This is a genomic window from Halomonas jincaotanensis, from assembly GCF_018448785.1.
Taxonomy (GTDB): Bacteria; Pseudomonadota; Gammaproteobacteria; order Pseudomonadales; family Halomonadaceae; genus Halomonas; species Halomonas jincaotanensis.
The window spans coordinates 57053-112982 of record NZ_JAHCLU010000015.1; the positions used below are offsets into that span (position 1 = coordinate 57053).

Here is a 55930-nt window from a genome sequence, read left to right on the forward strand (position 1 = left end):
CGAGGACTCGGTGACCTATCCCTGCCCGGCGGAAGGCGCACCGGGGGCCGATGTGGTCTTCTCCGACGCCTTCCCGCGGGCGGGAGGCAAGGCGAAGTTTGCTCCCACCCGGCCGCTGCCGCCGGACGAGCCCGTGGACGGCGACTATCCCACGGTGCTGACCACCGGTCGCCAGCTCGAGCACTGGCACACCGGCTCGATGACCCGCCGCAGCCAGGTGCTCGACGATCTCGAGCCCGAGGCGGTGGCCAGTGTCTCCCCGGGGGAGCTCGTGCGCCTGGGCATCTCGGCCGGTGAGCCAATCACCATCACCACCCGCCGCGGTGCGATCACGCTGAAGGTGCGGGTCGACCCGCTGATGGCGGAAGGAATGGTGTTCGTCCCCTTCTGCTATGTGGAGGCGGCGGCCAACCTGCTGACCAACCCCGCATTGGATCCGGACGGCAAGATTCCCGAGTTCAAGTATGCCGCCTGCCGTCTGAGCGCGGCCATCCCGGCGTTGGCGGAGTGAACAGACTGCCCGTGAACGAGGGAGGGACAGGATCATGTACAGGGTGCGTCGCTGGGTGGTTCGCCACTCCAGGGCCTTCGAAATCCTCTACCGAGGGTTGGAGTCGATCCTGATCAGGCTCGATCCCGTGTGGAATCGACTGGGTCACGCGCGTCTCGAGGCGCCGTTCAGCTGGGTGGAGAGGGTCGTCAAGGGTCTGCTTTTCGACTGCCGGATGTGTGGCCAGTGCACCCTGGGGGCCACCGGCATGTCGTGTCCGATGAATTGTCCCAAGCAGCTTCGCAATGGGCCCTGTGGCGGCGTGCGCGGTGATGGCCGCTGCGAGGTCAAGCCGGAGATGGTCTGCGTCTGGGTCGATGCCTGGACGGGCAGCCAAGCCATGAAGGGCGAGAGCGACATCCAGGTGCTCCAGGAGCCGGTGGATTTCCGCCTGGCGGGGAGCTCTTCCTGGCTGCGGGTGGTGCGCGAGGCGTCTCGAGTCACCGGTGGCGATGGCCGGGGGCAACGGCCGCGATGATCCTGGAGAATGAACCCGTCCCCGGCTATTCGCTGCCCCTCCTCCCCGGCCATGTGTCGCCTGGGCGTCTCGAGCGGTTGCTGCGTGCCGGCACCTTTGCGATCACCAGCGAGATCGATCCGCCGGATTCCGCCGACCCGGGCGAGGTCCTCAAGCGGGCGGCGATCTTCGATGGCCACGTTGATGCACTCAATGCCACGGATGGCTCCGGCGCCAACTGTCACATGTCGAGTGTGGGAGTCTGTTCCCTGCTGACCCGGGTCGGCTACGCCACCATCCTGCAGATGTCCTGTCGTGACCGCAATCGCATTGCCATGCAGGGCGAGATCCTGGGGGCCGCCGCCATGGGGGCCTGCAACCTGCTCTGCCTGACCGGAGATGGCGTCCAGGCAGGAGACCATCCCCAGGCCAAGCCGGTGTTCGACCTGGACTCGATGTCGCTGCTGACGATCGCCCGCGGCATGCGCGACGAGTGTCGTTTCCAGAGTGGCAGGCGGCTCGATACGCCGCCGCGGATCTTCCTGGGGGCCGTCGAGAATCCCTTCGCCCCACCCCATGACCTGCGGCCCCATCGCCTGGCCAAGAAGGTGGCGGCAGGTGCCCAGTTTTTCCAGACCCAGTACTGTTTCGATATCGAGCAATTGCGTGACTTCATGCTCAAGGTGAATGACCTGGGCCTTCTCGAAGGCCCCGGTCGTGTCTTCATCCTGCCGGGCATCGGCCCCTTGGCCACGGCGCGCAGTGCGCGGTGGATACGCGACAAGGTTCCCGGCGTGCATATACCCGAGTCGGTGATTCGTCGGCTCGAAGGGGCCCTGGACCAGAAGGAGGAGGGCAAGCGGTTGTGCATGGAACTGCTCAACCAGATCCGGGAAATGCCGGGCGTCAGCGGTGCCCATATCATGGCCTACCGGCAGGAGCACAGCGTCGCCGAGATCATCGAGACCACCGGCGTGCTGGAAGGGCGCGTGCCCTGGTATCCAGGGCGCAATGAGCCGCGGGATCTCGATCCCGAGTCACTCTAGATAGCGCGCCCCGTGGAGTGATCCACGGGGCGCGAAACATCACTCAGCCGCGCTGGACGACTTGCAGGTGGGGGGCGGTATTTCCCAGGTTCTCCAGCATCCTTTCCCTGTACCAGTCGATGAAATCGATGACGCCGAACTCGGCGGTCTCGGAGTAGGGTCCCGGCTGGTAGGCCACGGAGTTGATCCCGCGCTGGTTCTCCTCGACCAGGCGTCGATCCTCGTCGTTGGTGGCATCCCATACCTTGCGGATCTCATGGGGCTGGTAGTCGACCTCTTCCACGGCATCCTTGTGTACCAGCCACTTGGTGGTCACCAGCGTCTGCTGGGGTCCCAGCGGCAGCACCCTGAACACGACGGCGTGATCGCCCATGAAGTGGTTCCAGGAGTTGGGCAGGTGCAGGATGCGCAGCGAGCCCATGTCGGCGCTGGTGATCCGGCCCATCAGCTTGTTGCAGCCCGGCTTGCCATCCATGGTCATGGAGACCACGCCGTCGAGCAGGGGAGTGCGGGTCAGGCGATTGCGCTTGCCGAAACGCTCGAGTTGCCAGGGCACCTGCTGGGCATCCCATTCGCTCTGCTTCCTGGCCACCAGAGCCTTGTAGGCCGGTGTGGCCCGCGGGTCGTCGGTGTCGTCGAACTCCTGCAGCGAGTTGAGCAGTTCCGGATGGGCACCATTGCAGTGGTAGCACTCGCGGTTGTTCTCGAGCACCAGTTTCCAGTTGGCATTCTCGACGATATTGGACTCCACGGCGATCTTGACATTGGCCATGTCGTAGGGCTCGAGATAGTGCTCGAGAGTCACCAGGAAATCATCGATGGCGGGTGGCTGTTCCGCCAGGCTGATGAAGATGTAGCCCCCTGCCGTACGCACATGGATCGGCTTGAGGCCGTGGGCCGAGAGATCGAAGTCCTTGCCCATATCGCTGCCGGCGAACAGCAGTCGGCCGTCGAGCTCATAGGTCCACTGGTGGTAGGGACAGACCAGCTTGGCTACCTTGCCCCTCTCGTGGACACAGAGACGCGAACCGCGGTGGCGGCAGACGTTGTGAAAGCCATGTACCTTGCCCTCGCTGCCGCGTACCAGGATCACCGGATTCTCCCCGATCTCCAGGGTCAGGTAGTTGCCCTTGGTGGGGATCTCGCAGGTCAGGCCGGCGAACAACCACTCCTTGGCGAAGATCTCCTGCATGTCCAGGGCGAAGACCCGGGCATCGTTGTAGAAGGGCTGTGGCAGCGAAAAGTGGCTGGGATGGCTGGCAAGCATCCGGCTCGCCGCTTCGCGGGTCGGTGTCAGCTCATCATCCAGGTGGACAAGGGAGATCGGGTCCATGGAATACATCCTCTTGCAGGCCGCATGTACGGCAGGTGACAAAGATTGGTGGCGAGGGAGGCTCGGGTGTCTTGGGTTTGTTCGTGTGCCGGTTGATGGATGCACGACGAGATCAGGGTTGATTCTGGATCAGCCCTTAAAGGGCGAGTTGTCTGCCGACGACGGATCTCGATGCAGGGACGACGCGGGGGTCGGATAAAGGGGCGAGGGGTGGGAGTCATGGATATGGCCATGTCGCTGACAGGCAAGTCGCAACGGGGTCGCGTGGCGCAGAATTCGCCCCAACAGGCGATGGCGCGGCAGCCGAGCCTTCCATGGTGCATTGCAGGCGACCCGATAATGACAACGAGCTTCCTCAACCCCGTCACGACCCAGACCTGGACCAATGGCCGCCATGCCATGCGTTGCGTCAAGGTGATCCAGGAGACCTGGGACGTACGTACCTTCTGTTTCATGGCCGAGCAGCCGGTGCTGTTCTTCTTCAAGCCCGGGCAGTTCGTGACCCTGGAGCTCGAGATAGACGGCATGCAGGTCATGCGCTCCTACACCATCTCGAGCTCCCCCTCGATTCCCTACAGTATCTCGATCACCGTCAAGCGCCTGCCTGGCGGAAAGGTCTCGAACTGGCTTCACGACCACCTGAAGGCCGGCGACGAACTGGTAGTGCATGGCCCGGTGGGCAACTTCAATATCATGGACTACCCCGCCGAGAAGGTGCTCATGCTCTCCGGTGGCGTGGGGATCACTCCGCTGATGTCCATGGTGCGCTGGTTCTTCGATACCAACTCCATGGTTGACGTGGAGTTCGTGCACAGCGCTCGCTCCCCCCGCGACATCATCTACCATCGCGAACTGGAGCATATCTTCTCGCGTATACCCGAATTCAAGCTGCATATCGTGACCGAGCGCAGCGGTGAACTGAACGAGAGCTGGGCGGGTTACCGGGGCTATCTCGCCCAGGCGATGCTCGAGCTGATGGTGCCGGACTTCATGGACCGCGAGATCTTCTGTTGCGGCCCCACGCCCTACATGAATGCCGTGAAGAGACTCCTGCGCAATAACGATTTCGACATGAGCCACTACCACGAGGAGTCCTTCGCTGCCACGCCCATCGAGGTCCAGGAGGAGGTGCTTGAGCATGTCGAGCAGGCCGAGGCGCTGGCCGAGGAGTTCGACGTCGCCGACTTGATCAGCGTGGAATTTTCCTCTTCGGGCAAGAGCGTGCGCATCCATCCCGGCGAAACGGTGCACTCCGCCGCCGCCAAGCTGGGCCTGCACATCCCCAAGGCCTGCGGGATGGGCATCTGCGGGACCTGTCGGGTCCCCCTCAGCTCGGGGCAGGTGGAGATGGATCACAACGGCGGCATCACCGAGGAGGACCTCGCCGAGGGCTATATCCTCTCCTGTTGCAGCAAGCCGCTCGGCGATGTGGTGGTCGACTACTGAGCGAGCGCCATGCCGGCTTGTCCGGCATGGCGCGGATGATACGGCCTTGTCGTAAACACACCGGGCCGTGACGCTTGCAAGCAGCATGCCGCACCCCGCCGGGGATACCATCACCGCACGCATCACAACCGAATCGATCTTCCCAACGACAATAGATCCGGAGTTTCCCAGATGACCCATCGCGAAGGTTTCCGCTCCCAGGCTTCCCTGACTGACTACGATCCTACCCTGGCCTCGGCCATCGCCGAGGAGACGGTGCGCCAGGAGGCGCACATCGAACTGATCGCCTCCGAGAACTACGCCAGCCGGCATGTCATGGAGGCCCAGGGGTCCCAGCTGACCAACAAGTACGCCGAGGGCTATCCCGGCAAGCGCTACTACGGTGGCTGCGAGTTCGTCGACAAGGTGGAGACACTCGCCATCGAGCGTGCCTGTGCCCTCTTCGGTGCCGACTACGCCAATGTCCAGCCCCACTCAGGGGCCCAGGCCAATGCCGCCGTTTTCATGGCGCTGGTTTCCCCGGGTGACACCGTGCTGGGCATGAGCCTGGCCCATGGCGGCCACCTGACCCATGGTGCGGCGCCCAATTTCTCCGGCAAGCACTACAACGCGGTGCAGTATGGCCTGAATGCCGAGACCGGCGAGATCGACTACGCCGAGGTGGAACGCCTGGCGCGTGAGCATCAACCCAAGATGATCATCGCCGGTTTCTCCGCCTATTCGCGTGTCGTCGACTGGCGCCGCTTCCGGAGCATTGCCGATGAGGTGGGCGCCTGGTTGATGGTCGACATGGCCCACGTGGCCGGCCTGGTCGCCGCCGGTCTCTATCCGAGCCCGCTGTCCCATGCCCATGTCGTCACCACTACTACCCACAAGACCCTGCGTGGCCCGCGCGGGGGGCTGATTCTCTCCTCCCATCCCGACGAGAGTCTCTACAAGAAGCTCAACGGCGCCGTCTTTCCGGGCCAGCAGGGTGGCCCACTGATGCATGTCATCGCCGCCAAGGCGGTGGCCTTTCGCGAGGCGATGAGCCAGGAGTTCGTGACCTACCAGCAGCGGGTCATCGACAATGCGCGAGTCATGGCCGGGGTGTTCATCGACCGTGGCTTCGATGTGGTCTCGGGCGGTACCGACGATCACCTCTTCCTGGTCTCGCTGATCCGTCAGGGCATCACCGGCAAGGATGCCGATGCCGCCCTGGGTCGCGCCCATATCACCGTCAACAAGAACAGCGTCCCTAACGATCCCCAGAGCCCCTTCGTGACCTCCGGCCTGCGCATCGGTACGCCTGCGGTAACGACCCGCGGCTTTGGTGCCGATGACTGCGAGCAACTCGCCGGCTGGATCTGCGACGTCCTCGATGTGCTGGCCGAGCAGGGCAACACCAGCACGGTGGAAGCCGAGGTGCGTGAAAGGACCGAGGCGCTGTGCGCTCGCTACCCGGTCTATGCAGAGACCGAGGCCGAGACCGCCAGTGTCAAGGCATCATCCGTAGGCTGAGTCGATTTCGTCAGGGTAGCGCCTGCACCGCCGGCCACGGCCGATCCAGGAGAGACAACATGCAACGATATTCAGGCTTCGGGCTGGTCAAGCACGCGCTGAGCCATCACGAGAACTGGGAGCGCCAGTGGCGCAATCCCACCCCCAAGAAGCAGTACGACGTTATCATCATCGGCGGCGGTGGCCACGGCCTGGCGACGGCCTACTACCTGGCCAAGGAGCATGGCGTGAAGAATGTCGCCGTGCTCGAGAAGGGCTGGCTGGGCGGCGGCAACACCGCCCGTAACACCACCATCGTGCGCTCCAACTATCTCTGGGACGAATCCGCGGCCCTCTACGAGCATTCGATGAAGCTCTGGGAAGGGCTCTCCCGGGATATCAACTACAACGTGATGTTTTCACAGCGCGGGGTATTGAACCTCGGCCATACGCTGCAGGACATGCGCGACATCCAGCGCCGCGTGAATGCCAACCGCTTGAACGGCATCGACGGCGAGGTGCTCGATACCCGGGGCGTCCAGGAGATCGTGCCGATCCTCGACTGCTCGACCCGAGCCCGCTATCCGGTCCTCGGTGCTTCCTGGCAGCCGCGCGCCGGCGTGGCGCGCCATGACGCCGTGGCCTGGGGCTACGCCCGGGCCGCCGATGCCCAGGGCGTCGACCTGCTCCAGAATACCGAGGTCACCGGCTTCAAGATTCGTGACGGCCAAGTCTACGGCGTTCACACCAATCGCGGTGACATCGAGGCAAGGACCATCGGTTGCGTGACCGCCGGTAACTCGGGGGTGCTAGCCAAGATGGCCGGTTTCCGCTTGCCACTGGAGTCGCATCCGCTGCAGGCGCTGGTCTCGGAACCCCTCAAGCCGGTTCTCGACACCGTGGTGATGTCGAATCAGGTCCATGGCTATATCAGCCAGTCGGACAAGGGCGATCTGGTCATCGGTGCCGGCATTGATGGCTACAACGGTTATGGCCAGCGCGGCAGCTACCCGACCGTCGAGCATACCCTCCAGGCCATCGTCGAGATGTTCCCGATATTTTCCCGGGTGCGCATGAATCGTCAGTGGGGAGGCATCGTCGATACCTGCCCGGATGCCTGTCCGATCCTGTCGAAGACACCCGTCAAGGGGCTCTTCTTCAACTGCGGTTGGGGTACCGGCGGCTTCAAGGCGACGCCGGGCTCGGGTCACGTATTCGCTGCCAGCCTTGCCAAGGGCGAGATGCACCCCATTGCGGCACCCTTCTCCATCGATCGCTTCCATAGCGGGGCGCTGATCGACGAGCACGGCGCTGCCGGCGTGGCCCACTGAGTTCCGCACGCTGCTGCCTGACAGCACAGCCCCGGATAACGACTTTCATCCCGGTGATGGAGGGGAGAATTCATGTTTCTGATCTACTGTCCGTACTGCGAGGAGCTTCGTGAAGAACCGGAGTTTCACGCCAAGGGCCAGGCGCACATCGCCCGGCCACAAGACCCCGAGGCCTGCTCCGATGAAGAGTGGGGTGACTACCTCTTCTTCCGCGATAACCCCCGGGGAATCCACCATGAACTCTGGGTCCACGCCATCGGTTGTCGCAAGTTCTTTAACATCACGCGCAACACCGTGAGCTACGAGATCCTCGAGACCTACAAGATGGGCGAGCAGCCGACGATTACCGCGGAGAGCCTGTCGCGAGACGATAAAACCGCGGACGGCGTACAGGTCGCCGATGGTGGCCAGCAGACCGTGGGCGCAAGCGACAGCGCGGTGAATTTCGTCAGGGGGGCCAAGGTATGACGCGCAATGCACAGCAGTCCAATCGTTTGACACAGGGTGGACGCATCGACCGCTCGCGCCCGCTGAGCTTCACCTTCAATGGCCAGACCTATCAGGGCCATGCCGGTGACACCCTGGCGTCGGCGTTGCTGGCCAACGGCGTGGATGTGGTCAACCGCAGCTTCAAGTATTCACTTCCCCGCGGCATCGTCGCCGCCGGTGCCGAAGAGCCCAATGCTGTGGTCCAACTGGGTGCCTCAGAAGCCTCCCAGGTCCCCAATGTGCGTGCTACCCAGCAGGCGCTCTACGAGGGCCTGGTGGCTCGCAGCACCAATGGCTGGCCCAGCGTGCAGCGGGACCTGATGGGGGTCGTCGGCAAGCTGGGAGGCAAGCTGATGCCTCCCGGCTTCTACTACAAGACCTTCATGGCGCCGGCTTCGCTGTGGATGACCTACGAGAAGTACATCCGCAAGAGTGCCGGCCTGGGTCGCAGCTCCACCGAATCCGACCCCGATATTTACGATCACCAGCATCGGCACTGCGACGTTCTGGTGATCGGTGCCGGCCCGGCGGGGCTTGTCGCCGCCCTGGCCGCCAGTCGCAGTGGTGCCCGGGTCATCCTCTGTGACGAGCAGGAGGAGCCGGGCGGCTCCTTGCTTGCGTCGCGCGAGCTGGTCGACGACGAACCCGCCGAGAAATGGCTGAGTGCCGTGATGGCCGAGCTTTCCGAGCTCGCCAACGTCACCGTGCTGCCGCGTACTACGGCCAACGGCTATCACGACCACAACTTCGTCACCCTGCATGAGCGGCGTACCGACCATCTTGGCGGTACGGCGCCGAGGGTGGATGGTCTTCGGCAGTCGCGTGGACGCATGCATCATGTTCGGGCCGGGCGGGTGATACTCGCTACCGGTGCTCACGAGCGTCCCCTCGTGTATGCGGCTAACGACGTGCCGGGCAACCTGCTCGCCGGTGCCGTCTCTACCTATATTCGTCGTTACGGGGTGATGCCCGGCCAGAAGCTGGTGCTCTCCACCAGCAACGATCACGCCTATCGTGCCGCCCTGGACTGGGCCGAGCAGGGCAAAGGCGCCGGACGCGAGGTGGTGGCCATCGTCGACGCGCGCGCCAACCCCCAGGGTGATCTGGTGGCACAGGTACGCCGCCTGGGTATCCGGGTGATCACCGGCAGTGCAGTGATCGAGGCCAAGGGCACGAACCGGGTGACGGCTGCCCGGGTGGCGAAGATCGATCTCGAGGGCTTCAGGGTCACTGGGCCCGTCGAGGAGCTCTCCTGCGACACCATTGCCAGCTCCGGGGGTTACAGTCCGGTGATCCATCTGGCCTCCCACACCGGGGCCCGCCCCAACTGGAACGACAGGATCCTGGGTTTCGTGCCTTCCCTGGTCAAGGGTGTCAGCGCCGCTGGCGGAGCAAGCGGTACCTATCCGCTTCCCGAGGTGCTGGCAGAAGGGCGCGAGGCAGGGCTGCAGGCTGCCTCATCCTGTGGTTTCGAGGCAGCGAATATCGAGCTCCCCCAAGTGGATGCCCTGTCTGAAGGAGAGGCCTGTGCCCTCTATCAGGTGCCCCACGAGAAGACGGCCCTGCGCGCGCCCAAGCAGTTCGTCGACCTGCAGAACGATGTCACCGCCGCGGGTATCGAGATCGCCACCCGCGAGGGCTTCGAGTCAATCGAGCACGTCAAGCGCTACACGGCCATGGGTTTCGGCACCGACCAGGGCAAGCTGGGCAACATCAACGGAATGGCCATCGCCGCGCGCTGCCTGAAGCGCACGATTCCAGAGGTGGGGACCACGGTCTTCCGGCCCAACTACACGCCGGTGACCTTCGGTGCCATCGCCGGGCGCCACTGCAAGGCGCTGTTCGATCCCGAGCGCTACACGGCACTTCATCATTGGCATGTCGAGCGCGGCGCCGAATTCGAGGTGGTCGGGCAGTGGATGCGCCCTTGGTACTATCCCCTGCAACGTAGTGGCGGGGGCGAACGCGAGAGCATGTCGGAGGCGGTGGCCCGTGAGTGCCGGGCGGTTCGGGAGAAGGTGGGCATCCTCGACGCCACGACCCTGGGCAAGATCGATATTCAGGGAGCCGATGCCCGTGAGTTCCTGGCGCGCATCTACACCAACAAGTGGGAAAAACTCGCCGTCGGCAAGTGCCGCTACGGGCTGATGTGCAAGGACGATGGCATGGTCACCGACGATGGCGTAACCGCCTGCCTCGCCGAGAACCACTTCGTGATGACCACCACCACTGGCGGGGCGGCGGCGATCCTCGAGTGGCTGGAGCTCTGGCACCAGACGGAGTGGCCCGAGCTCGACGTCAGCTTCACCTCGGTGACCGATCACTGGGCGACCATGACCATCACCGGCCCCGAGTCTCGCCGGCTGCTTGCCGAGATCTGCGACATCGATCTCGACCGGGACAGCTTCAAGTTCATGGACTGGCGCGAGGGCAGGGTGGCGGATGTGCCGGCCCGGGTCTTCCGCATCTCCTTCACCGGCGAGCTCACCTACGAGATCAACGTCCAGGCTCACTTCGCCATGCATGTCTGGAAGACGCTGTTTTCCCATGGCGAGAAGTACGGCCTGACACCCTACGGCACCGAGACGATGCACGTCTTGAGGGCGGAGAAGGGGTTCATCATCGTGGGCCAGGATACCGATGGCTCGGTGACCCCGGAGGACCTCGGCATGCAGTGGTGCGTGGGCTACGACAAGCCCTTCCCCTGGATCGGCAAGCGTGCCCTGACCCGCAGCGACACCCGGCGTGAAAACCGCAAGCAGTTGGTAGGCCTGAAGCCGAAGGATCCGGCAGTGGTGCTGCAGGAGGGGGCCCAGATCGTGTTCGACCCCAAGGCCCCGATCCCCATGCCCATGGTGGGCCATGTGACCTCCAGCTATTACAGCCCGATCCTGGAGGCCGGCTTCGCCCTGGCCGTGGTCAAGGGGGGGCAGAAGCGCATGGGCGAGACCGTCTACCTGCCTATGGCCGACGGCACCACTCACGAAGCCGAGATCGTCGGTCCGATCTTCGTCGATCCCAAGGGAGAGCGTCAGAATGTCTAATCCGTCCAGCGTCAATCTTTTCGATAGCCGCGCCGATCTGGCGAAAGCCGAGTCGCCACTTGCCTTCTCGAAGAGCCGGGGCGATCTGCCGGCGGTCAGCCGCGACAGCCGGGTGGTGGTGCGCGAACGTCCCTTCCTCGGGCACCTCATTCTGCGCGGCGGTGCCATTGTGCTCGACGAGGCGGTGCGCGAGGAACTGGGGATCAACCTGCCTGGCCGGCCCCAGGGGCTGACCCTGGATGCTTCGGGCGAGCGTTCGATTCAGTGGCTTTCCCCGGACGAGTGGCTGCTGGTCGTGCCCGGCGGTGAGGAGTTCAACCTGGAACGACGCCTGCGCCAGCAGCTGGCGGATGCAAGCTTCGCCATCGTCAATGTCAGCGGCGGTCAGACCCTGCTCGAGCTCGAGGGCGACGCCGTCCGTGAGCTGTTGTTGAAGAGCGTGGTCTACGACGTTCATCCGGTGCATTTCCCAGTGGGCAAGGGGGTGACCACGGTGTTCGCCAAGACCAGTGCCATCGTGCGTCGTCCGAACGAGCGATGCTGGCAGCTGGTGGTGCGCCGCAGCTTTGCCGACTACTGCCTTCGCTGGCTGCTCGATGCCGGTGAGGAGTACGCCATCGGTGTCGAGCTGGGGGATGAATCGCGTGGGGCCATGCCATGAGCCAACCGTCGGACACCTGGATCCTGGCGGCACAGTGCCCGAGCCGCCTGGGCACCGTGGACGTGGTGACCCGCTTCCTCAGGGAGTGGCGCTGCTACATCACCGAGCTGAGTTCCTTCGATGATCGGCTGGGTGGGCAGTTCTTCATTCGTGCCGAGTTCCGCCCCGAGGACGAGACCTTCGAGGGTGATGCCTTTCGCGAGGCCTTCGTCCCACGCGCCGCCGAGTTCGACATGACTTTCGAGCTGACGCGTCCCGGGACGCGCTTGCCGGTGGTGATCATGGTCTCCAAGGCCGACCACTGCCTCAACGACCTGCTCTATCGCTACCGAACCGGCCAGCTTCCCATCGACATCCGCGCGGTGGTCTCCAACCATCCCGACCTCGAACCTCTGGCTGCCTGGCACGGCATTCCCTATCATCACCTCCCCATCACCTCCACGACCAAGGCCGAGCAGGAGGCGCAGGTGTGGCGGGTCGTCGAGGAGACGGGGGCGGAGCTGGTGATCCTGGCGCGCTACATGCAGGTTCTTTCCAGCGAGATGTGCGATAAACTCAGCGGTCGTGCGATCAATATTCACCATTCCCTGCTGCCCGGCTTCAAGGGCGCGCGTCCCTACCACCAGGCCTTTGAAAAGGGGGTCAAGCTGGTCGGCGCCACGGCGCACTACATCAACGACGATCTCGATGAGGGGCCGATCATCACCCAGGGCGTGGAACCCGTGACCCACGCCGACACCCCGGATGACCTGGTCGCCAAGGGGCGTGACATTGAGTGTCTGACCCTGGCGCGGGCCGTTGCCTACCATGTCGAGCGCCGTGTGTTCCTGCATCAGCGTCGTACCGTGGTCTTTACACGTTAATTTTCACGCGTTAGCCAGCATGCCGGCAGTGAGCTGCCGGCGAGGTTGGTGCGTGATCCGTATGGGTGGCTAAGGCAGGATGGTCGGATTCAAGTGCGCCGCTTGTTGACCGAGCCGGCCCTCCAGATGAGCGGTCAGGCGTATCGCCAGTTGCACCAGGGTCAGTGTCGGGTTGGCATGTCCGACGCTGGGAAACACGCTGGAACCGGCGATGTACAGATTGTCCTGAGCGAAGACCCGACAATCGCTATCGACGATGCCGTGGTCGGGCGAGTGGCTCATACGGGTGCCGCCCATGTGATGGCGGCCGGCCAGCTCGCCCTCGACCGGCGGGTGAATCGGCGCTGTCGTCAGCCAGTCGGCGAGCTGAAGGCGCCCGATGTCGTGATGGCGCAGATAGTCACCGAACAACAACGCACTATCGCGGATGGTGCGGACGTCGAGCGCCGATTGATGCCAGACCAGCCTGGCGCGGGGCATGCCGAGGCTATCCACCTCGCGCGTCAACTCGATGCGATTCTCGCGGCGGGGCTCCTGCTCCCAGGCCGCGCGCAGCAACAGGCTGTAGATGCCACCTTTTTGACTGTTCAAGGTATTGAAACGTCGCGCCAATGATGGCGCAACGCTCGCGAGTTCATCGATCAACTGCTGGGTCACCACATCGCTCATGCGGTGCAGACGCAGGCCGCAATTGAGGATGCCGCGCTCGGCGATGGCCTCGGCGGTCGGGGAGAGAAAAATGTTGAAGTGATCCACCAGGTCCAGCGGCGCAGGGTTGAGGATCAGCGCATGCCCGACCGTGGCGTGGGGATGCTCCATCCAGTAGCGACCGAGTGCGGCGGGTTGCGGGATAAGGCGCCCCTGTGTCTGCCGGTTGCACCACAGCAGCAACCGCGAATTCTCGATACCCCCGCACGCCAGCACAAAGTAACGCGCTCGTACCCGACGCAGGACTCCCTGGTAGCTCTTGAAGGCGGCGCTCGTCACCGTGCCACGGTGGGTTTCCAGGCCGAACAGGTTGGCCGCCAGACAGCACCTGAGGGTAGGTGAGTCGCTGAGCTCTGCGGCATATTTCTGGCTGACCCGAACCGGGTTGCCGCGGGAGAAGTGGATCCGTTTCAGGCTCGCCCCGGCAATCTCCTGGTCTGGCGAGATGGGTTGCAGTTCAAGGATCCCGGCGGCTTCGTCATAGTAGGGATCGAGCGCCTCGCGCGCGATTGGCCATGCCGTGTCGGGAGCGGCAGGCTTCGCCGCGAAGTCATAGTGGTCCAGAGGTCGGCTGATGCCGCCCCAATGATTCGTCGAGCCCCCTAGGTAGCGCAGCCGCGTGTCCTTCAGGGCGGGGTAGGCATTGCCTTGCACCTCGCCCTCGTATAGCGCTTGGGAGCGCTCGCTGAAGGTCTGGTCGCCGCCTTCACAGAGCAGAACGCGATGGCCCTGGCGGGCCAACTTGACGGCCATCGCCACACCGGCGGCGCCACCACCAATGAGGCATACGTCCACCTCGTCACCCGGTTCTCCGAGTGTCTCGAAGGGAACGTACATCAGAGGTCGTCTTGAGTAAGCAACCAGCCATGACGCATCACCGGCGTGGGGTCACTGGTCCTGGCTCCGATGCGCGCCGTTCGTGTACCGGCCAGACCGATGGCCGTATAGGGAATCAGCAGCAGGCCAAGCCCAGTCAGTCCCGCGTTTCTCAACAATCGTCGTCGCGTTGTCGTTGCCTTCATGGTGGGTGCATTATCCTTTTTTGTCCCGGTTTATTGCTCCGATGTTACCAAGCTCGGCTCTGTTTCTGCCGTCCTGAACGATGTTGGCCCAGTTCCACGGTATTCGCCAGTACCCGCCTGCGCCGAGTCGAATGTTCCCTGTCATGATCTGGCAGATGGTCTGCCCCGAACCACCAGCACGACGCCGGTGATGGCGATCGCCATTCCGACGAGTGAGGTCAGCGGTAGTTGCTCGTCGAACAACCACCAGGCTTCCAACGCTGTGACCGGCGGCACCAGATAGAAGAGGCTGGCCACCCTTGACGCCTCGCCACGCTTGATCAATGCCATTAACAAGAGGATGGCGCTTATCGACAGCACCAGCACCAGCCAGCCCAGCGTCAACAGGAAGGTCGGTGTCCACTCCACGTGACGCTCCTCGAAGAGCAGTGCTCCGAGCCCAAGTACCACACCGGCGCCCAGGTACTGCACCACCGTGCCCGACAGCAACGGCATGCCGGTGCAGAACCGCTTCTGATACAGGGTTCCACAAGAAATGCCGATCAAGGCGACCAGCACACTGGCGAGTGCCCCCAGGCCGAATCCCTCAAACAGATGCATACCGGGATCGAGTTTTCCCCCCAACACCAGAACGATGCCAGCGAGCCCCAGTGCGAGGCCCATCCATTGCGTCGGCTTCAGTCGCTCGTTCAGCAGGGGGCCGGCAAGGATAGCGGTGAGCAGAGGTTGCAGACCTACCAGCAAAGAGGCGAGACCCGCCGGCATTCCTTGATAGATGCCATAGAAGACACCGCCCAGATAGGCACCGTGCACCAGCAGACCGGAGACCGCGATATGACCCCACAATGGGGCCCCCTTGGGCCAGTCACCCCCCATCAACTGGACGAGGGGCACCAGCAACGCCAGCGTGAGCACGAAGCGGATGAACAGGAAGGTGAAGGGTTCGGCATACGGCAGCCCGAACTTGGCACCGATGAAGCCTGTGCTCCACAAGGCGACGAACAGGAAGGGCATGGCGGTCAGCCAGGCCTGGCGACGACGTTGCGCGGTCATGAGAGACTCATCGAGTGATTAAGGAAAGTGAGCATCGTCGCGGTCGTGAGCTCGACAAGCCAATCCCCGATCTTGTGCTTTGGTCGAACAGCGAGACGACGCTGGAATATTGGTATTACCATAATTAGACAAGTTTATAAAAGGAGTTAGCGTATTTTTCGGAGTGTTTTGCCTGATGCTGGCTCAGCCATGCGTTGGAGTTTTCGCTATTTTCGATTGTGGAAGTTTTTTCCAGATAGGTAAGGCTTCCTGCCCGACAAGGACGCGGGTTATCGGCATCGGAATCTCAATGTTCAGCGCCGGTGTCTTCCTGACCGCCTTCCCGATGGGCCTGTCGCTGCCCCACCAGTGAAATATGATGTTCGGCGCCTATGGTGGCTTCGACATCGCCAAGGACCTGTATCGCAAGCAGGGCCAGGAACTGCTGGGCTACGTTCATCACGACCTCAACCTGATTCACTCCAAGGTGCCATTGCGCAGCTTCGATGACTTCGATGGTATCAAGATACGTATGCCGGGTGGCATCGTCGCCGAGACCTTTGCCGCCATCGGCGCTCGTACCACGCTACTGCCGGGTCCCGAGGTCTATCCCGCGCTCGAGAAGGTCACCATCGATGCCGCCGACTTTACCGGCGCAGCAGTGAATTTCGAGCTGGGCTTCTGGCAGGTCGCCGATTACATCGTCATGGGGCCGCCGTCCACGCCCTGTCTGCACCAGTCGGTCGACCTCATGGATATCTCGGTCAACCGCCGCGTCTTCGAGCGCATGTCGTCGCAGACCCAGGATCTCATGCATGACCTGGTCGCTGCCTATTCCCGCGAGCATTATGCCGTAATCCAGAAGGCCAACGCCGAGGCCTGGCCCAAGTATCGCGAGAAGGGCGTGGAGATCATCCACCTGACCGAAGACGATGCCAGCCGCTTCCGTGATGCCGCCATCCCGTTGTGGTTCAAGTGGGCCAACAAGGACGCGGACGCCGCTCGGCTGTTCAAGGCTCACCTCGATACCATGATGGACCCTGCGGTGGCGCTGATCACCGATGAGGACATCAAGGACTACCAGCTCAACGTATAACGTTCCGGCTTGACTCTACCGGGTGTTGCTGTCTTCGGGCCGCAGCACCCGGTTTCGGTAGGGCGCAACCTTAGATCCCGCACCCGCCGGCTCGACGATCCGTAGCCATCCCTCAGGTGATGGCTCTGCGGAGGAGTTTCCATGAATCTTGAGATCAATTTCGTCCTGCCGCACTGGCTCTATTGGTCGGTGCTGCTCCTATTGCCTTTGGCCTTGATGTTCTTCGTCTTGTGTAGGCTCCCCAAACTGGGGAGCTTTTTTACAAACCGTAACAACAAACTTCTGAACGCGTGCCGCCCGCTGCCGTCACAGGGGGGCACATTCACATAGAAAACCCTGGAGGTATTCATGCAACGGATTACTGCCCTGTTCTCAGCCGCACTTCTCGCCGCCGGTCTTATGACCGCCACGGCTCATGCCCAGGAAGGAACGGCTAACACCGAGCAGCCGCAGGCCAGCGCCCCCGCTCAGGACTTCGATGACGGTCAGCTTGAGCAATTCGCTGACGCATCCCAGGAAATTGCTGCGGTTTCCCAAGAATATACGCAGCGTCTGCAAGAAGCCGAAGACGAGGACACGCAACAAGAAGTGCGCATGGAAGCCAACGAGAAGATGGTGGAAATTGTCGAGGACAGTGGCCTTGATGTGGATACCTTCAATGCTATCGGCCAGGCTATCCAGCAGGATCCTGAGCTGATGCAGCGTGTCCAGGAAATGGCCCAGTCTTCTTAAGACGACACGCCATTCTCGCCGACTCCCATCGGCAATACGAAGGCCACCCCATGGGGTGGCCTTCGTCGTTGTAGCGGCTTTACAGCGCCTACGTGACCTTCCAAACTGACCACAAATGCCTTTCCGGAGCCGAGTGCATGAACACTGTGTATGAGTGCTGTTATGGAGGTTGAGCTGCTCGAGATCCGCCAGCATATGGGGCGCTTCGCCCCGTTCGACCTGATTTCCGACGAGCTTCTCGATGGGCTGGCAGGCCAAGTAGAAGTCGCCTACTTCAAGGCGGGCACGGATATCCTGACCTATGGACAGGAGCTACACGAGTTCTGTTATATCCGCAGCGGTGCGGTCGAGGTCCATCGCCGCAATGGTGAACTCTACAATCGCCTGGGTGAGGGAGATATGTTCGGCCACTTCAGTCTGTTGCGCGACCAACGGGTTCGTTTTCCGGCTCGCGCCCTGGAAGACACGCTGATCTATTTCATCCCCGAAGCGGCGTTTCACGAGTTGTGCGAGGCCGACGAGCATTTCGCTGATTTCGTCGAGCTGGAACGCCCACGACTGGAAACCGCCTCCGAGCAACAGAAGAAGAACAACAATCTGATGATCACCCGGGTGCGCAAGTTGCTCACCCGCTACCCGCTGATGGTCGAGGCGAGCAGCACAGTACAGCATGCGGCGCAGCAGATCGGGGAGGCCCAGGCGTCGGCGGTGTTGGTGCTCGATGCGCCCGGTGACAATCCCCGCTATATCGTCCGTGATTGTGAGGAACGCGCGTGGCAGGTCCGGGGCATTCTCACCGACAGTGACTTTCGCAAGCGGGTAGTGGCGGAGGGGCGCTCACCCGATACGCCGGTGGGTGAGGTGATCGTTGATCGACTCATCGCCATCCAGTCCGACGAGTCGGTCCACGAGGCGATGCTGTGCATGCTGCGCAACAATATTCACCATTTGCCAGTGATGCATCGACGCAGCCCGGTGGGCATCGTGCATCTCTCCGACATCATTCGTCATGAAACCCACAGCAGCCTCTATCTGGTCAGCAATATCTTCAACCAGTCATCGGCGGCGGGCCTGGCGAAGCTGGCCCCCGATGTGCGCGCGGCATTTATGCGCATGGTCGAGGACGATGCCGACTCACGAATGGTCGGCAGTGCGTTGTCAACCATCGGACGTAGCTTCACTCGGCGTCTGCTGGAACTGGCCGAGGAGGAGTTGGGGCCGCCGCCGGTGCCTTATTGCTTCATGACCAATGGCTCCATGGCGCGCAATGAGCAGACCTTCGTGACGGACCAGGACAACGCCTTGGTGCTCGATGATGACTTCGACCCCGAGCGACACGACGCCTATTTCCTGGCGATGGCCCAGCGAGTCAGCGATGGCCTGAATGCCTGCGGCTATTCTTATTGCACCGGGGGTATCATGGCCACCAACCCCAAATGGCGCCAGCCCTTGGCGGTATGGAAAGGTTATTTTCGTGACTGGATCGACAATCCCACGCCCGAGCGGCTATTGCACAGTTCGATCTTCTTCGACCTGGATAGCGTGTACGGCGAGAATGTGTTTGTTGAACAACTACAGGAACTCGTTGCCGACAAGGCCAAGAACAGCCCGCAATTCCTAGCCGCGATGTCGCGCAATGCCCTGAATCGTACGCCGCCGCTGGGCTTCTTTCGCACTTTCGTGATGGAAAAGGACGGAAAGCAGAATAACACCATCAACCTCAAGCGCCGCGGCACCGCGCCCATGGTCGACTTGATCCGCATCCATGCCCTGGCCTGCGGCTCCCGTGCCCAGAACAGCTTCGAGCGACTCGATGATATTGGTCGTACCCAGCTACTGGCGCCGGGGGTGAGCGACAAGCTGCGTTACGCGCTGGAATTTCTCGCCATGTCACGGATTCGCCATCAGGTCATCGATCTGCACCATGAGCGCACACCGGATAACACCATCGAGCCGGAAAATGTCGCCGACAACGAACGTCATACGCTGAAGGATGCCTTCCAGGCGTTAAGCAATGCCCAGAAGTTTCTCAAGTTCCGTTATGGCATGCCTACAAGGCCGCTATCGAAGTGAGTCCCAACGGTCGAAAAAAGCGGCAGTCGCCCGACTGGCCCAGTTACCTGGCGGCACGACGCGACGCGGCGACGCATCCCTGCCTGAAACGCTACTTCGACGCTTGCACCCTGAGCCCGGAGACGCCCATTGCCGAGGTGCCGATGGTGGCCATGGACATGGAGACGACCGGCCTCGATGCAAGCCGCCACGGTATCGTCAGCATCGGCCTGGTACCCTTTACCTTGTCGCGTGTGCGGCTGATACAGCGTCATTACTGGATCGTCAAACCCCGGCAGCCGCTGAATCGGGAATCGGTGGCCTTTCACCACATCACTCATTCACAGGTGGCCGATGCGCCGGATCTGGAGGTGATACTTCCCGACCTGCTCGAGGCGCTGGCGGGGCGGCTGGCGGTCGTCCATTTCCGCCATATCGAACGGCCGTTTCTCGATGTCGCCGTAAAGGCCCGACTCGGCGAGGGGATTCGCTTCCCGGTCATCGATACCATGTCTCTCGAAGCACGTATTCATCGCCAGCCGCTGTGGGCGCGCTTTCGTCGTTGGATGGGCCGTCCCCCGGTGTCGATCCGATTACAGAGCAGTCGCGCGCGCTACGGCCTACCGGCTTATCAGGGGCACCATGCGTTGATCGATGCCCTGGCCACTGCCGAACTCCTCCAGGCACAGATCGCCGCTCGTTATACGCTGGATACCCCTGTCGGCCAGCTCTGGAGCTGACGTTGGACCAGGGGCTCAGGACAACCAACGACGAGGGGGCGACCCGATGGCCGCCCCCTCGAATGTCACACCGAATCTCCGGTCCGGGTGTTACACCGACCTGGGTTCACTCATCAAGCCCTTGACGATGCCGTAGCAACCCACCAGCAGCACCAGGGTGAAGGGCAACCCCGTGGTCAGCGCCGCCGTCTGCAGCGCGGCGAGGCCGCCGCCGAGAAGCAGCGCGATGGCCAATGCCCCCTCGATCAGCGCCCAGAAGATACGCTGGGGCTTGGGAGCGTCCACCTTGCCGCCGGCGGTGATGGAGTCGATCACCAGCGAACCGGAGTCCGAGGAGGTGATGAAGAACACGATCACCAGCGTGATGCCGACGAAGGAGGTGATGGCGCTCAGCGGCAACTGCTCGAGCATGGTGAACAGCTGCAGCTCCAGGTCGGCATCCTGCACCTGGGTGATGCCGGCATTGACCACCTGGTCGATGGCCGTGGTACCGAAGGCGGTCATCCACACCACCGAGGCCAGGGTCGGCACCAGCAGCACCGAGATCAGGAACTCACGCACGGTGCGGCCGCGGCTGACGCGGGCGATGAACATGCCGACGAAGGGCGACCAGGCAATCCACCAGGCCCAGTAGAAGGCCGTCCAGCCCTGGCTGAAGTTGGCATCTTCACGCCCGAACGGCATCGAGAACGCCGGCAGGTGGGTCACGTAGCCGATCAGATTGTCGATCACGCCGGTCGCGATCATCAGCGTGGGGCCCACGGCAATCACGAACAGCAGCAGCAGGGCGGCAAGCACCATGTTCAACTGGGAGAGACGCTGCACGCCCTTGTCGACGCCGAGCATGATCGAGCCCAGAGCCACGAGGGTAATCCCCAGGATCAGCAGCACCAGGGTGGTGTCGCCGGCGGGGATGCCGAACAGATACTCCAGGCCCCCGGCCGCCTGGGTGGCGCCGATGCCCAGCGAGGTGGTCAGGCCGAAGAGGGTAGCGAATACCGCCAGGATGTCGATCACATGCCCCGGCCAGCCCCAGATGCGCTCATCCAGGATCGGGTAGAAGATCGAACGCATGGTCAGCGGCAGGCCCTTGTTGAAGGCGAAGATCGCCAGCGACAGGCCGACGATGGCGTAGGCCCCCCAGGGGTGAAAGCCCCAGTGGAAGATGGTGGCGGCCATGCTCAGGTCGATGGCGCCGGCCTGGTCACCCTCGGCACCGCCCAGGGGGGCCCAGTCGGTGCGCACGCCATCCTCGCCCATGCTGATGCCGCCCATGGCCGTGCCGTAGTGGCCCAGCGGCTCCGAGACGCCGTAGAACATCAGCCCGATGCCCATGCCGGCGGCGAACAGCATCGAAAACCAGCCCGCGTAGCCGAAGTCCGGCGTGGCATCGGCGCCGCCGATGCGCACCTTGCCAAGCGGGGTAAAGATCAGCACCAGCGCCAGGATCACGAAGACGTTGGCTCCGAGAATGAAGAACCAGCCAAGATTGGTGGTCAGGAAGCTGAACATGCTGTTGAAGATCGGCTCCATCTGATCCTGCAAGGCCAGCGTCAGGATCACGAACAGCATGATCACTATCGAGGAAAACAAGAAGACCTTGCCGTGCAGGTCCACGTTGATTCCCATTGGTGAAGCGGTAATGTTGTCTTGACCGATCACGTAATCGGTATCAATCAAGTTTGCGGCCCCTGAGGGGGCCGGAATGCCTTCGGAGTCGCCGTTGGATCCCCGGGGTTTATCGTCGTTGGAATGATTTTCCACGAATTATCTCCCTGCTGGTGGCGTTGTTAGAAAATTGCCCAGCGTCGCTCTGATGTCACGGCCTTATCAGAAAGATCGACGCTTTTGTGTGGGTGGCTACCTTGCCACCATGAGACGGCATGATGACGTCCAGGTGCTTGGGTGGATGGGTCGGCATGACGACCAGGTCGGCGCCTACGTCATCGATCGCCTTGATCAAGAGATCATCGAGATCGGCGACCACGTCGGGGCTGCTGATGGTCTTGGTGCTGACCGGCTGACCATGTACTTGGGCCCGTTCCTTGGCGAAGGCCTCGAGTTTCTGGGCATATTCCTGTGGTGTCCTGGCCACGCTGCTCGGAGCGTTTGAGGTAGCGCCCACATAACAGACTTCGGCATCGTAGTGTCGAGCCAGGTCCGCCACCTTTTCCAGTGCCGGCTCGATGACGTCTAGGTGTGCCAAGTCTACCGGTACCATGATCTTGCGATACATGTTCAGTCTCCTTGCTCCCGACAAGGGAGGGGTGTAATGCGCGATTCACGTTACTCCACTACGACATGCTACGCGATGGGGACGGCTCTGCCGAATGCGCTGAGGCGACATCACGGCATCACCCCCCTTGCATACCCAATTTCCTGACCGGAGGTACGATTCACGTTCAACGCTGTTTGTCCTCCAGCAGCATTGCGATACAGCCCTGGTACCCTCTACTGTGAGCCTACATTAGTCAAAACAATAACCTGGGCTCCTGGCAAAACATCATTTGATGGTGCGCGTCTTGCGGAGTGGTCATCGAGACGGTAGACAAGTTACGGCTCTGAACCACAGGTAGCCTGATCAGGGAGCTTTCATGCAGCAGATTCTCGACAGAGACGAGGAGTCGTCGGCGCAGGTCGATTCCGCCGACTGCTTTGCCCGCTTCATCGATGTACAAAAGAGCTACGATGGCATCGAGTTGGTCGTCAAGGGGTTCAATCTTGATGTACGGCACGGTGAGTTCGTCACCTTGCTTGGCCCGTCGGGATCCGGTAAGACGACCTGTCTGATGATGATGGCGGGGTTCGAGACCCCGACCCACGGTCAGATCCTGCTCAAGGGCGAACCGATCAACGACCTGCCACCCCACAAGCGTGGCATCGGCATGGTATTCCAGAACTATGCGCTCTTTCCGCACATGACCGTGGCCGAGAACCTGGCCTTTCCTCTCCAGGTTCGCCATCTCCCGAAGGATGAAATCCGGCGCAAGGTGGACCGAGTTCTCGCCATGGTGCGCCTGGAGGAATTCGGCGCGCGACGTCCCGCCCAGCTCTCGGGTGGTCAGCAACAGCGAGTCGCGCTGGCCCGGGCGCTGGTATTCGAGCCCGATCTGGTGCTGATGGACGAACCGCTGGGGGCGCTCGACAAGAACCTGCGCGAGGAAATGCAGTACGAGATCAAGCGCATTCACGCCCGCCTTGGCGTGACCATGATCTACGTCACCCACGATCAGACCGAAGCGCTGACCATGTCGGATCGCATCGCGGTCTTCAACGACGGCGTCGTCCAGCAACTCGCCACGCCCGATACGCTCTACGAGGCCCCGGAAAATGCCTTCGTGGCGAGCTTCATCGGCGAGAATAACCGTCTGCTGGGGGAGGTGATCGAACGTCAGGACGAGCATTGCCGGGTACGTCTCGACAGCGGCGAGACCGTGACGGCGACACCCATTGCCTGCGGTGAGGTGGGTACCAGGACCACGTTATCGCTGCGTCCCGAGCGTGTCACCATCTTCGACTACAGCCGTCAGGACGAGCTCGACAACTGCTTTCGCGGTGAGGTGCTCGAGGTGATCTATCTGGGTGATCATCTGCGCACGCGTCTGCAGGTCTGCGGCAACGATAATTTCATCCTCAAGACACCCAACGCCAAAGGCCACCCGGCACTCAAGCCCGGCCAGAGCGTTGAGGTCGGTTGGTCCTGGCGTGACTGTCGCGCCCTGGATGCGTGAGCACCAGGCTGGGTCGAATTATCCCCTAAGACCCGGTCGGCATCGTACCCCGATGCCATGCAAGCGATGTAGCAGAGAACTGAGCAAGAACAACAAACGGAGAAACACCATGAAAACCCTTAAGACCTATCGTGTGATCAAGGGAACGGGCCTGGCGATAGCCGGCATCTCGGCACTCGCCATCGCGGTCGGTGCCCAGGCCGAGACGCTCAACATCGTCTCCTGGGGCGGCGCCTACAGCATGAGTCAGCACGAGGCTTACGATAAGCCGTGGATGGAGAAGACCGGCGACGACATCGTCAATATCGACCGTAGCGGCAACGCGCTGGCCGGTCTGCGCGCTCAGTCCCAGGCCGGCAACGTCACCTGGGATCTGGTCGACATGCTGCCGGCCGATGCCATGATCGCCTGTGCCGAAGGCCTGATCGAGCCGCTCGATCACGATGAGTTGCTGGCCGATGCCCCAGATGGGACGCCGCCTAGTGAGGACTTCGTCGAAGGCGGGTTGGGCGATTGTTTCGTGGCATCCATCGTCTATTCCAACATCGTCGCCTTCAACAGCGAGATGTTTCCCGAGGATGACCAGCCCAGCACCATCGAAGACGTTTTCGACCTGGAAAACTACCCCGGCAAGCGGGCCCTGCTGCGCAAGCCGATCAATAACATGGAATGGGCACTGATCGCCGATGGGGTCGAGCGTGACGAGGTCTACGCCATGCTCGAGACCGAGGAAGGCGTACAGCGCGCCTTCGACAAGCTCGATACCATCAAGGATGAGGTCATCTGGTGGGAAGAGGGCGCCCAGCCACCCCAGCTGCTCGCCGACCAGGAAGTCGCCTTCGCCTCCGCCTACAATGGCCGGATTTTCAATGCCATGGTCACCGAGGACCAGCCCTTCGAGATCATCTGGGACGCCCAGGTGTTCGAGCTGGACGGCTGGGTCGTGCCCACCGGTAAGCTCGACAAGGTAAAGGATTACCTCCATTTCGCCACCGATACCCAGCGACTCGCCGACCAGGCGCAGTACATCTCCTACGGTCCGGCACGCCTCTCTTCCTCTGAGCTGGTGTCCACCCATGCTGAAACCGGCATCGAGATGACGCCGCACATGCCGACCTACGAGCCCAACTTCGAAACGGCGCTGCAGAAGGACGATCTGTTCTGGGCCGACTACAACGATGAGCTAACCCAGCGCTTCAACGCCTGGCTGTCCCGGTAAGGTTCTGCCGCCGCCCGGTGAAGATCGGGTGGCGGTATTGCGTTAGCTGATCATTGCTGATCGCTTCCTTCGCTTGATGGAGAGACCTGCGTGTCCGAATCTCCTGCAGCCCCCTTGAGAACGGCCGATGGTGTGCCGCTCAAGGTCAGTCTACGTCGCGCCATACGACGTTCGAAAATCAAGGCGCTGTTGCTGGTCGCGCCGCTACTCACTTTTCTGTTCATCGCCTTCTTGATGCCATTGTTCGAAATGCTCTGGCGCAGTGTCGATAACCCGGAAGTGTCCACCCACCTATCGCGAACCGTTTCCGCACTGGAAGGCTGGAACGGTGAGGCGTTGCCCGATGAAGCCGCTTTTGCGGCCCTGGCCGAAGACCTTCGCGAAGGCCAGCAGGAGCGCAACCTGGGCCTGTTGTCCAGCCGCCTGAATTATGAAAAATCGGGCATGCGCTCGACCATCAGCCGTACGGCGCGTCGTGTCAGCACGCTGGAACCGCCGTATCGCGAGTCCCTGATCGAGATCAATGATACCTGGGGGGAGCTCGATACCTGGAAACTGATCCAGCGCGAGGCGTCGCCCTACACCATTTCGTATTACCTGGCGGCGATCGACCGCCAGTTGAGTCCGGACGGCGAGATCGTCAAGGTGCCGGAGCATATGCAGATCCACGCCACCCTATTCTGGCGAACGCTATGGATGAGCGCCGTTATTACCGGCCTGACGTTACTGCTCGGCTATCCGGTGGCCTTTCTGCTGGCGAGTCTCCCGGCACGTCACTCCAACCTGCTGATGATCCTGGTATTGCTGCCGTTCTGGACCTCGCTGCTGGTGCGCACCACCACCTGGATCGCCATCCTGCAATCACAGGGCGTACTCAATGACGTGATGGTGGCACTCGGCGTGATTGCCGATGAGGCACGTTGGCAGATGATCCACAACAAGATGGGTACCATCATCGCCATGACGCACATCCTGCTGCCTTTCATGATCCTGCCGCTCTACTCGGTGATGAAGACTATCCCACCCAGCTATATGCGGGCGGCGCGCTCGTTGGGTGGCAAGCCGTTTCTCAGCTTCCGCCGAGTCTACTTCCCGCTGACGATCCCCGGCATCGCCGCCGGCGGCATCCTGGTGTTCATCCTGTCGATCGGCTACTACATCACGCCGGCCCTGGTGGGCGGGCAGTCGGGTCGCTTCATCACCAACTACATCGCCTACCATATGCAGACATCGCTCAACTGGGGTCTGGCAGCCGCCATCGCCTCGATACTGCTGTTCGTGGTGATTATCTGCTATCTGATTTTCAATCGCCTGATCGGCGTCGACAAGGTCAAGCTGGGGTAAACGATGGCCATTCCTTCCTACGCCACCCGTGGCGAGCGTATCTGGCATTATCTCTTTCTGGTCATTTGCGGCCTGGTGTTCCTGTTCCTGATCGGGCCGCTGTTGGTGATCATCCCACTGTCGTTCAATGCCGAGCCCTACTTTACCTTCAGCAAGGCGATGGTGACTTTCGATCCGGCCGGCTACTCGCTGCGCTGGTATCAGGACTTCTTCACGTCGAGCGAATGGCTCAATGCCATCAAGAACAGCTTTATCATCGGCATAGCCTCGACGCTGCTGGCCACGGTGCTGGGGACCTTGGCGGCGCTAGGATTGTCGAGTCGGCACATGCCGGCGCGGGGTGCGATCATGGCCTTGCTGATCTCGCCGATGATCGTGCCGCTGATCATCTCTGCGGCGGCGATGTTCTTCTTCTTTTCCAAGGTCAATCTCGCCCAGACCTATGTGGGCGTGATCCTGGCCCATACGGCGCTGGGTATACCCTTCGTGGTGATCACCGTGACGGCTACGCTGTCGAGCTTCGACACCACGTTGATCCGCGCCGCGCACAGCTTGGGGGCCAACCCGACACGGACCTTCTTCAAGGTGGTGCTGCCCTTGGTGACCCCGGGGGTGGTGTCGGGGGCGCTGTTTGCCTTCATCACCTCATTCGACGAGGTCGTGGTGGTGCTGTTCATCGCCGGCCCGGAGCAGCGCACCATGCCGATCCAGATGTGGTCGGGCATTCGCGAGCAGATCAGCCCGACGATTCTCGCCGTGGCGACACTGCTGGTGCTGCTCTCCATGCTCTTGTTGACCACGCTGGAGCTGCTGCGACGCCGTGGCGAGCGGCTGCGGGGCGTGACGCCAGGCTGAGAAAAGTCGGTGGCGGTGATGACGCTACGAAATGCGGTAAAAAAAGCACCAACGCAACAAAAAAGCGGGGGGCATCCTGGATGCCTCCCCGCTTCGTGAGGTGCTTTCCGCTATATCGCCTTATTCAGCGGCGGAGAGCCATTCCTCGACAACGTCCTGGTTGTCTTCGACCCACTGCTTGGCGTTCTCGTAGGGGTCGGCGTCGTCTTCCTGATTCATCAGCATGACTTCGCCCATTTGCTCGGGCGTCCACTCGAAGGCCTCCAGGATGGCGTAAGCCTCCGGCATGTCCTCTTCGAGCCCTTGGCGAGCGATGGTGTGGATCTGCTCGGCGCCACCGTAGACATTCTCGGGATCCTCGAGATACTTGAGGTCCCAGCGAGCGAACTTCCAGTGCGGCGTCCAGCCGGTGACCACGACGTCTTCCTCGTTCTGAATGGCGTTCGCCAGCGCCGCGGTCATGGTGGCGCCACTACCGCTGCGCAGATCCAGGTCGAGGTCGTAGGTCTCGATAACTTCCTCGGTCAGGCCCATCAGGCCAGCGCCGGGATCGATACCGATGATCTCGCCGTTGAACGTATCGGCGTTATCGTTGAGTTCGGCAATGGAGTCAACGTCAGTGTATTCCGGTACGACCAGGCCAAGCTTGGTGCCGTCCAGGTTGACGCCCAGATCTTCCACGTCGTCACCGACGCGTTCCATGTAATCGGCATGGGTGGTGGGCAGCCAAGCGGCCACGATGGCATCGGCATCGCCGGTCGCCAGCGACTGCCACATGGCGGCAGCGGACAGCGAGGTCATATCGACCTCATAACCGGCCTGTTCCAGCACGGCACGCACCACGTTGGTGGAGGCGACCTCGGAGGACCACTCCACATAAGCGAGATGTACGTTGCCCTTGTCCTGGGCCTGGGCGGCGCCGGCGGTAAGACCTGCACCCGCGATCAGTGCCAGGCTGGCAAAACGGATATGACGGCTAAGCGGTTGCTTGAGCATCAATCTACCTCTTCTTTGGAGTGACCGTATCAATATGGCGACGGTCACTGAAGAAATCAACCTCCGGCCTCAATGCTCCGGGCGTTAGGGCCCGGCCCTGACGACTAGGACTTGCGTGTCTTGCGCAGCGACTGGGTCAGGCGGTCGAGCAGCATGGCGAGGATGACCACAGCGATGCCGGCCTCGAAGCCATCGCCCGGGCGCAGGCGCTGGATGGCGCGCCAGACTTCGCTGCCCAGGCCATCGGCACCAATCATCGCGGCGATTACCACCATCGACAGGGCAAGCATGATCGTCTGGTTGATGCCGGCCATCACGGTGGGGAGCGACAGCGGCAGCTGCACCTTGAACAGCTTCTGGCGGCTCGTGGCGCCATAGGCGTCGGCGGCCTCGATCAGCTCAACGGGCACTTGGCGGATGCCCAGCGTCGTGAAGCGGATCGCCGGCGGCATGGAAAAAATCACGGTGGCGAAGATCGCCGAGACCGAGCCGATCCCGAAGAAGGGGATCGCCGGGATCAGGTAGACGAATGCCGGCATGGTCTGCATGAAATCGAGTATCGGCATGATCGTCTTGTAGAGCCGCTCGGAGAGAGCCGCGATGATACCTACGGGCAGTGCGATGACCACAGCCACCAGTGTCGCGATCACCACCAGGGTGAGGGTCTCGATCATCGGGTCCCAGAGGCCCAGGTTCCAGATCAGCGCCAGGCCAATCGCCGCCCCAATGCCCAGGCGCAGGCCTGCTGCCTTCCAGCACAACAAGGCAATGATCGCCAACAGCGCCCAGGGCGGAATCCACATCATGGCGTCGTTCAGGCCATTGATGCCGGTCTGGGTAACGCGGGAAATTGCTCGGGTGACGATGGAGTATTCACTGGTCAGCCAGGTCAAGCCGCCCTCGATCCAATCGCCCAACGGAATGCGCGGAATTTCGATTGCCATTATTTGTCTCCTGCCTGTGCCAGTTGGTCGAGAACGGCGCCCTTGACCACGACGCCGAGCAGCCGGCGGTCTTCATCCACCACGGCGATGGGAAAGCTCTTTTCGCTGAACATCGCGAAGAGATTATGCATCGGCTCTTCTGGGCCCACGGATCGGAAATCCTGGATCATGCAGTCGCGAATATTGTCCTTGCCGTCCTTGCTGGCCTGGTCGGCGGCATCGGCCTCGACCAGTCCCAGCAGCTTGCGGTCGCGACTGGTGACGTAGATCGAGTCGATGGCATTGTCCTTCATCTTGCGCAGCGCCGTGCGCGGACCGTCATCCTCGCGGGCGGTGGCGCGAACCGGGCGCATGGCGCTCTCGGCAGTCAGGATGCGTGACTTGTCGACGCCCTCGATGAAGCGGCGTACATAGTCGTCGGCGGGCTGGGTGAGGATCTCCTCAGGGGAGCCGATCTGCACCACTTCCCCATCCTTGAGTAGCACGATGCGATCACCGATAGTCAGGGCTTCGTCCAGATCATGGGTGATGAACACGGTGGTCTTCTGCATGCGGCTCTGGAGCTCGAGCAACTCCTGCTGCATGTCGCCGCGGATCAGCGGGTCGAGTGCCGAGAAAGCCTCATCCATCAACAGCACGGTGGCGTCGTTGGCTAGTGCTCGGGCCAGGCCCACGCGCTGCTGCATGCCACCGGAAAGCTGGTTGGGCAGGGAGTCTTCCCAGCCCTCCAGTCCCACCTGTTTGAGTGCGTTGCGCGCGATCTCGGCGCGCTCGGTCTTGTCGACGCCGCGAATCTCCAGCCCGAACTCGGCATTCTGTTGCACCGTGCGGTGGGGAAAAAGCGCGAAGTTCTGGAAGACCATCGAGAAGTGGCGACGGCGGCATTCCAGCAGCGCCTTGTCACCAAGCTCGGGGATGTTCTCACCGTCGATGACGATTTCACCCTCGGTGGGTTCGATCAGACGATTGAGGCAGCGAATCAAGGTCGATTTACCGGACCCCGATAGTCCCATGATGACCAGCAGTTCCCCTTCGTGAACGTCGAAATTGATATTCGACAGGCCGAGTGTCTGGCCAGTTTTCTCGAAAATGTCGGCACGCCGCATTCCTTGCTCGCGCATCTCTAATGCTTTCTTCGGTTGGTTACCGAAGACTTTGGTCAGGTTGCGAACCCGAATCTTGACGTTGCGGTTCTCGTTCATTGGCTAAGCCTTTTTTGTCAGCTCCCCGCATGACGCAAACGCGCCCGAAGGATCGAGTATCGAGACATAGGATGACCGTGACATGATGCCACTGGGCACCGTTGACGGCTGAAGATTGCCTACCCTATTGGTTTTTGAACGATCATTCAAATTAGATGCGGTGCAGCATTCGGGCTGACAGTCTCGCATGACGACACGACCGGACGTGAAAACGCCCGGTCATTGTGAGTCAACGCAAGGGGAGGGGAAGGCTAGTCGGCAGGCGTCAGCCGAAAGAGGCTGCCATCGGCTTCGTCGTTGAGCAGGTAGATGGCGCCATCGTGGCCCAGGCGCACGTCGCGGATGCGACCGATCTCTCCTTCGAGGATGAGCTCGCGTTCGCTGACTTCCGAGCCATCGAGCGACAGACGTACCAGCTTTTCGCTCGACAGGCCGCCGGCCAGCAGGTCGCCTTGCCATGCCGGGAAGGCGTCGCCCGTGACCTCGGCCAGGCCCGAGGGGGCGAAGCGGCCTTCGAAGACATGCACTGGGTCGCGCATGCCGGGCGCGCTGTCGACGCCGATAGGCTGATTGGTGGCGTAGTCGTTACCACGACTTACCTCCGGCCAGCCGTAGTTCACACCGGGCTCGATGCGGTTGAGCTCATCGCCGGTGCGCGGGCCGTGCTCCGTCGACCAGATCTCGCCGTCGTAGGTAACGGTCAGTCCCTGTGGGTTGCGATTGCCGAGACTGTAGAGCGCATCGAGCGTATCGTCATCGTCGACGAAGGGGTTGTCGTCCGGCACGTCGCCAGTGGCGGTCAGGCGCAGGAAGCTACCGGCGTGGTCGCCGCCGTCCTGGGCGCGCTCGGGGGTGACGCCGCGATCGCCGATGCTCATCAGCAGGGTGCCGTCATCGAGCCAGGCGAGCCGCGAGCCATAGTGGCGGCCGGGTTGCGAGAAGCGGTCCTGCACGAATACCTCCTTGACATCGACCAGGCGCTCGCCCTCGAGTCGTGCGCGGCTGAGGGTGGAGGCGGTGCCGCCATCGCCCGCCTGGCTCCAGGTGAAATAGATCCAGTCATGCTCTCCCGTAGCACCAGTACTGTCGCTGCTGCTCCCGCCATTGCCATAGTCAGGGTGCAGGACGATATCGAGCAGGCCGCCCTGGCCATGATTCGACACCTCGGGCACGCCATCGAGGCGAACCACTTCGCCGTCGGTGTCGATCAGCGCGATGCTCCCGGAGCGCTCGGTCACCAGGTAGCGGCCATCGGGCAGCTCGGCCATGGCCCAAGGGTTTTCCAACCCGGTAGCGATCCGCTCCAGGCGCAGATCGTGATGTTTAGTGGTGATGCGCTTCTCGACGATCTCGGCGGCCTGGCCCGGGCTGGCGCTCAGGGCGCCGCCTAGCAGCAAGGCGGTCAAGAGTGCGTGACGTGGCGTGTGCATGCGGCTTTCCCCTCGATAACTATACCTGCATAGGGACTTCGCCGGGAGAAGGGTGTTCCCCGTGAGGACCGCCATCGATCTCGGAATTACATCAGGAGTGCCAGCAGGATCGGCAGGTAGACCAGCGATAGCAGGGTAGAGCAGAACACCAGGCTCGCCGTGTACTCGGGCTCGCGCTTGGCCCGCTGGGCGAACAGGTAGTTGAACACCGCCACCGGCATGCTCATCTGCAGGATCAGGATGCTCTGGGCCATGGGTGGCAGCCCGAGCAGATGGCCGATGCCCCAGGCGACCCCGACCGCCAACGGAATGCGCAGCAGGCTGAAGCGGATGCCGGACTTGAGGTTCCTGACCTGGATGCTGGCCAGCGACACCCCCAGGGTAATCAGCATCAGTGGCACCGTGAAGCCGGAAATAAGGTCCACGCTGTTGTGCAGCCAGAGTGGTAGGTCGGTGTTGGTCACCAACAGCGCCAGCGAGATCAGAATGGCGTAGACGGTGGGCGTCTTCACCAGGGTCTTCAGCGGATTGCCGCGGCTGATTAGCATGGTGCCCAAGGTGAACTGGAAAAGCGCGACGGTGACCATCACCGTGATGCCGAACACGAAGCCCGACTGGCCGAAGGCGTAGAGCACCACCGGCAACCCCATGTTGCCGGTGTTGGGATACATGGTCGGTGCCAGCAGCACCCGCCAGTCGCGTTTCAGCAGCCAGGCCAGAAAGAAGGCCAGCCCTGCCATGGCTACTAGCACCAGCGCCGTGGCCAGCATGGTGAGGCCGAAGCTGCCGGCATCGATGTCGGCGCCGGAGAGTGACGCCAGCACCAGCGCCGGAGTGCCAATGTTGAAGACCAGGCGGGTGACAAACTCGATCGGATAGGAATAGCCGAGGCGTATCCAGGCAAAGCCCAGGCCGGCCCCGGTCAGCACAGGCGCCATCACGGCGAAGAGTTGGGCAAGCATGCGTTTTTCCAAGCGGCGACGAGTATTCGACCATTGTCGTAAATTGCTCAGCCCTGATGCAAGTGGCATGTCGAGCCCGGTGCCGGCGCTGGGCCAAAACCGGGGTCGCGCTTGTCTGTCAGAATTCATAACGCGCAGAGATCCAGAGGCGGCGGCCTTTTTCACTGTTGGCATACACATTGCCGTAACGGCTGCCGTCCCAGTAGGCGCGATAGTCGACGAAGTCCTTGTCGAGCAGGTTATAGAGGGTGGCGCTGAGCGTGACGTTGTCGGAGACGGCGTAATTGCAACCCAGGTGGAACAATGAATAGGCCCTTGAAATCGCCGCGCTTCTGCACGCTGTCGGTGTAGGAACAGTTGGCGCCGAGATTCCACGCCAGGGCCAACTGGATGCGGCTGGATAGCTCGATACCCCGAGTGACGGCCTCGGTCGCCAGGCCGTCATCGAGTTCAGCATCCCACCACTGGCCGCCAAACGTCGCGACATGATCGCCCAGCGGCACGATGAACTTGCTGTCGATCACCCGGTTGTGGGTTTCCAGTTCGCGTGGCTGGCCACCAATGATCGAGGGGAAACCGGCATAGGGTTCGCCGATTGTGCCCGGGATAGTGCGCCCTTCGGTCGAGGTGGTGTTGTGCATCACGCTCGATTCCAATGTGCCGCTGGCAAAGCGTCCCGTGTGGCCAATGGCCAGCGGTTCACGCTCGAAGCGCAACTCGTCCGCGTAGCCATTGGCCGTGCCCGGGTCCGGCTCGCAGCTGCAGCCCAAGCCGGTCCGCCACCAACGGAATGCTGGTTTACAAGTTGATGGCCCGGCTATCGCCAAAGTCGTCGTCCTGATTGACGGTGGTTTCCACTCCCACTGAGCCGGTCCATTCACGCCCCATGCGGCTGGTGATGATATTGATGACCCCGCCCATGGCATCGAAGCCGTACAGCGTCGACATCGGCCCCCGAATCACCTCGATACGTTCAATGCTCGAGACCGGCGGGAAGAAACGGGTGGACGTTTCACCGAAACCATTGGGCGTCACGCTGCCGGCGGCATTCCGTCGGCGTCCGTCGATCAGTACCAGCGTATGGACGCGGCGGCAACGACTATGGCATGTGTCCACACGCATCGAGAAGGATATTCCATGCGATTCACCACCTTGAGTGATAATTTTTATCAAATGATATTTTGAGTCTAATGGAATTATTTACTTTTTGAAATGCGAGCTTTCACCACACCCCGTGTTAGCCGGAGAGCGGGGGCGGTGAGCTTTGTCGGGGGAGAGTGGTCGAGGAGTGAGGTAGAGAAAGGGGCACTGATAAACGCAAGCAGCCCGATCCGGGGATCGGGCTGCTTGCGTTGCTGCCAATTAAGGTTTCGGCTAAATGGTTAAGTGGCCATCGGGAAGGCGGGGTTACTCTGAAGCCGCTTCCTGGGTGCGCTCTCCGACGTTTTCCAATGCTGCGCCGATGCGGTCCAGCGCTTTGGTGGCGCCTTCCTGCGTGTTTTCCCAGGCACTGGCGGCACCCTCTTTGGTCTGCTCCCAGGCCTCTTGGGTGCTCTGGCGCGCATTCTGCCACCAGTCATTGGTGTACTCCGGCTGCTGGGTGACCTCTTCCTCGCTCATGTCGACCAATACACGATATTCCATGTCGTCGAGATCATCGCTGTTTTGGGTTTCGACGGTGAATTGGCCGGTTTCCAAGACATATTGCTTCTCACCCATGTCGAGCAGGTTGCCGGTATCGATTACCAGGGCACGTATCTGCATGTCATTGTCGAGCAGGATGTCTTCCACTTCGCCGATTTCCTCATCAGGGTTGGCCTGGGTGTAGACATCGGCATCAAGCAGCTCCTCGGTGGAGTACAGGCCATCCGGCGCCGCTATGGCGCTGCCGCCGAAGGCGAGGCCACCGGCGACCAAAAGACCAAGAAGCGCGGGATTACGGGGATAGGAAGATGTCATGAAAGAACTCCTTTGAGCGAAAAATTCCGTGTGTACGATGGCGGATAGACGCCATCCCACGCCACTTAGTCGCCTGAGCTGTCGGTAAGTTCACTGACCCCAGGCTTAGAGTATCACATGTCTCTGGCCCTGCTGTTCGGCATTCGCTATCATACGCCCGCGCAAGCAAGGGCCTATAGCTCAGTTGGTTAGAGCAGGGGACTCATAATCCCTTGGTCGCTGGTTCGAGTCCAGCTGGGCCCACCAAATTCAGCTTTCATACAGTCCCAGAGGCTACGCAAAGCACCGCAAGGCATTGTATGAAAGCGATTTCTTCTGCCTGATGTTCCCAGGAATTCCCTTGACATCCCACTTAATATGGGGGCACATAAGGGGGCATTTTAATCCCCCGGCTATAGGTGCCCCCATGAGTAATGCACGCCAGCTGAATAAGCTGTCAGCGGTCGAAGCCCGTACCGCTGCTCCCGATCCTGAGAACCCTAAGACGTATCGCCTTGCTGATGGCGGGGGGCTTTACCTGGAGGTGACGTCGAAGGGGGGAAAGTATTGGAGGATGAAGTACCGCATTCATGGCAAAGAGAAACGCTTGGCCATTGGCGTTTATGGCGAGGGAAAGGGGAAAGTGTCGTTGAAGGCGGCCAGGACGGCCCGCGACAAGGCTAAAGAGCTGCTCGTGCAGGGGCTGGACCCTAGTACCGCGAAGAAAATTGCCAAGCAGGAGGGCAAGGCTTCCGCTACCAACACCTTCCGCGCAGTGGCCATCGAATGGCTTGAGCAGGTTCATAAGCACAAGGTGGTGCCTGACCACTACGACAAGAACAAGCGTCGCCTGGAGCGTGATGCCTTTCCGGCGCTGGGGAATCGCCCAATCGCTGATATCACCGCTCCCGAGCTGCTGGAATGCTTGCGCAGGGTCGAGAAGCGAGGGCATCTTGAAACCGCTATCCGTGTGAAGACAGTGTGTGGCCAGGTGTTTCGCTATGGCATTGTTACAGGGCGGGCCGAACGCGACCCCAGTGCCGACCTACGCGGTGCATTGCGTCAGCCCGAGGTAAATCACTACGCAGCCATCACGGACCCCGAGGAGCTACCACCCCTTTTACGCGCCATCGATGGTTATCGTGGCCAACCCGTAACCATTGCGGCATTGAAACTAGTCTCCTTGGTGTTCGTCCGCCCTGGTGACCTTCGACACGCCGCTTGGGATGCAATAGACCTAGAGGCGGCTACCTGGACCTTCCAGCCTGGCAAAGGTTCGCCACCACTGATCGTGCCGATGCCACGCCAAGCGGTGCAGATACTTCGAGACCTGAACGGACTGACAGGACGTGGTCAATACGTATTTCCGGGGCTGCGAAGCAGCAAGCGACCAATGAGCGAAAACACACTTAAAAGCGCACTGGACAGTATGGGCTTCAAAGGGAAAATGACCGCCCACGGCTTTCGTGCGATGGCACGTACAATCCTTGCCGAGCGCCTGAATTATCCAGAAAAATATATCGAGCAGCAATTGGCTCATGTGGTTAGAGACTTCAACGGGCGAGCCTACAACCGGACTAAATTTCTTGAACAGCGTCGAGAAATGTTGCAAGCCTGGGCCGATTATCTTGAAGTCCTTCGAGACAGCAATGGAGAGAAATTTTCTCATTGATGCGCTTAGTTGCGGAAGTTGCGGGAAGATGGAAACACTCGTAGGTAGTGACTAGATGTTGCGGAACAAATGCGGAATTTTTGCGGATGACTATTATGATTGAAGAAGATGAGTTCGATACATTCGAAGAGCTTCAGGCCGAGCTTGATTCTTTGCTTCTGAGGATTAAGCTATGCATGCAGCACGAACGGCTAGAAAACATGTGGATGGAGCTAGACTATATTAATATCGACGAAGCAGTTAAAGCTGTGTATTGCTATGCCTCGCAACCGCATGATCGTTGTAACGTGTATAAAAAAAGGACTCTTAAGGAGGCGGCTTCCTTAGTTTACTTCAAACAAGTGGAATTTTCGAAGGAAATCTCCAAGGATATTTCTGAACACGGCCTTGATAAAGGCCATTTTCTAAATGCAATAAAGGCCTTGAATAAATGGGATGAAGAACCACCATATCCACTCAATGACGTGCAGTTTTTTTACCTCGGGATCGCAGCAACCTCATATCTAAAAGGTGAAAGTCAGCATTTTGGACAAAACCTTGGGGTTGAAGTTATTTCTAAGAGAGCTGGAAAAATAGACCGAAGACTTACAGATCGGCATTTGGCAGCTTTTGATGTGTTTATTCGGAATCTCAAAGATCCCAAAGCTAATCCCATTGCACCAGCCCTTTTTAGTGATGTTGGGAGTAGATATGGTATGTCAGGTTCGACTGTTCGCGATGCATACTACAATCTAGATGAGGGGAGTTATTCCAAGATGAAATCCCATTTACAAAAAATGGTCGAAAATTTGTAAATACATTCGGAAGTGAGCCATTCATCCTTCAGCCATGCCCATCACAAACCACGGAGGTCCATGGCATGGCTGTACTACTGAAACGTCCTGAGGTGCGCGAGCGCACCACGCTGAGTGACTCAGCTCTATATCGTTTGATCAATAAGGGAGAGTTCCCTCCGCCCATCCAATTAGGGCCGCGTGCTGTAGCTTGGCTGGAAGAAGAGGTGACTGCTTGGATCGAGTCAAAGATCGAGGCAAGTCGCGAGAAGGAGGCCGCCTAATGTTGACTTTTATTAATGGTGGCCCTGAGCACAATGAAACGTTACTAGAGTATCGGGAGATATTCTTGCGAATCATGGATCTGTGCTATCAAATTAGTATAGTCAACCCAGACTACGTAGCAAACATTACCTATGACGGTGTCAAACACAGTGTGTGTGTGGTCCTGACCCCGCGTACCCACCTAGAGGAAAGGTTTAGCGGTGGGAGAGTTAGAGCTGCATGGAGCCGAATGCTGTGGTTGCCTGTTGACCCTGATGATATTAGCGACAAAGAAAATTTCGACCGTCTTTATGGGGCCTATGAGCACCTCTATCGTGTTATGTGGGGTGACTTAGAAATGGCCGAGAACGGGAGGGCGCTGCAATGAGCATATGCGGCGAAAAGCTGACTGACATAGAAAACCAGAATTCAAATGACATGCACCCAGTGGCTAAAGTTAATGAATCCTCAGCAAATGAATTCATTAAGATTCTGGGCGGTTGTGATTTTTCTATTTTTCAAACTTTTGACGATAAGGAGAAAAAACGGCGTGATCTGGCACAGACATTTCATGGTCCACTTAGAGATACACATGGCCAGCTCATAGTATTGAACAAACAAGGTGCAGGGGTATTCCTTTGCCTTAACATCACAGATGGGGCTGGTAGGAAGGCAAAAAACATTACCTCTGTGCGCGGTCTCTTTGCCGATTTTGACGAACCGCAAACGTTAGCTAGCATGCTGTCTTACATAGAAGGCGCCGGTCTGCCGAAGCCGACCATAGTGGTAGAAACCTCCCCTGGAAAGTACCATTGTCACTGGTTGACTCAGGAGCCAGGAGAGATCGCTCTCGAAGAATTCAAGCCGTTGCAGCAGGCATTGGCACGTGCATGCGGTAGTGACCCTAGTGTCTGTGACCTGTCCCGTGTGGTGCGATTACCGGGATTCATGCACCATAAAAATGAGCCATTTGCCGTGCGCACTGTGTTACAAGGGCGCCGCCATACCAGCCAGATACTGCGCAACTCCCTGGGGCCATATATGGTGGAATCATCTCAGCAATCAAAGGTGGCGCCAGAAAATCCGTTAACCTCAGTGGGTAGCATTACGTATGCATCTCGTGCATTAGAGAAAGCTGCTTCATCTGTTCGGGCCGCAGACGTAGGTAAGCGGAATGACACGCTCAACCGCGAAGCATTTGGCCTCTTCGGACTAGTTAAGGGAGGGCACGTGGCTGAGTCTGAGGTGCGTGAGACACTGACGCGTGGTGCGATGGAGACTGGCTTAAATGAAGGTGAGATCCAAGCTACGTTATCTAGTGCTTGGCGTGCTGCGATGCCTCGTAACGTATCAGCTGCACAAGAAGAACCATCCCGGTACTCATTTTCAGCAGCCAACGAAGCGAAGAAGCCAGCAACGCAGGGGACAAGAAATATGGACCCTAGGCCTCTTCCGCTTGCGTCCCGGTCATCTCTTCCAAGATATCCTATGGAAGCGCTTGGTCCGTTGCTGGGTGAGGCTGCCGAGCGCTTTGCTTGGCACGTGCAAGCCCCGGAAGGGATGGCGGGCCAGTCTGTATTGGCAGCGGCGGCATTAGTGGTGCAAGGGCATGTGGATGTAGCGCGCGGTCTGATTGGCATGGGGCCCACCTCCTTGTTCTGCATTACTGACGCTGAGAGTGGTGAGAGGAAAAGCACTTTAGAGCGTTTATCACTCCGCCCGGTACGAGATTGGGAGCGCGTGCGGCGTGAATTTCAACGAGAAGAGTCGGCCCGATATAAGGCAGAGTATGAAGCTTGGCATTTGCGTCGACAATCATTGGTGAGTGTGGCCAAAGGAAAATCTGACAAAGTTATTGAAAGCCATGAGCAGGAGAGACTCGCTCAGTTACTTGCTGACCACGAGCTAAACGAGCCAAGTACACCGGTACGGCCCCAGATGACCTTTGAGGAGCCAACTCAAGAGGGTATCTACCGCCATTTTCAGGAGGGACATCCCAGTGCTGGATTGTTTTCGGATGAAGGGGTCGGGTTCTTTGGTGGCCATGGAATGCGTGAGGAGAATCGGGGGCGAACGATCGCCACGCTTTCAAAATTATGGGATGGTGGGAGTATCAGCCGAACTCGAGGCGCTGTAGGTGAATCAGGAGTGTTAGCTGGGCGGCGGCTTTCCGCTCACTTGATGCTACAACCTGTGGTGGCTGCCCAGGTCATGGGTGACCCGCTTTTGACCGGACAAGGATTTCTTGCCCGCTTCCTCTTTATGCGCGCGCCATCACTTATAGGTGGTCGCTTCCTTTTGAACAGAGACCCACGCTATGGCGTCGAGCATGAAACTGCCGTAGGTCACTATTGGGAGGCGCTTGCAGAAGTTGTTAATCGTCCTTTGGACGTTGATCAGGAGACCGGTGAGCTTAGACCTAAGTTGGCTAAAATTGAAGGCGATGCTTTTCGAGCTTGGGCTGAATTTCACGACAAGGTTGAACGCGAATTGGGAAAATCGGGCCGGCTGTCTCTAGTAAAGGGGTTCGCCTCTAAGGCAGCGGACAACGCAGCTCGAATCGCTGCAATATTTTCATACATAGAAGGAGGGCTGCATCCTCAAGTAGCCCACATAGAGAGGGCGGTAGCTTTAATGGACTACTACCTGCAATCCATGGCTTCGCAAGTCGAGGAAGCTCAGGACGACCAGCGGGAATTTCAGGCACGCGAGGTGTTGGATGCTATCCATGAGAAATTCGGCGGCCAGCTGTCAGCTCATGATTTTAAGCGTATGCCTAGTGCCTATCGAAGCGCTAAAAAACTGCGATCGTTACTTGGCTTACTTGTTGACGCAGGTTATCTTGAAATATGCTTAGTTAATAATCAAAATAAGCCAAGCGGATGGGTTGCCATAAGTCCTGAATCTTAAGATGCTTATACGACAGGCCATTTCTCTATGGAGTGGCCTTTACTATATTCTCTCATATGATTTTTGTGGCTTATAATACGGACTCTTCTAGCCAGATCCTATGGCCTTTCCATCGACAAAAAAGTCACCCCATTCGCAAAGATGATCATTATAAAATTAAACTATTGATTCCGTCTAATCGATAGTTTTTTTAATTAAGCATTGAGGCTCTCCTTGGTTGAACGACAGGCTCGCTTAACAGTTGCCGAAGGGATGTCGAAGCGTTCCGTTGTAGACTTAATGTTGGCACTGTTCTCCTGACGCCATTGGTCTACATCCCCATCATTGATGACTTCCCCCCCCCCCGAGGGCCTTTCCCACTGCTTTGGCCCGCTTTGTGTCGGTGGGTTGGTTCTCATCGCTGGCCCGGAAGTGAGAGACGTAGGCTGATATGATGTAATTAGCCAACCATCTCTATCTTTTTTTAAATCAGCGCCTTACATGATGATGTGGGCGGCAATGTAGGAAGCCTATTCCCAGACAACGGGGGGGTGCTATTGAGAGTTCAAACGTTCAATTCTCCCCCTCTGAGCCCGCTTGAACCACTCACCCGTATGCTGGCTGCATCACGCAACCAGGATTTGACTGCCAGTAAAATTACAGCTAGTGTGTCCCACAGGCTGGGTGTACCACCCAGGTGCTCTTTAAACGTGTTGATTTACCTCGATTGAGCTTGCAAGCGGACCAACTTAGTTGGTCAACCCAGGGAGTTGTTCACCTAGGGTTCACTTGCCGCACAACGGTCCTGCTGCCCGGCGTCCCGGCGACCAGTAGTCTTGTACGGCGGGAGGCTCCTTTAACAAGGAGCTGAACGGTGGTTTGCTGGAGCATCTACGCGTTCCTTATCGGCTCAATTGCTTGACGGCGGGGCAATTGCCCAATCCGATAACGAACGAGGTATTTTTGATGGATAAAGCACGTTTGATCACGACTGTCACTCTGCTGAAGCAGGTACAGTCGGAAATGCACGACGACGTAGATGCTCGCGTTACTGATAGGTTGAATGAGGCGATTATGATTCTGGAGGAAGCTCTGACTACCGATCCAAAGCCAGCTAGGGCGAGTGCCGCTCTGGCCAAGCTAGGTGAGGCGTTGAAGTATCTGCCAGGAATCAAGGCGCTTTTTGAGGACTTGATGTGACACAGCAAACCACTACTTTAAGATTTCCGATTGGTTGCGCGATATGAATATTGGGTACGCAATCAAGCTATGCCGCCAGCAGCGTAAGCTGACTCAAGGAGAGTTAGCAAAGCGGGCTGGCGTGTCAGTTTCCTATCTCTCGCTGCTTGAGCGGGGTGAGCGGTCAGATCCGGGCCTATCTTCCTTGGAGAATATCGCTAAAGGGCTGGATGTTCCCATGACGCTGCTTCTCTTCCTCGCAGCCGAAAATAGCGACTTGAAAGGGTTTTCTCCAGAGCTGAAGGAAAAGCTCTCTGCGGCTGCTCTGAACTTGATGAGAGAGACCGCATGAGATCAAGGTGCGAGCTAACTTCGACCTACCCTCACAACGCCATCATTGACCCTGAACACCTCGCCCTTCTGCTGAATACGCCCCCGGAGAAGCTGAAGGACATCGCAAATGTTGCTTCCGGCTCGTATCGCCCAGTTCCTCAAATGAAAAAAGATGGCACCCCTCGGATGACCTATGATGCTTATCCAGAGCTAAAGCGGATACAGCACCAGATCGTCAAAAAGATTCTCCGCAAGGTGCGTTTCCCTCGATATCTGCACGGTGGCATTCGAGACACTGACTTTCCTCGCGATCATGTGTCAAATGCAGCACTGCACACTGGGGCCACGATCTTGGTGCTGGACGACATTGCTGATTTCTACCCCTCCCTCGATAGGCAGTTGGTATTCACGACCTGGCTAAGGTTCTTCGGCTTTTCTCCAGAGGTTTCGGAGTTACTTACGAATCTGACGACGCGCCATGGAGTCGTACCACAGGGCGCAAGAACGAGTAGTTACCTGGCCAATTTGGCATTCTGGGACAAGGAAGCGCAGCTAGTTGAAGACCTCGGGAACATAGGCCTGACATACTCCCGGTTCGTCGACGATGTGACTTATTCGTCGCACCGCCAAATTCTAAACAGCACCATCGGCAACGCCAGGGCCAAGGTGTATAGGATGCTGGCATCAAAGGGCTGTCGCCCCAAACGCTCAAAGAGTCACGTCTGCCGCAAGGGACAGAAGCTCGAAGTCACTGGACTGGTTACAGCCGGAAGCTCGCCAACAATTGACAAGGATGAACGAAAAAGAATTCGCTCGGCAGTCCATAACCTGGAGAAAGCTGTCGGCAAAGAGGGAATGACTCCAGAAAATCGCAAAAAATGGGACAGCGCGAAAGGACGAGTTGGAAGGTTAGTCCGCCTGAAACACCCCGAGTCACGGAAGCTTTCCCAGCGTCTAGATGCAATTCGCCAAGGTTAACACCTAGCGAACTGAATCCACGACCAAGGAGACCAGCCCCTTCATGGTGATGTCCTGGATCATAGCAATCGTCACGAAGACGCTGGCAGTCTGCAACTGCATACGCCGTCATGCAGCCGCCAGGGTCGCTGTAGTAAGCTGGCGACATTCAAAAATCATGATGAATTCAGTAAAACGAAATGGAGCAAGACCTTGGTCAATGGAGACATAGGAAAACGGCTGTGGGCAGCTGCTGACCAGTTATGGGCCAACACCGGTCTCAAGCCCGCTGAGTTCTCGACCCCTGTCCTGGGTCTGATCTTCCTGAAGTATGCCGATAAAAAGTATGCCGCCGCCGAGGAGAAGCTGGGGCCGGTGGGCTCCGGTGGCCGCCGCAAGGTGAGCAAGGACGACTACCTGGCCGAGGGTGTGATCTTCCTTCCCGAGACCGCTCGCTTCTCTTACCTCCTGTCACTCACCGAGGGCGACAACATCGGCAAGGCCATCAACGAAGCCATGAAGGCCATCGAGGAGGAGAACACCGACCTCAAGGGTGCCCTGCCACGCGACTACACGCGCCTGGATAACTGGGTGCTGATGGAACTGCTCAAGCAGCTCGGCCCGGTGGATCTGTCAGGGGATGCCTTTGGGAAGGTCTACGAGTACTTCCTCGGCAACTTCGCCCTCAAGGAAGGCCAGAAGGGTGGTGTCTTCTACACCCCCGAGTCCATCGTAAAGCTAATCGTGGAGATCCTTGAGCCATACCATGGGCGCATCTTCGACCCGGCCTGTGGGTCTGGCGGCATGTTCGTCCACTCGGCGAACTTCGTGCAGCGCCACCACAAGACGGCCATGGACGAGATCTCGATCTTCGGAACCGAGAAGGACCAGACCACCGTTAACCTCAACAAGATGAATCTGGCGGTGCATGGCCTCTCTGGTGACGTGCGGGTGTCCAACACCTACTACGAAGATCCCTTCTATGCAGCCGACCGCTTGGGTGGCCGCTTTGACTTCGTCATGGCCAACCCCCCATTCAACGTCTCAGGGGTGGATAAGGAGCGACTGGAGGGCGATGTACGCTTTCCCTTCGGGATGCCCAGGACCGATAACGCCAATTACCTCTGGATGCAGCTCTTCTACGCATCGCTGAAGCCGTCCGGGCGTGCTGGTTTTGTCATGGCGAACTCGGCAGGTGATGCCCGAGGTAGCGAGCAGACCATCCGGCAGAAGTTGATCGAATCCGGTGCCGTGGATGTGATCGTCTCGGTGGGTCCGAACTTCTTCTACACTGTCACACTGCCTTGCACCCTGTGGTTCTTCGACCGGGCCAAGAGCGAAACCGAGCGTGGCAACAAGGTGCTGTTCATAGATGCTCGCCATCTATACCGCCAGATCGACCGGGCGCATCGCGATTGGCTACCGGAACAGGTTGAGTTCCTGGCCAACATCGTGCGCCTCTACCGTGGCGAAACCGTAGAGCTGGATCAAGGCAGTGAGACGCTGCTGGCCGAGAAGGGGCTGGGCGAGGATTACACCGATGTGCCCGGGCTCTGCAAAGTGGCCACTCTGGGGGAGATCGAAGCACAGGGCTGGTCGCTGAACCCTGGGCGCTATGTCGGGGCAGCAGCGAGAGAAGCTGAAGATGTGAACTTTAATGAGCGTCTTGAGGAGCTGGCTGAGGAGTTGGAGGTGCTGAATTCTGAAGCCAGAGAGCTTGAAGACCAGATTGGCCAAAATGTCGCCCGATTACTGGAGGTGTCAGCGTGATCAACACGGGACTCCATGATTGGAAACAGCTTATCCTTGAGGACTTAGGAAGAGTTGTGACGGGCAGGACTCCGCCATCCAGCAAACCTGAGTTGTTTGGTGATCATTATCCGTTCATCACCCCGACGGATATGACCTTTTCTAATCGATCTATCTGGCCTGAGCGCGGGATTTCTGAAGAAGGCGCTGAGAGCCTATCAAGGATCAAGCTACCAGCCAAAACGCCATGCTTTGTCTGTATCGGCGCTACCATTGGCAAGCTCTGCTTGACATCGGTGGAGAGTTTTACCAATCAGCAAATCAATAGCATTGTTGTCGATAAAGAAAAGCACTGCCCTGAGTTTGTTTACTACTTGCTTCGCCATATATCAGCAGGAGTAAAGTCATTGGCAGGTGGGGCAGCAACGCCGATCATCAATAAAACCTCTTTTAGCCAGGTGCCTGTGCTGGTGCCTCACTTGCAAATCCAAGAGTCCATCGCTGCCATTCTCTCTGCCTATGACGACCTTGTCGAGAACAACACGCGCCGCATCGAAATCCTTGAGGAGATGGCCCGGCGGTTGTACGAGGAGTGGTTCGTTCTCTTCCGCTTCCCTGGGCATGAGAAGACAGGTTTTAAGGAGAGTGAACTTGGAAGGATTCCTAAGGAGTGGGAGTGCGGTAGCCTAAAGGATTGCATTGAACTTGCCTACGGTAAAGCTCTCAAAAAGTCTGACAGGAAGTCAGGGCCTTATCCTGTCTATGGCTCCAGTGGTGAGGTGGGCACCCATTGCAAGGCTTTGGTTAAAGGGCCAGGAATAATTCTGGGAAGAAAAGGTAATGTCGGCAGCTTGTTCTGGACGGAGGACGACTTTTATCCAATTGATACTGTGTATTATCTCAAGACAGACCTTCCTCTGGAGTACGCTTTTTTCAACTTGAAAAGGCAGAGGTTCTTGAACAACGATGCTGCCGTACCTGGGCTGAATAGAAACCAAGCATATTCACTTCCGTTCCTGAAGCCCAGCGACGAGGTGCTGCAAGACTTTTCGAGCCACTGCAAACCGATCTATGAACTAATTCGGAAATTGCATCGGAAAAACTCCAACCTCCGCGCCCAGCGCGATCTGCTCCTCCCCAAGCTCGTATCCGGTGAGATAGACGTGCCCGAGATCTCCAAGCCCTACGACAAGGAGGTTAAAGCCGCATGACACCCCTGCAATCCCCTGCTTACGACTACTTCGAGGACACCCTGGTCGAGCAGCCCACCATAGAAATGTTTGCTGACTTGGGCTGATGCTTATGACACCGAATCCGACCCCAATTTTTCATATCACACCTATCGAGAACCTGCGTATGATCCTTGTGGCTGGCGAGTTGCGGGCAAAGCGGGCGCTTGATCAGGAGGATGCAGGCTATACTAACATCGCACACCAGACGATTCAGGATCGTCGTGCCCATACGTCGGTACCATGTGGCCCCTGCGGTGTGCTGCACGACTATGTGCCGTTTTACTTTGGGCCACGGTCACCCATGCTATACACGCTTTCGAGAGGCAACGTGGACGGGTTTACTGGCGGGCAGCAATCCATCGTGCACTTGGTGTCAACGGTTCAGGCTGTGCAGGCTGCGGGGCTTGGCTTCGTTTTTACTGACGGACACGGGATCATGGCGATCACTGATTTCTATGATGATCCTGCCCAACTGGATGAGGTTGATTGGTCACTGATGGGTGCCCGCTTTTGGGCAGATACCAACGAAGACCCGGACCGTAAGCGCCGTCGTCAGGCGGAGCTTTTAGTATATGAGCGTTTTCCTATCGATTTAATAGGGGGAGTAGGCGTGGTCAATCAAAGCAAGAAAGCCGAAGCCGAGGTGCTACTTGCGGAGTTTGGTTTGACTATTCCGGTTGCTGTGAAAACCGGCTGGTACTATTGAGGTGGCGTCATGATCAAAAAAACACAAGGTAACTTGCTGGAAGCTGATGCCGAGGCTCTTGTCAATACAGTTAATTGTGTGGGAGTTATGGGGAAAGGTATCGCCTTGCAGTTCAAACAGGCATTCCCGGAAAACTTCTCGCATTATGCTAAGGTTTGCAAGGAAAATAAGCTGCGTACCGGCCAAGTTCTTATATTCGAGACCGGCAGCATGGTCAACCCTAAGTACATCATAAACTTTCCTACCAAGCGCCATTGGAAGGGAAAATCTAAGATGGAAGATATTGAAGCAGGGCTGACGGATCTAGTTGCGCAGGTAAAGCGCTACAACATTCGGTCCATTGCTATTCCCCCCCTTGGTGCAGGGCTTGGCGGGCTGAACTGGTCTGAGGTGAAACTACGGATTGAGGCTGCATTTGCTGATTTTCCCGATGTCCATGTGCTGCTATTTGAGCCAAAGGGGGCGCCTCCTGTTGAGCATATGCCGGTGCGTACCAAACGTCCGAACATGACTCCTGGTAGAGCGCTGCTAATTCGCCTTCTGGATTTATATGGCCGACAGGGCTACCGCCATAGCCTTTTGGAGGTTCAGAAACTCGCCTACTTCCTACAAATAGCAGGCGAGCCGTTGAGGCTTCGATATCAGCCGCACTACCTGGGCCCTTATGCGGACAACCTTAACCATGCACTTCAACATATCGAGGGGCATTTTATACGTGGCTATGGTGATCGCTCTACCAAGGCAGAGATCCGTTTGGTGCCTCGGGCTGCGGAACAGGCAAAGGCGTATCTAGAGAGAAGGCCTGAGGCAGAAATTCACTTGGAGCGTGTCAAGAAGCTTATTGAGGGGTTTGAAACACCCTACGGCATGGAGTTGCTCTCCACGGTTCATTGGGTGGTAACACATGAGGCAGGTATACAGGGAGACTTGGATAAAATTCGTGAGCGAGTGGCTACGTGGAATCAGCGAAAAAAGCAACTGATGAAACCTAAGCATATCCGTAAGGCATATGCACGCCTGGCGCAGCAGGGTTGGGTATCGACCTGATGGTCACGGGAGAGAAGGTGAAAAGGATGTCTGACTACTCTGAGGATGCCTTGGTCGAGCGGCCCGCTATCGAGCTGTTCGCTGACTTGGGCTGGTACACCACCAATCTATACGGAGAGTGGTCGGGAACGGTATCGAGCGAGGGGCGGCAGACCCAACAGGATGTGGTGTTGGTACCTAGGCTGCGGGAAGCCCTCAAGAAGCTCAACCCCGAATTACCCGCTGATGCCCTGGAGAAGGCTATCGAAGAGCTGACCCACGACCGCTCCAAGCTGCTGGCGGTGAACGCCAACCTGGAGGTCTACCGGCTCCTCAAGGATGGGGTGAAGGTAGAGGTATTCGAGGAGGATGGTGGCACCGCTATCGAGACGGTGCGGGTGATCGACTGGAGCCAGCCCGAGGAGAACGACTTCCTGCTGGCTTCGCAGTTCTGGATTCGGGGTGAGCTGCATACCCGGCGCACCGATCTGGTCGGCTTCGTCAATGGCTTGCCGCTGCTGTTCGTGGAGCTGAAGGCCAGCCACAAGACCCTCAAGTCCGCCTATGACGGTAACTTGAGAGACTACCGCTCGGTGATCCCCCAGCTGTTCACTTATAACGCCGTGGTGATGCTCTCCAATGGCTCCGAGACCCTGGTGGGCAGCACCTTCTCCCCCTGGGAGCACCTCTTCGAGTGGAAGCGGATCAACGACGAGGGAGAGAAGGGCGTGGTGTCTCTGGAGACCGCCATCCGGGGTATCGCTGAACCTGAACGACTGCTGGACATCGTTGAGAACTTTACGGTGTTCGAGGAAGCAGCAGGTGGCACCCTCAAGAAGATCGCTAAGAACCACCAGTACCTCGGGGTAAACAAGGCCATCGAAGAGCTACTTCGAATAAAGGATCGCCCTACCGGTGAGGCCGGTCGGCTGGGGGTCTTCTGGCATACCCAGGGCTCGGGCAAGTCGCTCTCCATGGTGTTCTTCACCCAGAAGATCCACCGCACCATCCCCGGCAACTGGTCGTTCGTGATCGTCACCGACCGCAACGAGCTGGATGAACAGATCTACAAGACCTTCGCCGCCACGGGCGCGGTCAACGAGGCGGAGGCCCATGCCGAGAGCGGTGCCCACCTCAAGCAGCTGCTCAGCGAGGATCACCGCTACGTCTTCACGCTGATCCAGAAGTTCGGCACCAAGCAGGGCGAGACCTACCCCAAGCTCTCCGACCGGCAGGACATCATCGTCATCACCGACGAGGCCCACCGCTCCCAGTACGACACTCTGGCGATGAACATGCGCACGGCCCTGCCCCATGCCGCCTTCCTGGGCTTCACCGGGACGCCGCTGATGGCCGGTGAGGAGAAGACCAAGGAAGTGTTCGGGGACTACATCTCGGTCTACGACTTCGGTCAATCCATCGCTGATGGGGCCACGGTGCCGCTCTACTACGAGAACCGGATCCCCGAGCTACAGCTGATCAACGACAACCTGAACGATGACCTGACCCGGCTACTGGAGGATGCCGAACTGGACGAGGATCAGGAACGCAAGGTCGAGCGAGTGTTCGCCCGTGAGTACCACCTGATCACCCGTGATGACCGTCTGGAGGCCATCGCCGAGGATCTGGTTCAGCACTTCGTCGGCAGGGGTCATCAGGGCAAGGCGATGATGGTCTGCATCGACAAAGCCACCGCCGTGAAGATGTACGACAAGGTACAGGCCTACTGGAGGGCCTACCTAGCCCGTCTCCAGGCTGAGCTTCCATCTGCCCCTGAGGAGCAGCGGGAGGCACTGAAGCACAAGATCGAAGTGTTGGGGAAGGCCGACATGGCGGTGGTGGTCTCCCAAGGCCAAAACGAAGTGAAGGATCTGGCGGACAAGGGTCTCGACATCATTCCTCACCGTAAGCGCATGGTGGAGGAAGACCTCGACGAGAAGTTCAAGGATGCCAGCGACCCGCTGCGGCTGGTGTTCGTTTGCGCCATGTGGATCACCGGCTTCGATGTGCCCTCGTGCTCGACCATCTACCTCGACAAGCCAATGAAGAATCACACCCTGATGCAGACCATTGCCAGGGCCAACCGCAAGTATCCCGGCAAGGAAGCGGGGATGATCGTCGACTACGCCGGGGTGTTCAGGAAGTTGCAGGAGGCGCTCGCCATCTATGGGGGTGCCCCATCCAAGGTAGGCGAATCACCGGCAGGATACGGGGACCAGCCACCCCAAGACGGCAGCAGCCCGATCCAGCAGAAGGCGGAGCTGGTGGAGTACCTCAAGCACCTGATTGCCAAGGCGATCACCTTCCTGATCGAGAAGCAGGTAGACCCCGAGGCGATTAAGTCGGCAGGAGGCTTCGACAAGGTAGCCCTGCTGGACGACGCCGTCGAGAGGCTGCTGGAGAGCGAGGAGACCAAGAAAGCCTTCCTGAACCTCGCCAGGGCCACCTCCCGAGTCTATCGCACCATCCTCCCCGACCCCTCCGCCAATGAGTTGGCACCCGATGCAGTGCTGCTCTCGGTGCTGGCCCAGAAGATCAAGGCGCTAGAGCCTGAAGTGAACATTTCCCAAGTGATGAAGGACGTGGACGACCTGCTAGATCAGTCGGTCGCTCCGGTGCCGTATGTCATTGAGGAATCGGACGAGGAGAAGCTCTTCGACCTCAGCCAGATCGACTTCGAGAAGCTCAAGGAGAAGTTCGACAAGGGTAAAAAGCGCACCGAGTCGGAGAAGCTGCGAGCACTACTGAACCAGAAGCTGGAGAGCATGGTAGCCAAGAACCCCAGCCGAACGGACTTCATGGAGAAACTCCAGGTGCTAATCGAGAAGTACAACTCCGGCAGCGTGAACATCGAAGCGCTCTTCCAGCAGTTGATGGCGTTTGCCGAGGAGCTGCAAGAAGAAGATCAGCGGGCGATCCGCGAGGGGCTCACTGAGGAAGAGCTAGCGCTGTTCGACATCATCACCAAGCCAGCGCCAGAGATGACCGACAAGGAGGTGGCCCAAGTGAAGGCCATGTGTCGGGAGCTGCTGGAGACCCTCAAGAAGGAGAAACTAGTGCTGGATTGGCGGAAGAAGGCCCAAGCCAAGGGCGATGTCCGCCGCACCCTGGAGATCGTCTTTGACCGAGGATTGCCGGAGAGCTTCGATGAGCCTCTCTACAACGAGAAGTGTGGGGCGGCCTTCCACCATCTGATGACCAGCTACTACGGTGGTGGGCAGAGCGTTTACTCTGCTACGGCAAGATCCTAAAAACCCACCAGGGTAAATATTATATGACTACCAAAGGGCTTTTAATCGGTACGGCTTCTGCTATCTTCGCCGTCTCAGCTGGTCAAGCCATAGCCGATGACCGATGAAGGTAATTGATCCAATCGGTGACTATCAAATTATGATTGTCCATGATGAGCACTGGCTCGACAGGGAGGCTGAGCGTCACGGCCATGGAGCTATACTTTACTAGCTACTTTGTTGGCTGAGTGAGATCGAAAAGTTGGCCCCGGTCTCACCTTGCGATACCATGTTTTGAGTTACCCTATATTCGGCCCATCTATCGAACCCTTATTAATATTTTCGTTATTAGTTTTTAAGTTAAAATTTAACTCTTCTATATTTTGTTTGTTTTTTTCGTAGTTATCATTCACTTCTGCTAAACATTTTATATGTATAGAAGGTGGAGTAAAGCTATTATTTCCCGATACTGCGTCACCATAGCTGCTTATGCTTGATGTGTTTTTGTGCCCCAATATGGCAGCTATTTTTTTTCTTGATTCTGGTGTTTTAACTGTGAGTGACTTTTTTAAGTCGCTCCCATACTGGTATCTTAAAGAATATAAACAAAAGTGCTTTTTGGCGTTGGGGTATAGTCTTCTTGAGGTTCTGCTTATTCTCATCTGCGCAGCCTTTATTCTTTTGTCGTCGATGCCTTGTATGGATAGAAGAGCATACTCTAAACTTTTGTTATAATTTATTTTAAGCAATCTATCAATACCTCGTTTGTTTTTTTCATTTCTTTTTCCAGCTAGCGTTTTTTTTGCGCCCTGTATATAGACAATTATGCTTTCAGCGTTAATTTTCAATATTTTAATACCTTTAGCTTCTGACGGCCTTATCCCAAGGTTTTTGCAAATTATTATTAGAGAGCTAGCATCGATATCTTTTTTGTTTATTCTGTCTCTTAAGACTGTGTGGTATGTGTTTTCGTCCATTTTTTGCATCCTTCTTTTTGTATTTGTATTTTTTGCCCTGCTTTTTATTGGGGCAGGATTTTTTACATTTTTCATATTTTTCGCATGTTCGCTCAATTTCGAGGCTTTAAAAGCGACTTCGAGACTTCTTCTTAGCTTTCTCCAGGTGCTTGAGCTTTTGCTATAAGCAGTAATTTTTAAGTAATTTAATATAAGCTCATGATTTTCATCCAAATGCTGCTTCATTGCTTTATTGCTTTTAATATCGCTAAGATCGTTTTCGGTTACAAATTTTATAAAAGCCTTCGCTTCATTTAAGTATGAATAGTAGGTTTTTTCTTCAAAAACATCCCGCGAATAATCTCTTGTGTACCTTTTATAGGTTTTAAATAACATGCTTTGCCTTTATCATATTACCAGTATATACTATTATATCTAGCATATAAATAGTTTTACATATAAATTTGTAATAGTGCTTGTGTAGGGGCGGTTTCGTAAATCTTGGTCGCCTGGGCTCCCTAGATTTACTCATTGCTCGTCGCGGTTTTTATTGACACAGTCTCGACTCGTTTTACTCGCTCTCCTGAGTAAATAAAAACCACTAGAGCCATACCCGCCCACATACTCCCACGCTGTTGTTCGTTTCACTCTCAAAAGTGTGGAAGTATGTTGATTAGGAGAGTGATTCTTTTTCAATAATTATAACGGAGAAATTATGGTGATTCTTAATAGAAAAATTTCAGATGAATTAGCAGAGTCGGTATCTAAGCTATATAAGCTTGAGCAGGCTTGTGCTGTACTAGATGAAGCTAAGATTAAATATGAGCCAGCTTTAGATATTTGTTTTGACTTGATGAGTTTGGCGGCCAATGGAGGTCGCATGGAGAGGAAAATGCTTGATCTTTCGATCAGGGATGCAGCAAGAAGAATCAGAGAAAGTATTTCTTGGATACCAACTCAGGCTGATATTATGCAGGATTATAAGAAAACGCCTTCTGGCTCATTAAAACTGTGCAGTTACATCTACAAGGCAGTGAAGCCTTTTGCGGAGAAAGAATTTGAAGGGTGAAATAAAGCTGTCTGCCACTCGTAAGCCGTTTACCCTAAGTGTGGCTACTAGAGATGATAAAACCCTGTAATGCGCTATACTGCTGTATGTAAAGGCAGTAAAGTGAATCTGCGATGGACAAGATATCTCGCCAGCCAAAGCTATCCCGCGTCCCTGCTCCAGTGGGCGAGATACAGGTCAATGAATGGTGGAATCCTATGTGTTGGAATTTTCCGGCGCTCTCACCGATTGCCAATGCCGGTAACGAGACAGGGATCATGGAAAGGGCAGGTACAGGTGGAGGCCCTTTCCACATCTCTGGAAAAATAAGTGGTCTTCCCATCCTTTCTGTAGGGCCTGTGAAGCGCGAATGCATTGGAAAGAAAATAACTCCAGTTGTACTTAAATTGCACTGTACTCAACGCTCGCTTTTGCCCTAAGCCATTGAGCACACAGTCCCCAAAAATCGCAGTCATTAAGGAAAAATCATGACGCCTGAAACGATCAAAAAAAAACGAAAGGAAGAAGTCGCCACTCTGTTGAAAGCGATGGAGTCGACTGCCTCAACTATGCGGGCTTTAATAGTTAGCATGCCACCCCATGACCTAATTGCATACATATATGCACTGCGCGTGATGAAAATAACATTGGGTGGCAGTGCAACTTTGGTAGATAGTGATGATAATACGACCAATGAAATCCAGTTTCTACTGGAGTACGTGCATGCCGTCCTTGCATCAGACGCAGCTCCCGACGAAGTTGAATTCGATGAAGCGCAATGCGTCGAATTGTTAGAGCTTAGCCGTAAACTCCAACAGCAAGCTATGTGTTTCGCGATGGCCTCATCTGCTGATACAGGAAACGAGGACTTTGGCCCTGATACGGCTGATATAGAGTTTTACGTAAAATCGACGTGGGTTATGCTCCGGGGAAACCGCCATCAAGTCTTAGAAGGTGAATTTTACAGCTACGTGCTTGCGCCACACGATGATGTCCTGAAAGAGGTTTATGGTACTGGAGCAACTGAGATTTCGGAAGGCTTCCAAGATATGGCCAACGCTACCCGTTCGGGGCAGGCGAACGCCATGGAAGAAATGATAAAGCAGTTCGAAGCTGTACAGGCTTTCGCTGCGAAGCAAAAAAAACCTCTTGAAGATGTTATACAGACATGGTCTGAGGAACATGCTGGTAAATTAGAAGCCGCTAGGCTGGCCTCGGACGATATGCTCAGAGGAGGTATCGCCAATGTCAGTCGTCACACAAACTTACCAGCGGCCCTATTAGCGGATTTGGCTTATCAACGCGGTGAAGAGTCTGAGTTTTTCGCTGAAGGCATCTTCTCAGGAACCCCCTACAGGACACTACCTGCGCGCAAAAAGCCGTTAATAAAGCTTGGTTCGGATTACTACGCTGTTGATCCCTGTTTCACCCGCGATGCAGGGTATCGCGCACTTCTTTTCAATCTTTTGAAGCGAAAACCGGGCTACAAGAAATCTTTCGAAAATCGTCAGAAGGTAATGAGCGAAGGGGCATTTTCAGACATACTTACCGAGCAGCTGCCTGGAGCGACAGTCTACAAGGAGATATATTACAAGGATCCCACGACGAGACAGTGGTCCGAAAATGACACGCTTATCCTAATCGATGATGTGCTCTACCTCGTCGAAGCTAAAGCGGGTGCGGCAGCAACTATTGCTTCCCCTGCACTCGATTTTAAACGACACGCCCAGTCCGTACAAGACTTAGTTCTTAAGGCTTACAGGCAATGCGAGCGCTTTTTTGATTACCTAAATTCTGCGGACGAGGTGCCACTTTATAATCTAGTGAATGGCGATTATCAAGAGTGTGGCCGTGTTCGTCGCTCGGATTATCGTGTGATGGTGCCCATAGGACTCACGGTTGAGTCATTCTCGCCCTTTTCGACTTTTTGCAAGGACTTGGCTCAGATCGAGCCACTTCTCGGGAAATATGGCTTCGTATCAATGTCGATTGATGACCTGTTCGTCCTCAAGCGTATTCTGCCTACACCAGGGATGTTCGCCCACTACATGGAAGTGCGGCAGGCTGTTGCTGGAATGAGGCGCGCTCATCTTTATGATGAATTCGATCACCTAGGCGCGTACATAACCAAGAACCGTTTTGATAATGACATTGCTGACCAATTGCGCGACGGAGAAGCCGATTTAGTGGTGTGGCATGGAATGAGCGATGTGGTGGACAGGAGCTTCGGGGGTGAGAATTGGGAGAACAACCCAATGCCGACTCAGGATTTCCCGAATGAGTTGTTGAAGCTGCTTGGATCGCTCGACACTACTCGTGCGCCGGGTTGGCTTTCAGCCGAGAGTCTTATCCGCAACTATGGAGAGCAAGCACGTAAGGATCTTGCCAAGGTCCTTTCGGATTTGGGCGAAACAATAGAGCAGAAACTCGTACGTTACTTCGCATTTGCTGGCGATGGTCAACTACTATTTGTCTGGATGCAAAGCTCGGAGTATGCTGTTGATTGGCAAAGGATTAATGATAAGGCAAGTGCATCTGCTCTTTGTGCTAAGTCTTCCGACGCTGTTGGTGTGCTAATTCACGTCGGCCCAGGAAAGCTCTATAACAAGGCGCAACACTTTAAAATTTATGTTCCTTCTGAGCGGACTAAGAAGAATGCGCATATTTTTGACGATGCTAGAGGAATGAACCAGAAAATAAGAAAAGTAAATCCTTCGCGTGGGGTAGATGCGTTGATGCCTAGGCGTACAAAAAAAATTAGTCGTAATGAGCCGTGCTATTGTGGAAGTGGTATGAAGTACAAAAAGTGTCATGGTCGATAAAGAAAGAAAAACCCAATTGGGGAAGAGTGAAAATCTTCCCCTTGCCGGAATGATTTGGGAAATATGCTCTTGGAAGCAGCAAGCAGAAAATTGATCGAAGTGCTGTATAAACAAGCAAACAGCCCCACCCTAGGCATGTCTCGTTCACAGCGGGTGGCATCGGCTAGTTCCTTCGCTCGGCGTTTTGAGCCTCTAGAGCCTCGATGCGGCTTTTGAAATTCCTCGTATAATGGGCTAGCCCCGCCTCGTCGATAATGACTTTTTTGGCTTGTCGGAGCCTCTACCGCCTGCTCCAGCCGCGCCGTTCCCGACTCCTGTCAACGCCAATGAAGGCTGTCCGGATTTCATCACTTTAGATTGTCCGTTTTTTATCAGTGCTCTTTCATCGGAAC

At 57.8% G+C, this 55930-nt stretch carries 48 protein-coding genes and 1 tRNA gene (1 of these 49 only partly in view); 34 read left to right on the forward strand and 15 right to left on the reverse strand.

Annotated features, from left to right (window positions below; translation table 11 throughout):
* The 3 genes in view from fdhF to KG088_RS14040 are tightly spaced (at most 34 nt apart) and all read left to right on the forward strand, a layout consistent with a single transcriptional unit that may run on beyond the window.
* A protein-coding gene (gene fdhF / locus KG088_RS14030) for a formate dehydrogenase subunit alpha (protein WP_213826345.1) crosses the window boundary here: on the forward strand, positions 1 to 511 show its end. Its footprint begins 2321 nt before the window's first position; only the last 511 of its 2832 coding nucleotides appear in the window; the start codon falls outside the window, past its left edge; the stop codon is at positions 509 to 511.
* Positions 512 to 545: 34 nt separating this feature from the next.
* Positions 546 to 1028 (forward strand): methylenetetrahydrofolate reductase C-terminal domain-containing protein, encoded by a 483-nt coding sequence (locus KG088_RS14035; RefSeq protein ID WP_213826346.1) that lies wholly within the window; start codon positions 546 to 548, stop codon positions 1026 to 1028.
* A complete protein-coding gene (locus tag KG088_RS14040; protein WP_213826347.1) occupies positions 1025 to 2053 on the forward strand; it encodes a methylenetetrahydrofolate reductase in 1029 nt (342 codons plus the stop codon). The genes KG088_RS14035 and KG088_RS14040 overlap by 4 nt, the downstream gene beginning before the upstream one ends.
* 43 nt (positions 2054 to 2096) lie before the next feature.
* Here the strand turns inward: KG088_RS14040 and KG088_RS14045 are convergent, their stop codons facing one another.
* On the reverse strand, positions 2097 to 3386 hold the full coding sequence (locus tag KG088_RS14045) for an aromatic ring-hydroxylating oxygenase subunit alpha (protein WP_213826349.1): 1290 nt from the start codon (positions 3384 to 3386) through the stop codon (positions 2097 to 2099).
* Between the two features lie 339 nt (positions 3387 to 3725).
* Here KG088_RS14045 and KG088_RS14050 point away from each other — a divergent pair, with 339 nt between their 5' ends.
* The 7 genes from KG088_RS14050 (at position 3726) to purU (ending at position 12699) form a co-directional block, all read left to right on the forward strand.
* Complete coding sequence (locus tag KG088_RS14050; RefSeq protein WP_213826351.1) at positions 3726 to 4832, forward strand: hybrid-cluster NAD(P)-dependent oxidoreductase; 1107 nt, start codon at positions 3726 to 3728, stop codon at positions 4830 to 4832.
* Between the two features lie 171 nt (positions 4833 to 5003).
* Positions 5004 to 6332: a serine hydroxymethyltransferase gene (gene glyA, locus KG088_RS14055; RefSeq protein WP_213826353.1), complete on the forward strand. Its 1329-nt coding sequence runs from the start codon at positions 5004 to 5006 to the stop codon at positions 6330 to 6332.
* 59 nt (positions 6333 to 6391) lie between these two features.
* Positions 6392 to 7642 carry a sarcosine oxidase subunit beta family protein gene (locus tag KG088_RS14060; RefSeq protein ID WP_213826355.1) on the forward strand — a complete coding sequence of 417 codons (1251 nt, stop codon included), beginning with the start codon at positions 6392 to 6394 and terminating at the stop codon, positions 7640 to 7642.
* A gap of 72 nt (positions 7643 to 7714) precedes the next feature.
* Positions 7715 to 8110 (forward strand): sarcosine oxidase subunit delta, encoded by a 396-nt coding sequence (locus tag KG088_RS14065; RefSeq protein WP_213826357.1) that lies wholly within the window; start codon positions 7715 to 7717, stop codon positions 8108 to 8110.
* Entirely contained in the window at positions 8107 to 11175 is a 3069-nt protein-coding gene (locus tag KG088_RS14070; RefSeq protein ID WP_213826359.1) for a sarcosine oxidase subunit alpha family protein, read from the forward strand. Before KG088_RS14065 ends, KG088_RS14070 begins: the two co-directional genes overlap by 4 nt.
* Entirely contained in the window at positions 11168 to 11836 is a 669-nt protein-coding gene (locus KG088_RS14075) for a sarcosine oxidase subunit gamma (protein WP_213826361.1), read from the forward strand. Before KG088_RS14070 ends, KG088_RS14075 begins: the two co-directional genes overlap by 8 nt.
* Positions 11833 to 12699: a formyltetrahydrofolate deformylase gene (purU, locus tag KG088_RS14080; protein ID WP_213826363.1), complete on the forward strand. Its 867-nt coding sequence runs from the start codon at positions 11833 to 11835 to the stop codon at positions 12697 to 12699. The genes KG088_RS14075 and purU overlap by 4 nt, the downstream gene beginning before the upstream one ends.
* Positions 12700 to 12768: 69 nt before the next feature.
* Here purU and KG088_RS14085 read toward each other — a convergent pair whose 3' ends face one another.
* The 3 genes from KG088_RS14085 to KG088_RS14095 all read right to left on the reverse strand — a co-directional run bounded on the left by KG088_RS14085 (position 12769) and on the right by KG088_RS14095 (position 15482).
* The gene (locus tag KG088_RS14085; RefSeq protein ID WP_213826365.1) at positions 12769 to 14244 is read right to left on the reverse strand and encodes an FAD-dependent oxidoreductase; all 1476 of its coding nucleotides are present in this window, start codon (positions 14242 to 14244) and stop codon (positions 12769 to 12771) included.
* Positions 14244 to 14429, reverse strand: coding sequence for a hypothetical protein (locus KG088_RS14090; protein WP_213826367.1), 186 nt, complete (start codon positions 14427 to 14429; stop codon positions 14244 to 14246). Before KG088_RS14090 ends, KG088_RS14085 begins: the two co-directional genes overlap by 1 nt.
* 141 nt (positions 14430 to 14570) lie before the next feature.
* A complete protein-coding gene (locus KG088_RS14095) occupies positions 14571 to 15482 on the reverse strand; it encodes a DMT family transporter (protein ID WP_213826369.1) in 912 nt (303 codons plus the stop codon).
* Between the two features lie 355 nt (positions 15483 to 15837).
* Between KG088_RS14095 and dctP the strand changes: the two genes are divergently transcribed.
* The 4 genes from dctP to KG088_RS14115 all read left to right on the forward strand — a co-directional run bounded on the left by dctP (position 15838) and on the right by KG088_RS14115 (position 20081).
* On the forward strand, positions 15838 to 16557 hold the full coding sequence (gene dctP / locus KG088_RS14100; protein WP_250148272.1) for a TRAP transporter substrate-binding protein DctP: 720 nt from the start codon (positions 15838 to 15840) through the stop codon (positions 16555 to 16557).
* A 348-nt stretch (positions 16558 to 16905) separates the two neighbouring features.
* Positions 16906 to 17289, forward strand: coding sequence for a DUF4168 domain-containing protein (locus tag KG088_RS14105; RefSeq protein ID WP_213826371.1), 384 nt, complete (start codon positions 16906 to 16908; stop codon positions 17287 to 17289).
* A gap of 162 nt (positions 17290 to 17451) precedes the next feature.
* Positions 17452 to 19362 (forward strand): DUF294 nucleotidyltransferase-like domain-containing protein, encoded by a 1911-nt coding sequence (locus tag KG088_RS14110; RefSeq protein WP_213826433.1) that lies wholly within the window; start codon positions 17452 to 17454, stop codon positions 19360 to 19362.
* The gene (locus KG088_RS14115) at positions 19359 to 20081 is read left to right on the forward strand and encodes a 3'-5' exonuclease (protein WP_213826373.1); all 723 of its coding nucleotides are present in this window, start codon (positions 19359 to 19361) and stop codon (positions 20079 to 20081) included. The genes KG088_RS14110 and KG088_RS14115 overlap by 4 nt, the downstream gene beginning before the upstream one ends.
* Positions 20082 to 20171: 90 nt before the next feature.
* On the opposite strand, the gene KG088_RS14120 is transcribed toward KG088_RS14115, so the two are convergent.
* Both KG088_RS14120 and KG088_RS14125 read right to left on the reverse strand, forming a co-directional pair.
* Entirely contained in the window at positions 20172 to 21845 is a 1674-nt protein-coding gene (locus KG088_RS14120; protein ID WP_319941440.1) for a BCCT family transporter, read from the reverse strand.
* 55 nt (positions 21846 to 21900) lie between these two features.
* Complete coding sequence (locus tag KG088_RS14125) at positions 21901 to 22317, reverse strand: universal stress protein (RefSeq protein WP_213826375.1); 417 nt, start codon at positions 22315 to 22317, stop codon at positions 21901 to 21903.
* A gap of 358 nt (positions 22318 to 22675) precedes the next feature.
* On the opposite strand from KG088_RS14125, the gene KG088_RS14130 reads away from it, so the two are divergent.
* The 4 genes from KG088_RS14130 to KG088_RS14145 all read left to right on the forward strand — a co-directional run bounded on the left by KG088_RS14130 (position 22676) and on the right by KG088_RS14145 (position 27230).
* Complete coding sequence (locus KG088_RS14130) at positions 22676 to 23812, forward strand: ABC transporter ATP-binding protein (protein WP_213826377.1); 1137 nt, start codon at positions 22676 to 22678, stop codon at positions 23810 to 23812.
* 109 nt (positions 23813 to 23921) lie between these two features.
* Positions 23922 to 25031: an extracellular solute-binding protein gene (locus KG088_RS14135; protein ID WP_213826378.1), complete on the forward strand. Its 1110-nt coding sequence runs from the start codon at positions 23922 to 23924 to the stop codon at positions 25029 to 25031.
* A 90-nt stretch (positions 25032 to 25121) separates the two neighbouring features.
* Positions 25122 to 26375, forward strand: coding sequence for an ABC transporter permease (locus tag KG088_RS14140; RefSeq protein ID WP_319941441.1), 1254 nt, complete (start codon positions 25122 to 25124; stop codon positions 26373 to 26375).
* A 3-nt stretch (positions 26376 to 26378) separates the two neighbouring features.
* Complete coding sequence (locus tag KG088_RS14145) at positions 26379 to 27230, forward strand: ABC transporter permease (RefSeq protein WP_213826380.1); 852 nt, start codon at positions 26379 to 26381, stop codon at positions 27228 to 27230.
* Between the two features lie 120 nt (positions 27231 to 27350).
* On the opposite strand, the gene KG088_RS14150 is transcribed toward KG088_RS14145, so the two are convergent.
* The 8 genes from KG088_RS14150 to KG088_RS14185 all read right to left on the reverse strand — a co-directional run bounded on the left by KG088_RS14150 (position 27351) and on the right by KG088_RS14185 (position 34723).
* Positions 27351 to 28226: a glycine betaine ABC transporter substrate-binding protein gene (locus KG088_RS14150; RefSeq protein WP_213826382.1), complete on the reverse strand. Its 876-nt coding sequence runs from the start codon at positions 28224 to 28226 to the stop codon at positions 27351 to 27353.
* A gap of 104 nt (positions 28227 to 28330) precedes the next feature.
* On the reverse strand, positions 28331 to 29164 hold the full coding sequence (locus tag KG088_RS14155; RefSeq protein ID WP_319941442.1) for an ABC transporter permease: 834 nt from the start codon (positions 29162 to 29164) through the stop codon (positions 28331 to 28333).
* A 5-nt stretch (positions 29165 to 29169) separates the two neighbouring features.
* Complete coding sequence (locus KG088_RS14160) at positions 29170 to 30372, reverse strand: quaternary amine ABC transporter ATP-binding protein (protein WP_213826385.1); 1203 nt, start codon at positions 30370 to 30372, stop codon at positions 29170 to 29172.
* A 251-nt stretch (positions 30373 to 30623) separates the two neighbouring features.
* Entirely contained in the window at positions 30624 to 31802 is a 1179-nt protein-coding gene (locus KG088_RS14165; RefSeq protein WP_213826387.1) for a PQQ-dependent sugar dehydrogenase, read from the reverse strand.
* A gap of 86 nt (positions 31803 to 31888) precedes the next feature.
* On the reverse strand, positions 31889 to 32764 hold the full coding sequence (locus tag KG088_RS14170; protein WP_213826389.1) for an AEC family transporter: 876 nt from the start codon (positions 32762 to 32764) through the stop codon (positions 31889 to 31891).
* A gap of 239 nt (positions 32765 to 33003) precedes the next feature.
* The gene (locus KG088_RS19640; RefSeq protein ID WP_250148274.1) at positions 33004 to 33534 is read right to left on the reverse strand and encodes a hypothetical protein; all 531 of its coding nucleotides are present in this window, start codon (positions 33532 to 33534) and stop codon (positions 33004 to 33006) included.
* A 28-nt stretch (positions 33535 to 33562) separates the two neighbouring features.
* Positions 33563 to 33886, reverse strand: coding sequence for a TonB-dependent receptor plug domain-containing protein (locus KG088_RS14180; protein ID WP_213826393.1), 324 nt, complete (start codon positions 33884 to 33886; stop codon positions 33563 to 33565).
* 285 nt (positions 33887 to 34171) lie between these two features.
* The gene (locus KG088_RS14185) at positions 34172 to 34723 is read right to left on the reverse strand and encodes a PRC-barrel domain-containing protein (protein WP_213826395.1); all 552 of its coding nucleotides are present in this window, start codon (positions 34721 to 34723) and stop codon (positions 34172 to 34174) included.
* Between the two features lie 169 nt (positions 34724 to 34892).
* On the opposite strand from KG088_RS14185, the gene KG088_RS14190 reads away from it, so the two are divergent.
* The 14 genes from KG088_RS14190 (at position 34893) to KG088_RS14255 (ending at position 50733) form a co-directional block, all read left to right on the forward strand.
* Positions 34893 to 34969: transfer RNA gene (locus tag KG088_RS14190), tRNA-Ile, on the forward strand.
* A gap of 160 nt (positions 34970 to 35129) precedes the next feature.
* Positions 35130 to 36374 carry a tyrosine-type recombinase/integrase gene (locus KG088_RS14195; RefSeq protein ID WP_213826397.1) on the forward strand — a complete coding sequence of 415 codons (1245 nt, stop codon included), beginning with the start codon at positions 35130 to 35132 and terminating at the stop codon, positions 36372 to 36374.
* A 95-nt stretch (positions 36375 to 36469) separates the two neighbouring features.
* Complete coding sequence (locus KG088_RS14200) at positions 36470 to 37168, forward strand: hypothetical protein (protein WP_213826399.1); 699 nt, start codon at positions 36470 to 36472, stop codon at positions 37166 to 37168.
* A 65-nt stretch (positions 37169 to 37233) separates the two neighbouring features.
* The gene (locus tag KG088_RS14205) at positions 37234 to 37431 is read left to right on the forward strand and encodes a helix-turn-helix transcriptional regulator (protein ID WP_213826401.1); all 198 of its coding nucleotides are present in this window, start codon (positions 37234 to 37236) and stop codon (positions 37429 to 37431) included.
* Positions 37431 to 37799, forward strand: coding sequence for a hypothetical protein (locus tag KG088_RS14210; RefSeq protein ID WP_213826403.1), 369 nt, complete (start codon positions 37431 to 37433; stop codon positions 37797 to 37799). Before KG088_RS14205 ends, KG088_RS14210 begins: the two co-directional genes overlap by 1 nt.
* Positions 37796 to 40321, forward strand: coding sequence for a DUF3987 domain-containing protein (locus KG088_RS14215; protein ID WP_213826405.1), 2526 nt, complete (start codon positions 37796 to 37798; stop codon positions 40319 to 40321). The genes KG088_RS14210 and KG088_RS14215 overlap by 4 nt, the downstream gene beginning before the upstream one ends.
* A 945-nt stretch (positions 40322 to 41266) precedes the next feature.
* Positions 41267 to 41500 (forward strand): hypothetical protein, encoded by a 234-nt coding sequence (locus KG088_RS14220; protein ID WP_213826406.1) that lies wholly within the window; start codon positions 41267 to 41269, stop codon positions 41498 to 41500.
* Between the two features lie 43 nt (positions 41501 to 41543).
* Positions 41544 to 41831 carry a helix-turn-helix domain-containing protein gene (locus tag KG088_RS14225; RefSeq protein WP_213826408.1) on the forward strand — a complete coding sequence of 96 codons (288 nt, stop codon included), beginning with the start codon at positions 41544 to 41546 and terminating at the stop codon, positions 41829 to 41831.
* Positions 41828 to 42790: a reverse transcriptase family protein gene (locus tag KG088_RS14230; protein ID WP_213826410.1), complete on the forward strand. Its 963-nt coding sequence runs from the start codon at positions 41828 to 41830 to the stop codon at positions 42788 to 42790. The genes KG088_RS14225 and KG088_RS14230 overlap by 4 nt, the downstream gene beginning before the upstream one ends.
* 192 nt (positions 42791 to 42982) lie before the next feature.
* Positions 42983 to 44539 (forward strand): type I restriction-modification system subunit M, encoded by a 1557-nt coding sequence (locus KG088_RS14235; protein ID WP_213826412.1) that lies wholly within the window; start codon positions 42983 to 42985, stop codon positions 44537 to 44539.
* The gene (locus KG088_RS19970) at positions 44536 to 45729 is read left to right on the forward strand and encodes a restriction endonuclease subunit S (RefSeq protein ID WP_213826414.1); all 1194 of its coding nucleotides are present in this window, start codon (positions 44536 to 44538) and stop codon (positions 45727 to 45729) included. The genes KG088_RS14235 and KG088_RS19970 overlap by 4 nt, the downstream gene beginning before the upstream one ends.
* 85 nt (positions 45730 to 45814) lie before the next feature.
* Complete coding sequence (darT, locus tag KG088_RS14245) at positions 45815 to 46456, forward strand: type II toxin-antitoxin system toxin DNA ADP-ribosyl transferase DarT (protein ID WP_213826416.1); 642 nt, start codon at positions 45815 to 45817, stop codon at positions 46454 to 46456.
* Between the two features lie 9 nt (positions 46457 to 46465).
* Positions 46466 to 47503 carry a type II toxin-antitoxin system antitoxin DNA ADP-ribosyl glycohydrolase DarG gene (darG, locus tag KG088_RS14250; RefSeq protein ID WP_213826418.1) on the forward strand — a complete coding sequence of 346 codons (1038 nt, stop codon included), beginning with the start codon at positions 46466 to 46468 and terminating at the stop codon, positions 47501 to 47503.
* Positions 47504 to 47529: 26 nt separating this feature from the next.
* Positions 47530 to 50733 carry a type I restriction endonuclease subunit R gene (locus KG088_RS14255; protein WP_213826420.1) on the forward strand — a complete coding sequence of 1068 codons (3204 nt, stop codon included), beginning with the start codon at positions 47530 to 47532 and terminating at the stop codon, positions 50731 to 50733.
* Between the two features lie 278 nt (positions 50734 to 51011).
* Here the strand turns inward: KG088_RS14255 and KG088_RS14260 are convergent, their stop codons facing one another.
* Complete coding sequence (locus KG088_RS14260) at positions 51012 to 52064, reverse strand: site-specific integrase (RefSeq protein ID WP_213826422.1); 1053 nt, start codon at positions 52062 to 52064, stop codon at positions 51012 to 51014.
* Between the two features lie 319 nt (positions 52065 to 52383).
* On the opposite strand from KG088_RS14260, the gene KG088_RS14265 reads away from it, so the two are divergent.
* Together KG088_RS14265 and KG088_RS14270 are read left to right on the forward strand one after the other, a co-directional pair.
* The gene (locus tag KG088_RS14265; RefSeq protein WP_213826424.1) at positions 52384 to 52737 is read left to right on the forward strand and encodes a hypothetical protein; all 354 of its coding nucleotides are present in this window, start codon (positions 52384 to 52386) and stop codon (positions 52735 to 52737) included.
* A 467-nt stretch (positions 52738 to 53204) separates the two neighbouring features.
* The gene (locus tag KG088_RS14270; protein ID WP_213826426.1) at positions 53205 to 55538 is read left to right on the forward strand and encodes a YecA family protein; all 2334 of its coding nucleotides are present in this window, start codon (positions 53205 to 53207) and stop codon (positions 55536 to 55538) included.
* The last annotated feature ends 392 nt before the right edge of the window (positions 55539 to 55930 follow it).

What these genes read in the sequence shown, in the direction of transcription:
- KG088_RS14035 (WP_213826346.1), top strand. Translation starts at nt 546, where the DNA reads ATGTACAGGGTGCGTCGCTGGGTGGTTCGCCACTCCAGGGCCTTCGAA.
- KG088_RS14040 (WP_213826347.1), top strand. Translation starts at nt 1,025, where the DNA reads ATGATCCTGGAGAATGAACCCGTCCCCGGCTATTCGCTGCCCCTCCTC.
- KG088_RS14045 (WP_213826349.1), bottom strand. Translation starts at nt 3,386, where the DNA reads ATGGACCCGATCTCCCTTGTCCACCTGGATGATGAGCTGACACCGACC.
- KG088_RS14050 (WP_213826351.1), top strand. Translation starts at nt 3,726, where the DNA reads ATGACAACGAGCTTCCTCAACCCCGTCACGACCCAGACCTGGACCAAT.
- glyA (WP_213826353.1), top strand. Translation starts at nt 5,004, where the DNA reads ATGACCCATCGCGAAGGTTTCCGCTCCCAGGCTTCCCTGACTGACTAC.
- KG088_RS14060 (WP_213826355.1), top strand. Translation starts at nt 6,392, where the DNA reads ATGCAACGATATTCAGGCTTCGGGCTGGTCAAGCACGCGCTGAGCCAT.
- KG088_RS14065 (WP_213826357.1), top strand. Translation starts at nt 7,715, where the DNA reads ATGTTTCTGATCTACTGTCCGTACTGCGAGGAGCTTCGTGAAGAACCG.
- KG088_RS14070 (WP_213826359.1), top strand. Translation starts at nt 8,107, where the DNA reads ATGACGCGCAATGCACAGCAGTCCAATCGTTTGACACAGGGTGGACGC.
- KG088_RS14075 (WP_213826361.1), top strand. Translation starts at nt 11,168, where the DNA reads ATGTCTAATCCGTCCAGCGTCAATCTTTTCGATAGCCGCGCCGATCTG.
- purU (WP_213826363.1), top strand. Translation starts at nt 11,833, where the DNA reads ATGAGCCAACCGTCGGACACCTGGATCCTGGCGGCACAGTGCCCGAGC.
- KG088_RS14085 (WP_213826365.1), bottom strand. Translation starts at nt 14,244, where the DNA reads ATGTACGTTCCCTTCGAGACACTCGGAGAACCGGGTGACGAGGTGGAC.
- KG088_RS14090 (WP_213826367.1), bottom strand. Translation starts at nt 14,429, where the DNA reads ATGAAGGCAACGACAACGCGACGACGATTGTTGAGAAACGCGGGACTG.
- KG088_RS14095 (WP_213826369.1), bottom strand. Translation starts at nt 15,482, where the DNA reads ATGACCGCGCAACGTCGTCGCCAGGCCTGGCTGACCGCCATGCCCTTC.
- dctP (WP_250148272.1), top strand. Translation starts at nt 15,838, where the DNA reads ATGATGTTCGGCGCCTATGGTGGCTTCGACATCGCCAAGGACCTGTAT.
- KG088_RS14105 (WP_213826371.1), top strand. Translation starts at nt 16,906, where the DNA reads ATGCAACGGATTACTGCCCTGTTCTCAGCCGCACTTCTCGCCGCCGGT.
- KG088_RS14110 (WP_213826433.1), top strand. Translation starts at nt 17,452, where the DNA reads ATGGAGGTTGAGCTGCTCGAGATCCGCCAGCATATGGGGCGCTTCGCC.
- KG088_RS14125 (WP_213826375.1), bottom strand. Translation starts at nt 22,317, where the DNA reads ATGTATCGCAAGATCATGGTACCGGTAGACTTGGCACACCTAGACGTC.
- KG088_RS14130 (WP_213826377.1), top strand. Translation starts at nt 22,676, where the DNA reads ATGCAGCAGATTCTCGACAGAGACGAGGAGTCGTCGGCGCAGGTCGAT.
- KG088_RS14135 (WP_213826378.1), top strand. Translation starts at nt 23,922, where the DNA reads ATGAAAACCCTTAAGACCTATCGTGTGATCAAGGGAACGGGCCTGGCG.
- KG088_RS14145 (WP_213826380.1), top strand. Translation starts at nt 26,379, where the DNA reads ATGGCCATTCCTTCCTACGCCACCCGTGGCGAGCGTATCTGGCATTAT.
- KG088_RS14150 (WP_213826382.1), bottom strand. Translation starts at nt 28,226, where the DNA reads ATGCTCAAGCAACCGCTTAGCCGTCATATCCGTTTTGCCAGCCTGGCA.
- KG088_RS14160 (WP_213826385.1), bottom strand. Translation starts at nt 30,372, where the DNA reads ATGAACGAGAACCGCAACGTCAAGATTCGGGTTCGCAACCTGACCAAA.
- KG088_RS14165 (WP_213826387.1), bottom strand. Translation starts at nt 31,802, where the DNA reads ATGCACACGCCACGTCACGCACTCTTGACCGCCTTGCTGCTAGGCGGC.
- KG088_RS14170 (WP_213826389.1), bottom strand. Translation starts at nt 32,764, where the DNA reads ATGCTTGCCCAACTCTTCGCCGTGATGGCGCCTGTGCTGACCGGGGCC.
- KG088_RS14180 (WP_213826393.1), bottom strand. Translation starts at nt 33,886, where the DNA reads ATGCGTGTGGACACATGCCATAGTCGTTGCCGCCGCGTCCATACGCTG.
- KG088_RS14185 (WP_213826395.1), bottom strand. Translation starts at nt 34,723, where the DNA reads ATGACATCTTCCTATCCCCGTAATCCCGCGCTTCTTGGTCTTTTGGTC.
- KG088_RS14195 (WP_213826397.1), top strand. Translation starts at nt 35,130, where the DNA reads ATGAGTAATGCACGCCAGCTGAATAAGCTGTCAGCGGTCGAAGCCCGT.
- KG088_RS14200 (WP_213826399.1), top strand. Translation starts at nt 36,470, where the DNA reads ATGATTGAAGAAGATGAGTTCGATACATTCGAAGAGCTTCAGGCCGAG.
- KG088_RS14205 (WP_213826401.1), top strand. Translation starts at nt 37,234, where the DNA reads ATGGCTGTACTACTGAAACGTCCTGAGGTGCGCGAGCGCACCACGCTG.
- KG088_RS14210 (WP_213826403.1), top strand. Translation starts at nt 37,431, where the DNA reads ATGTTGACTTTTATTAATGGTGGCCCTGAGCACAATGAAACGTTACTA.
- KG088_RS14215 (WP_213826405.1), top strand. Translation starts at nt 37,796, where the DNA reads ATGAGCATATGCGGCGAAAAGCTGACTGACATAGAAAACCAGAATTCA.
- KG088_RS14220 (WP_213826406.1), top strand. Translation starts at nt 41,267, where the DNA reads ATGGATAAAGCACGTTTGATCACGACTGTCACTCTGCTGAAGCAGGTA.
- KG088_RS14225 (WP_213826408.1), top strand. Translation starts at nt 41,544, where the DNA reads ATGAATATTGGGTACGCAATCAAGCTATGCCGCCAGCAGCGTAAGCTG.
- KG088_RS14230 (WP_213826410.1), top strand. Translation starts at nt 41,828, where the DNA reads ATGAGATCAAGGTGCGAGCTAACTTCGACCTACCCTCACAACGCCATC.
- darT (WP_213826416.1), top strand. Translation starts at nt 45,815, where the DNA reads ATGCTTATGACACCGAATCCGACCCCAATTTTTCATATCACACCTATC.
- darG (WP_213826418.1), top strand. Translation starts at nt 46,466, where the DNA reads ATGATCAAAAAAACACAAGGTAACTTGCTGGAAGCTGATGCCGAGGCT.
- KG088_RS14255 (WP_213826420.1), top strand. Translation starts at nt 47,530, where the DNA reads ATGTCTGACTACTCTGAGGATGCCTTGGTCGAGCGGCCCGCTATCGAG.
- KG088_RS14260 (WP_213826422.1), bottom strand. Translation starts at nt 52,064, where the DNA reads ATGTTATTTAAAACCTATAAAAGGTACACAAGAGATTATTCGCGGGAT.
- KG088_RS14265 (WP_213826424.1), top strand. Translation starts at nt 52,384, where the DNA reads ATGGTGATTCTTAATAGAAAAATTTCAGATGAATTAGCAGAGTCGGTA.
- KG088_RS14270 (WP_213826426.1), top strand. Translation starts at nt 53,205, where the DNA reads ATGACGCCTGAAACGATCAAAAAAAAACGAAAGGAAGAAGTCGCCACT.